Annotated in this window: 38 protein-coding genes; 22 read left to right on the plus strand and 16 right to left on the minus strand. The window is 62.8% G+C overall.

Annotated elements, in window-relative coordinates; genetic code table 11:
• Positions 1–131 precede the first annotated feature (131 nt).
• From murD to lpxC, 9 genes are all read left to right on the plus strand, one after another.
• Positions 132–1,421: a UDP-N-acetylmuramoyl-L-alanine--D-glutamate ligase gene (gene murD / locus ACQKQA_RS17940; protein ID WP_427560356.1), complete on the plus strand. Its 1,290-nt coding sequence runs from the start codon at positions 132–134 to the stop codon at positions 1,419–1,421.
• A complete protein-coding gene (gene ftsW / locus ACQKQA_RS17945) occupies positions 1,418–2,635 on the plus strand; it encodes a putative lipid II flippase FtsW (RefSeq protein ID WP_427560257.1) in 1,218 nt (405 codons plus the stop codon). The genes murD and ftsW overlap by 4 nt, the downstream gene beginning before the upstream one ends.
• Complete coding sequence (gene murG / locus ACQKQA_RS17950; protein WP_427560260.1) at positions 2,625–3,695, plus strand: undecaprenyldiphospho-muramoylpentapeptide beta-N-acetylglucosaminyltransferase; 1,071 nt, start codon at positions 2,625–2,627, stop codon at positions 3,693–3,695. The genes ftsW and murG overlap by 11 nt, the downstream gene beginning before the upstream one ends.
• Positions 3,688–5,145, plus strand: coding sequence for a UDP-N-acetylmuramate--L-alanine ligase (gene murC, locus ACQKQA_RS17955; RefSeq protein ID WP_427560263.1), 1,458 nt, complete (start codon positions 3,688–3,690; stop codon positions 5,143–5,145). The genes murG and murC overlap by 8 nt, the downstream gene beginning before the upstream one ends.
• On the plus strand, positions 5,142–6,110 hold the full coding sequence (locus ACQKQA_RS17960) for a D-alanine--D-alanine ligase (RefSeq protein ID WP_427560266.1): 969 nt from the start codon (positions 5,142–5,144) through the stop codon (positions 6,108–6,110). The genes murC and ACQKQA_RS17960 overlap by 4 nt, the downstream gene beginning before the upstream one ends.
• Positions 6,111–6,114: 4 nt before the next feature.
• Positions 6,115–6,981 carry a cell division protein FtsQ/DivIB gene (locus ACQKQA_RS17965; RefSeq protein WP_427560268.1) on the plus strand — a complete coding sequence of 289 codons (867 nt, stop codon included), beginning with the start codon at positions 6,115–6,117 and terminating at the stop codon, positions 6,979–6,981.
• Positions 6,982–6,995: 14 nt separating this feature from the next.
• Complete coding sequence (ftsA, locus tag ACQKQA_RS17970) at positions 6,996–8,255, plus strand: cell division protein FtsA (RefSeq protein WP_007922131.1); 1,260 nt, start codon at positions 6,996–6,998, stop codon at positions 8,253–8,255.
• A 64-nt stretch (positions 8,256–8,319) separates the two neighbouring features.
• On the plus strand, positions 8,320–9,510 hold the full coding sequence (gene ftsZ / locus ACQKQA_RS17975) for a cell division protein FtsZ (protein WP_427560272.1): 1,191 nt from the start codon (positions 8,320–8,322) through the stop codon (positions 9,508–9,510).
• 112 nt (positions 9,511–9,622) lie between these two features.
• Positions 9,623–10,534, plus strand: coding sequence for a UDP-3-O-acyl-N-acetylglucosamine deacetylase (lpxC, locus tag ACQKQA_RS17980; RefSeq protein ID WP_009045509.1), 912 nt, complete (start codon positions 9,623–9,625; stop codon positions 10,532–10,534).
• Between the two features lie 127 nt (positions 10,535–10,661).
• Here the strand turns inward: lpxC and ACQKQA_RS17985 are convergent, their stop codons facing one another.
• The 7 genes from ACQKQA_RS17985 to ACQKQA_RS18015 form a co-directional block, all read right to left on the minus strand.
• On the minus strand, positions 10,662–12,149 hold the full coding sequence (locus tag ACQKQA_RS17985; protein WP_427560276.1) for a diguanylate cyclase: 1,488 nt from the start codon (positions 12,147–12,149) through the stop codon (positions 10,662–10,664).
• 151 nt (positions 12,150–12,300) lie between these two features.
• Positions 12,301–13,581 carry an OprD family porin gene (locus ACQKQA_RS17990; RefSeq protein WP_427560279.1) on the minus strand — a complete coding sequence of 427 codons (1,281 nt, stop codon included), beginning with the start codon at positions 13,579–13,581 and terminating at the stop codon, positions 12,301–12,303.
• 229 nt (positions 13,582–13,810) lie between these two features.
• A complete protein-coding gene (locus ACQKQA_RS17995; RefSeq protein ID WP_427560282.1) occupies positions 13,811–14,035 on the minus strand; it encodes a hypothetical protein in 225 nt (74 codons plus the stop codon).
• A 303-nt stretch (positions 14,036–14,338) separates the two neighbouring features.
• Entirely contained in the window at positions 14,339–15,703 is a 1,365-nt protein-coding gene (locus ACQKQA_RS18000) for a heavy metal sensor histidine kinase (protein ID WP_427560285.1), read from the minus strand.
• Entirely contained in the window at positions 15,693–16,370 is a 678-nt protein-coding gene (locus tag ACQKQA_RS18005; protein WP_427560288.1) for a heavy metal response regulator transcription factor, read from the minus strand. The genes ACQKQA_RS18000 and ACQKQA_RS18005 overlap by 11 nt, the downstream gene beginning before the upstream one ends.
• Before the next feature lie 9 nt (positions 16,371–16,379).
• Positions 16,380–19,475 carry a multidrug efflux RND transporter permease subunit gene (locus tag ACQKQA_RS18010; RefSeq protein ID WP_427560291.1) on the minus strand — a complete coding sequence of 1,032 codons (3,096 nt, stop codon included), beginning with the start codon at positions 19,473–19,475 and terminating at the stop codon, positions 16,380–16,382.
• Positions 19,472–20,641, minus strand: a complete 1,170-nt coding sequence (locus ACQKQA_RS18015) for an efflux RND transporter periplasmic adaptor subunit (protein ID WP_427560294.1) — start codon at positions 20,639–20,641, stop codon at positions 19,472–19,474. The genes ACQKQA_RS18010 and ACQKQA_RS18015 overlap by 4 nt, the downstream gene beginning before the upstream one ends.
• A 219-nt stretch (positions 20,642–20,860) precedes the next feature.
• On the opposite strand from ACQKQA_RS18015, the gene ACQKQA_RS18020 reads away from it, so the two are divergent.
• The gene (locus ACQKQA_RS18020) at positions 20,861–21,103 is read left to right on the plus strand and encodes a hypothetical protein (RefSeq protein ID WP_427560297.1); all 243 of its coding nucleotides are present in this window, start codon (positions 20,861–20,863) and stop codon (positions 21,101–21,103) included.
• Positions 21,104–21,181: 78 nt separating this feature from the next.
• Here ACQKQA_RS18020 and ACQKQA_RS18025 read toward each other — a convergent pair whose 3' ends face one another.
• The 4 genes from ACQKQA_RS18025 to norR all read right to left on the minus strand — a co-directional run bounded on the left by ACQKQA_RS18025 (position 21,182) and on the right by norR (position 25,193).
• A complete protein-coding gene (locus ACQKQA_RS18025) occupies positions 21,182–21,931 on the minus strand; it encodes a YkgJ family cysteine cluster protein (RefSeq protein WP_427560300.1) in 750 nt (249 codons plus the stop codon).
• Between the two features lie 136 nt (positions 21,932–22,067).
• Positions 22,068–22,559 carry a GNAT family N-acetyltransferase gene (locus tag ACQKQA_RS18030; protein WP_427560303.1) on the minus strand — a complete coding sequence of 164 codons (492 nt, stop codon included), beginning with the start codon at positions 22,557–22,559 and terminating at the stop codon, positions 22,068–22,070.
• A gap of 3 nt (positions 22,560–22,562) precedes the next feature.
• A complete protein-coding gene (locus ACQKQA_RS18035; protein WP_427560306.1) occupies positions 22,563–23,465 on the minus strand; it encodes a chemotaxis protein CheV in 903 nt (300 codons plus the stop codon).
• 174 nt (positions 23,466–23,639) lie between these two features.
• Positions 23,640–25,193, minus strand: a complete 1,554-nt coding sequence (gene norR, locus ACQKQA_RS18040; protein WP_427560309.1) for a nitric oxide reductase transcriptional regulator NorR — start codon at positions 25,191–25,193, stop codon at positions 23,640–23,642.
• Positions 25,194–25,349: 156 nt separating this feature from the next.
• Here norR and hmpA point away from each other — a divergent pair, with 156 nt between their 5' ends.
• The 9 genes from hmpA (at position 25,350) to queC (ending at position 34,283) form a co-directional block, all read left to right on the plus strand.
• Complete coding sequence (hmpA, locus tag ACQKQA_RS18045; protein WP_427560311.1) at positions 25,350–26,531, plus strand: NO-inducible flavohemoprotein; 1,182 nt, start codon at positions 25,350–25,352, stop codon at positions 26,529–26,531.
• 240 nt (positions 26,532–26,771) lie between these two features.
• The gene (locus ACQKQA_RS18050) at positions 26,772–27,311 is read left to right on the plus strand and encodes an ester cyclase (RefSeq protein ID WP_427560314.1); all 540 of its coding nucleotides are present in this window, start codon (positions 26,772–26,774) and stop codon (positions 27,309–27,311) included.
• A 25-nt stretch (positions 27,312–27,336) separates the two neighbouring features.
• On the plus strand, positions 27,337–27,846 hold the full coding sequence (locus ACQKQA_RS18055) for a disulfide bond formation protein B (protein WP_427560317.1): 510 nt from the start codon (positions 27,337–27,339) through the stop codon (positions 27,844–27,846).
• A gap of 795 nt (positions 27,847–28,641) precedes the next feature.
• The gene (cyoA, locus tag ACQKQA_RS18060) at positions 28,642–29,580 is read left to right on the plus strand and encodes a ubiquinol oxidase subunit II (protein WP_427560359.1); all 939 of its coding nucleotides are present in this window, start codon (positions 28,642–28,644) and stop codon (positions 29,578–29,580) included.
• A 3-nt stretch (positions 29,581–29,583) separates the two neighbouring features.
• The gene (gene cyoB / locus ACQKQA_RS18065; protein WP_427560320.1) at positions 29,584–31,602 is read left to right on the plus strand and encodes a cytochrome o ubiquinol oxidase subunit I; all 2,019 of its coding nucleotides are present in this window, start codon (positions 29,584–29,586) and stop codon (positions 31,600–31,602) included.
• A 3-nt stretch (positions 31,603–31,605) separates the two neighbouring features.
• Positions 31,606–32,232, plus strand: coding sequence for a cytochrome o ubiquinol oxidase subunit III (locus tag ACQKQA_RS18070; protein ID WP_427560323.1), 627 nt, complete (start codon positions 31,606–31,608; stop codon positions 32,230–32,232).
• Complete coding sequence (gene cyoD, locus ACQKQA_RS18075; RefSeq protein ID WP_053262544.1) at positions 32,232–32,567, plus strand: cytochrome o ubiquinol oxidase subunit IV; 336 nt, start codon at positions 32,232–32,234, stop codon at positions 32,565–32,567. The genes ACQKQA_RS18070 and cyoD overlap by 1 nt, the downstream gene beginning before the upstream one ends.
• An 11-nt stretch (positions 32,568–32,578) precedes the next feature.
• Positions 32,579–33,466 carry a heme o synthase gene (gene cyoE / locus ACQKQA_RS18080; RefSeq protein WP_427560327.1) on the plus strand — a complete coding sequence of 296 codons (888 nt, stop codon included), beginning with the start codon at positions 32,579–32,581 and terminating at the stop codon, positions 33,464–33,466.
• 118 nt (positions 33,467–33,584) lie between these two features.
• Entirely contained in the window at positions 33,585–34,283 is a 699-nt protein-coding gene (queC, locus tag ACQKQA_RS18085) for a 7-cyano-7-deazaguanine synthase QueC (protein WP_427560330.1), read from the plus strand.
• 92 nt (positions 34,284–34,375) lie between these two features.
• On the opposite strand, the gene ACQKQA_RS18090 is transcribed toward queC, so the two are convergent.
• Entirely contained in the window at positions 34,376–35,257 is an 882-nt protein-coding gene (locus tag ACQKQA_RS18090) for a queuosine precursor transporter (protein ID WP_427560333.1), read from the minus strand.
• Positions 35,244–35,846: a helix-turn-helix transcriptional regulator gene (locus ACQKQA_RS18095; protein ID WP_427560336.1), complete on the minus strand. Its 603-nt coding sequence runs from the start codon at positions 35,844–35,846 to the stop codon at positions 35,244–35,246. The genes ACQKQA_RS18090 and ACQKQA_RS18095 overlap by 14 nt, the downstream gene beginning before the upstream one ends.
• Positions 35,847–36,339: 493 nt before the next feature.
• Here ACQKQA_RS18095 and glyA point away from each other — a divergent pair, with 493 nt between their 5' ends.
• Positions 36,340–37,695, plus strand: coding sequence for a serine hydroxymethyltransferase (gene glyA / locus ACQKQA_RS18100; protein ID WP_427560362.1), 1,356 nt, complete (start codon positions 36,340–36,342; stop codon positions 37,693–37,695).
• A 62-nt stretch (positions 37,696–37,757) separates the two neighbouring features.
• On the opposite strand, the gene ACQKQA_RS18105 is transcribed toward glyA, so the two are convergent.
• The 3 genes from ACQKQA_RS18105 to ACQKQA_RS18115 form a co-directional block, all read right to left on the minus strand.
• Positions 37,758–38,459, minus strand: a complete 702-nt coding sequence (locus tag ACQKQA_RS18105) for a hypothetical protein (protein WP_427560339.1) — start codon at positions 38,457–38,459, stop codon at positions 37,758–37,760.
• A gap of 219 nt (positions 38,460–38,678) precedes the next feature.
• Positions 38,679–39,821, minus strand: coding sequence for a fatty acid desaturase family protein (locus tag ACQKQA_RS18110; RefSeq protein WP_427560342.1), 1,143 nt, complete (start codon positions 39,819–39,821; stop codon positions 38,679–38,681).
• Positions 39,822–39,835: 14 nt separating this feature from the next.
• Complete coding sequence (locus ACQKQA_RS18115; protein ID WP_427560345.1) at positions 39,836–41,305, minus strand: amidase; 1,470 nt, start codon at positions 41,303–41,305, stop codon at positions 39,836–39,838.
• 346 nt (positions 41,306–41,651) lie between these two features.
• Between ACQKQA_RS18115 and ACQKQA_RS18120 the strand changes: the two genes are divergently transcribed.
• Positions 41,652–43,493 (plus strand): fatty acyl-AMP ligase, encoded by a 1,842-nt coding sequence (locus ACQKQA_RS18120; RefSeq protein ID WP_427560348.1) that lies wholly within the window; start codon positions 41,652–41,654, stop codon positions 43,491–43,493.
• Positions 43,490–44,359 (plus strand): LuxR C-terminal-related transcriptional regulator, encoded by an 870-nt coding sequence (locus ACQKQA_RS18125; protein ID WP_427560351.1) that lies wholly within the window; start codon positions 43,490–43,492, stop codon positions 44,357–44,359. The genes ACQKQA_RS18120 and ACQKQA_RS18125 overlap by 4 nt, the downstream gene beginning before the upstream one ends.
• Positions 44,360–44,691 lie beyond the last annotated feature (332 nt).

The following is a 44,691-nucleotide window of genomic DNA, read 5'->3' on the forward strand; positions in this document are numbered from 1 at the left end:
GTGTTCCAATAGGGATCAAAGATAACTATGACACCGTGGATCATCCCACCCGTTTTTACTCTTTTATCTACGATGACAACTGTCCATCCCGTGACCACTTCCGCATCGTTGTCGGCCTCGGCAAGAGCGGCATGTCCCTGGTTCGCTTCCTGGCGAGCCGGGGCGTGTCGTTTGCCGTTGCCGATACGCGGGAAAATCCACCGGAGCTGGCCACGCTGCGCCGTGACTATCCGCAGGTGGACGTGCGTTGTGGCGAGCTGGACGTCGACTTCCTGTGCCGTGCCGATGAGCTCTACGTGAGCCCCGGCCTGGCCCTGGCGACCCCGGCCCTGCAAGCCGCCGCCGCCCGTGGGGTGAAACTCTCCGGCGATATCGAGCTGTTCGCGCGTAACGCGAAGGCGCCGATCGTCGCCATCAGCGGTTCCAACGCCAAAAGCACCGTGACCACCCTTGTCGGTGAGATGGCGGCAGCGGCAGGCAAGCGGGTCGCCGTGGGCGGCAACCTGGGGACCCCGGCGCTGGACCTGCTCAGCGACGACGTCGAGCTGTACGTCATGGAACTGTCCAGCTTCCAGCTGGAGACCACTGATCAGTTGGGGGCCGAAGTGGCCACCGTGCTGAATATCAGCGAAGACCACATGGACCGCTACAGCGGCCTGCCGGCGTATCACCTGGCCAAGCACCGGATCTTCCGTGGCGCCCGGCAAGTGGTGTTCAACCGCCAGGACGCCCTGACCCGGCCATTGGTCGGTGAAGGCCTGCCGTGCTGGACCTTCGGCCTGAGCAAACCCGATTTCAAGGCATTCGGCCTGCGTGAAGAAGATGGCGAGAAATACCTGGCCTTCGAATTCCAGAACCTGATGTCAGTACGCGAGTTGAAGATCCGCGGCGCCCATAACCAGTCCAACGCCCTGGCAGCGCTGGCCCTGGGGCATGCGGTCGGCTTGCCGTTCGACGCCATGCTCTCGGCCCTGCGTACCTTCGCCGGCCTCGAGCACCGCTGCCAGTGGGTGCGCGACCTGGATGGCGTGGGTTACTACAACGACTCCAAGGCCACCAACGTCGGCGCCGCCCTGGCGGCCATCGAAGGCCTGGGCGCAGATATTGCCGGGAAGATCGTGCTGATCGCCGGTGGCGACGGCAAGGGCGCCGAGTTCAAGGACCTGCGCGATCCAGTGGCGGCCAACTGCCGCGCCGTGATCCTGATGGGCCGGGACTCCGACAAGATTGGCGAAGCCATCGGCGATGCCGTGCCGCTGATTCGCGTCGGCTCCCTGGTCGAAGCCGTGGAGCAGTGCCGGGCCGCCGCCCAGGCCGGCGACGTGGTGTTGCTGTCGCCCGCCTGCGCCAGTTTCGACATGTTCAAGAATTACGAAGACCGTGGTCACCAGTTCGTCCGCGCCGTGGAGGATCTGGCATGAACCTGAGAGGCATCATCAAGCCTTATCCGTCGCCGCTGATCACCGGGCGCGGCATCGATCTCGATTTCCCGATGCTCGCCGGTTGCCTGACGCTGCTCGGCCTCGGGCTGATCATGATCGCATCGGCCTCCACCGAAGTGGCCGCGGTGCAGTCGGGCAGCGCCCTGTACTACATGACTCGCCACCTGATCTACGTCGTGCTGGGCCTGGGTGCCGGCATCGTCACCATGATGATCCCGATCGCCACCTGGCAGCGCCTGGGCTGGATGATGCTGATCGGCGCGTTCGGTTTGCTGGTGATGGTGATCATTCCGGGGATCGGCCGTGAGGTGAACGGTTCGATGCGCTGGATCGGCTTCAGCTTCTTCAACGTCCAGCCGTCCGAGATCTCCAAGGTGTTCGTGGTGATCTACCTCGCCGGTTACCTGGTGCGTCGCCAGAAAGAAGTGCGTGAAAGCTGGATGGGCTTCTTCAAGCCGTTCATCGTGCTGCTGCCGATGGCCGGGCTGCTGCTGATGGAGCCGGACTTCGGGGCCACCGTCGTGATGATGGGGGCTGCCGCGGCGATGCTGTTCCTCGGCGGGGTCGGGCTGTTCCGTTTTTCCTTGATGGTGGTCCTGGCGGTGGCAGCGGTGGTCCTGCTGATTCAGATGCAGCCATACCGGATGGCGCGCCTGACCAACTTTGCCGACCCCTGGGCCGACCAGTTCGGTGCCGGTTATCAGCTGTCCCAGGCCTTGATCGCCTTCGGTCGCGGCGAATGGCTCGGCGTTGGTCTGGGCAACAGCGTGCAGAAACAGTTCTACCTGCCGGAAGCCCACACCGACTTCGTGTTCTCGGTGCTGGCCGAAGAGCTGGGCGCCGTCGGCTCCCTGTGCACGGTGGCGCTGTTCGTCTTCGTCTGTATCCGTGGCATGTACATCGGCCTGTGGGCCGAGAAAGCCAAGCAGTTTTTTGCCGCCTATGTCGCCTATGGCCTGTCGTTTCTGTGGATCGGCCAGTTCCTGATCAACATCGGGGTGAACGTCGGCCTGCTGCCGACCAAGGGCCTGACCCTGCCGTTCCTCAGTTATGGCGGCAGCTCGTTGGTGATCTGCTGTGCCTGTCTGGGGCTGCTGTTGCGCATCGAGTGGGAGAGTCGCACCCACCTGGGCAGCGAAGAGATGGAATTCAGTGAGAGCGACTTCGCCGAGGAGCCAAGCCATGGGCGCTAATGTGCTGATCATGGCCGGCGGGACCGGCGGTCATGTGTTCCCTGCGCTGGCCTGTGCCCGCGAGTTTCAGGCGCGGGGTTATACCGTGCACTGGCTCGGCACCCCGCGCGGTATCGAAAACGAGCTGGTACCGAACTCCGGCCTGCAGTTGCACCTGATCAACGTCAGCGGCCTGCGCGGCAAGAGCAAGCTGTCGCTGCTCAAGGCGCCCTTCGTGCTGGTCAAGGCGGTGTTGCAGGCGCGGCGGGTCATTCGTCAGCTCAAGCCGGTCTGCGTGCTGGGTTTTGGCGGTTATGTGACCGGCCCTGGCGGCGTCGCGGCAAAACTGTCCGGCGTGCCGGTGATCGTTCACGAACAGAACGCGGTCGCGGGTACCGCCAATCGGCTGCTGGTGCCGTTGTCGGCCCGAGTCTGCGAAGCTTTCCCGGACACCTTCGGTGCCTCCAGCAGCCGGCGCACGACTGGCAATCCGGTACGCACCGAGCTGTTCCTCGATACACCGCGCGAGGCCCTGGCCGGACGCAAGGCGCGTTTGCTGATCCTGGGCGGAAGCCTGGGCGCAGAGCCGTTAAACAAGTTGTTGCCTGAAGCCCTGGCGCTGGTCTCCCCCGAGCTGCGTCCGGACGTGTTCCATCAGGCCGGCAAAAACCACGATGAAGTGACTGCAGAGCGCTATCGCGCCGCTGGCGTCGAGGCGCAAGTGCAGCCGTTCATCAAAGACATGGCCCAAGCCTATGGCTGGGCTGACCTGGTGGTCTGTCGCGCAGGCGCGTTGACCGTCAGTGAACTGGCTGCCGCCGGTCTGCCTTCGATGCTCGTGCCTTTGCCCCACGCCATCGACGATCACCAGACCCGCAATGCCGATTATTTGGCTCGGGAAGGCGCCGCCTTCCTGATGCCGCAAAGAACGACTGGCGCCGCGGACCTTGCCGCTCGCCTGACAGAGGTTTTGATGCAACCGGAACGACTCAACAGCATGGCCGACGCCGCACGTCGCCTGGCCAAACCCGATGCCACCCGTAGCGTGGTCGATATCTGTCTGGAGGTGGCCCATGGTTGAGAATCAGAAAGCCATGCCGCAACCGGAAATGCGCCGCATCCGCCGCATCCACTTTGTCGGTATCGGCGGCGTGGGTATGTGCGGGATCGCCGAAGTGCTGCTGAACCTGGGTTACCAGGTCTCGGGCTCCGACCTCAAGGCTTCGCCGGTTACCGAGCGCCTCGAGTCCTTCGGTGCGCAGATCTTCATCGGCCACCGTGCCGAGAACGCCGCCAACGCCGATGTACTGGTGGTGTCCAGTGCCGTGAACACCTCCAACCCGGAAGTGGCCACCGCCCTGGAACGCCGGATTCCGGTGGTGCCGCGCGCGCAGATGCTGGCCGAGCTGATGCGCTACCGTCACGGCGTCGCCGTGGCTGGTACCCACGGCAAGACCACCACCACCAGCTTGCTCGCGTCGGTGTTCGCCGCCGGTGGCCTGGACCCGACTTTCGTCATCGGTGGCCGGCTGAATGCAGCGGGCACCAACGCACAGTTGGGCACCAGCCGCTATCTGATCGCCGAAGCCGATGAAAGCGACGCCAGCTTCCTGCACCTGCAGCCGCTGGTGGCCGTGGTGACCAATATCGACGCCGACCACATGGCGACCTATGACGGCGACTTCAACAAGTTGAAGAAAACCTTCGTCGAGTTCCTGCACAACCTGCCGTTCTACGGCCTGGCCGTGCTGTGCCTGGATGATCCGGTGGTGCGCGAGATCCTGCCGCAGGTCAAGCGTCCGACCGTCACCTACGGTTTCAACGAAGGCGCCGACGTCCGTGCGATCAATGTCCGTCAGCAGGGCATGCAGACCTTCTTCACCGTGCTGCGTCCCGATCGCGAACCGCTGGACGTCTCGGTGAACATGCCGGGCAACCACAACGTGCTGAACGCCCTGGCGACCATCTGTATCGCCACCGACGAAGGCATCAGCGATGAAGCCATCGTCCAGGGCCTGTCGGGTTTCCAGGGTGTGGGCCGACGCTTCCAGGTCTACGGCGAACTGCCGGTGGACGGCGGCAACGTGATGCTGGTGGACGATTATGGTCACCACCCGACCGAAGTGGCGGCGGTGATCAAGGCCGTGCGCGGTGGCTGGCCAGAGCGTCGCCTGGTGATGGTCTACCAGCCGCACCGCTTCAGCCGGACCCGTGACCTGTACGACGACTTCGTCCAGGTGCTGGCCGATGCCAACGTGCTGCTGCTGATGGAAGTCTACCCGGCGGGTGAAGAGCCGATCCCTGGGGCTGACAGCCGCCAGCTGTGCCACAGCATCCGCCAGCGCGGTCAACTGGACCCGATCTACATCGAGCGTGGGGTCGACCTCGCGCCGCTGGTCAAGCCGCTGCTGCGCGCCGGCGACATCCTGCTGTGCCAGGGTGCCGGTGATATCGGCGGTCTTGCGCCGAAGCTGTTGAACAGCCCGTTGTTTGCGGGCGCCGTGCCTGCCGGTCAGGGGAAGTCGAAATGACCGCTGCCTACACCTCTCTGTTTTCGACCATCGCGCCGAAGGATTTCGGCCGTGTCGCCGTGCTGTTCGGCGGCAAGAGCGCCGAGCGCCCGGTCTCGCTGAAGTCCGGCAACGCCGTGCTTGAGGCCTTGCTGAGTGCTGGTGTGGACGCCTTCGGCATCGACGTCGGCGACGACTTGCTGCAGCGCCTGCTGAACGAAAAGATCGACCGCGCCTTCATCATCCTCCACGGCCGTGGCGGTGAAGACGGCAGCATGCAGGGCCTGCTGGAATGCCTGGGGATTCCCTACACCGGCAGCGGCATCCTCGCTTCCGCGTTGGCGATGGACAAACTGCGCACCAAGCAGGTCTGGCACAGCCTCGGTATTCCGACGCCACGCCACGCCGTACTGGGCTCCGAGGCCGACTGTATTTGCGCGGCGGTGGAACTGGGCATGCCTTTGATCGTCAAACCGGCGCATGAAGGTTCCAGTATTGGTATGGCCAAAGTGAACTCCGCGGCCGAGCTGATCGACGCCTGGAAAGCGGCCAGTACCTACGACTCGCAAGTTCTGGTCGAACAATGGATTCAAGGTCCGGAGTTCACCATTGCCACGCTGCGCGGCCAGGTGTTGCCACCGATCGCCCTGGGTACGCCCCACACGTTTTACGACTACGACGCCAAGTACCTGGCTTCCGATACCCAGTACCGGATCCCGTGCGGTCTCGACAGCGACAAAGAGCAGGAGCTCATGGACCTGACGGCGAAAGCCTGCGGGGCGCTCGGTATCGCCGGTTGGGCGCGTGCCGACGTGATGCAGGACGCCGATGGCCAGTTCTGGTTCCTGGAAGTGAACACCGCTCCCGGCATGACCGATCACAGCCTGGTTCCGATGGCGGCCCGTGCCGCCGGCCTGGATTTCCAGCAGCTGGTCCTGGCCATCCTGGCAGAGAGTGTCGTCCGTAACGCAGAGCCGCGAGGTTAAGGCCATGCAAGGCGCCCATCTACGTCATCAGCAACCCGCTACCGGCCGCAAGCCGGTGCCGCGTGGTGCCAGCCGGATGGTGGCCAAGGAGCCGATGGCGGCGCGCCTGCCGAAAGCCAACTTTGGTGTGTTGAAAAGCCTGATGTGGCCGGTGTTGCTGGTTGCGCTGGGGTTCGGCACCTACGAAGGCGCGCAACGCCTGTTGCCTTATGCCGACCGGCCGATCACCAAGGTCGCGGTGCAGGGCGACCTGAGTTACATCAGCCAGCAGGCGGTGCAGCAGCGAATCGCGCCGTACGTCGCGTCGAGCTTCTTCACCATCGACCTGGAGAGCATGCGCACCGAGCTGGAACAGATGCCATGGATTGCTCATGCCGAGGTGCGGCGTGTGTGGCCGGACCAGGTGGTGATCCGCCTGGAGGAACAACTGCCGGTGGCCCGTTGGGGTGACGAGGCTCTGTTGAACAACCAGGGCCAGGCCTTCACCCCGCGTGAGCTGGCGAACTATGAGCACTTGCCGCAGCTGTTCGGTCCGCAGCGGGCCCAGCAGCAGGTGATGCAGCAGTACCAGGTGTTGAGCCAGATGCTTCGGCCGTTGGGTTTCTCCATCGCCCGTCTGGAGTTGCGCGAACGGGGCAGCTGGTTCCTGACCACGGGGGCCGGCAGTGCCGGTCCTGGCATCGAGTTGCTGCTGGGTCGCGATCACCTGGTGGAGAAGATGCGCCGCTTCATTGCCATTTATGAAAAGACGTTGAAAGAACAGATTACGAACATCGCGCGCATCGATCTGCGTTATGCCAACGGCCTGGCCGTCGGCTGGCGGGAACCTGTAGCGCCCACGACGGCCCAACCCGCCGTCGCGAAGAATTAAGAAGAGGCAGGACCATGGCAAACGTGCAAAGCGGCAAAATGATCGTCGGTCTGGATATCGGCACCTCCAAGGTGGTGGCGCTGGTAGGCGAGGTCGCGGCCGATGGCACGCTGGAAATCGTCGGTATCGGCACCCATCCATCGCGCGGCCTGAAGAAGGGCGTGGTGGTGAATATCGAATCCACCGTTCAGTCGATCCAGCGCGCGGTAGAAGAAGCGCAACTGATGGCCGGTTGCCGTATCCACTCGGCGTTCGTCGGCGTGGCGGGCAATCACATTCGCAGCCTGAACTCCCACGGCATCGTGGCGATCCGCGATCGCGAAGTGAGCTCGGCGGACCTGGAGCGGGTACTCGACGCGGCGCAGGCCGTGGCGATTCCGGCCGACCAGCGGGTGCTGCACACCTTGCCGCAGGATTACGTGATCGATAACCAGGAAGGCGTACGCGAACCCCTGGGCATGTCCGGCGTACGCCTGGAAGCCAAGGTGCACGTGGTGACCTGCGCGGTGAATGCCGCCCAGAACATCGAGAAGTGCGTGCGTCGCTGCGGTCTGGAAATCGACGACATCATTCTCGAACAGCTGGCCTCGGCGTACTCGGTGCTGACCGACGACGAGAAAGAGCTGGGCGTGTGCCTGGTGGACATCGGTGGCGGTACCACCGACATCGCGATCTTCACCGAAGGCGCGATCCGCCACACCGCGGTGATCCCGATCGCCGGCGATCAAGTGACCAACGACATCGCCATGGCGCTGCGCACGCCGACCCAGTACGCCGAAGAAATCAAGATCCGCTACGCCTGCGCCCTGGCCAAGCTGGCCGGTGCCGGTGAAACCATCAAGGTGCCGAGCGTCGGCGACCGTCCGCCGCGCGAGCTGTCGCGCCAGGCCCTGGCCGAAGTGGTCGAGCCGCGCTACGACGAGCTGTTCACCCTGATCCAGGCCGAGCTGCGCCGCAGCGGCTACGAAGACCTGATCCCGGCCGGCATCGTGCTGACCGGCGGCACGTCGAAGATGGAAGGCGCGGTCGAACTGGCCGAAGAGATTTTCCACATGCCGGTGCGCCTGGGCGTGCCGCACACCGTCAAGGGCCTGTCCGACGTGGTGCGCAACCCGATCTATTCCACCGGCGTGGGCCTGCTGTTGTACGGGCTGCAGAAGCAGTCCGACGGCATCTCGTTCTCCGGCATCGGCAGCCGGGACAGCTACAGCAGCGACGAACCGAAAGCAGCCTTGCTCGATCGCATCAAGAGCTGGGTGCAAGGCAACTTCTGAAGATTTACCGCAACACCGTTGTAAGCAGTAGGCGAAAAACTAGAGAAATGAAAGGAGAGGGAAAATGTTCGAACTCGTAGACAACGTCCCCGCAAGTCCGGTGATCAAGGTTATCGGTGTCGGCGGTGGCGGCGGCAACGCCGTCAATCACATGGTCAAGAGCAACATCGAAGGCGTCGAGTTCATCTGCGCCAACACCGATGCCCAGGCGCTGAAGAACATCGGCGCGCGGACCATCCTGCAACTGGGCACCGGCGTGACCAAGGGCCTGGGTGCTGGCGCCAATCCGGAAGTCGGCCGTCAAGCCGCTCTGGAAGACCGCGAGCGTATCGCTGAAGTGCTGGCGGGCACCAACATGGTGTTCATCACCACCGGCATGGGCGGTGGTACCGGTACCGGCGCCGCGCCGATCATCGCCGAAGTGGCCAAGGAAATGGGCATCCTCACCGTTGCGGTGGTGACCCGTCCGTTCCCGTTCGAAGGCCGCAAGCGCATGCAGATCGCCGATGAAGGCATCCGCGCGCTGAGCGACAGCGTCGATTCGTTGATCACCATTCCCAACGAAAAGCTGCTGACCATCCTCGGTAAAGACGCAAGCCTGCTGTCGGCTTTCGCCAAGGCCGACGACGTTCTGGCCGGTGCCGTTCGCGGTATCTCCGACATCATCAAGCGTCCGGGCATGATCAACGTCGACTTCGCCGACGTGCGTACCGTGATGAGCGAAATGGGCATGGCGATGATGGGCACTGGCTGCGCCAGCGGTCCTAACCGTGCACGTGAAGCGACCGAAGCGGCGATCCGCAACCCGCTGCTGGAAGACGTGAACCTGCAGGGCGCGCGCGGCATCCTGGTGAACATCACTGCCGGTCCCGACCTGTCCCTGGGCGAGTACTCCGACGTGGGTAGCATCATCGAAGCCTTCGCTTCGGAGCACGCGATGGTCAAGGTCGGTACCGTTATCGATCCGGACATGCGCGACGAGCTGCACGTGACCGTGGTTGCCACCGGTCTGGGCGCGAAAATCGAGAAGCCGGTGAAGGTCATCGACAATACCGTGCAAACCACCATGGCCGCTGCACAGGCGCCAGCACCTGCCCGTCAGGAACTGCCGTCGGTCAACTACCGTGATCTGGACCGTCCGACCGTGATGCGCAACCAAGCGCAATCGAACGCGGCGACCGCGGCAAAGCTGAATCCGCAAGATGATCTGGACTACCTGGACATCCCGGCTTTCCTGCGTCGTCAGGCCGATTGATGGAATGTATCAGGGGTATTAGGGTGATTGGTGTTCAGCAAAGGTCTGGTCTGCTATTATCGCCAGCCTTTGTTGATACCAGTTCGCAATTTGCGCTGAAGCGGCCCAAGCCATGATTAAACAACGCACCCTGAAGAATATTATCCGTGCCACAGGTGTAGGCCTGCATTCTGGGGAGAAGGTATACCTGACCCTCAAGCCTGCGCCTGTCGACACCGGCATTGTGTTTTGTCGTGCCGACCTGGACCCTGTGGTGCAGATTCCTGCTCGCGCGGAAAACGTTGGTGAAACCACTATGTCGACCACCCTGGTCAACGGTGACACCAAAGTGGACACGGTGGAGCACTTGCTCTCGGCCATGGCTGGCCTGGGCATCGATAACGCCTACGTCGAGCTCTCCGCGTCCGAAGTCCCGATCATGGATGGCAGCGCTGGACCCTTCGTATTCCTGATTCAATCTGCCGGCCTGGAAGAACAGGACGCAGCCAAGAAGTTCATCCGCATCCTTCGTGAGGTGACGGTGGAAGACGGCGACAAGCGCGCCACTTTCGTGCCTTTCGACGGTTTTAAAGTGAGCTTTGAGATCGACTTCGATCACCCGGTTTTCCGTGACCGCACCCAGAGTGCAAGCGTGGACTTTTCCAGCACTTCGTTCGTAAAAGAAGTCAGCCGCGCCCGTACCTTTGGTTTCATGAGTGATATCGAGTACCTGCGCAAGCACAACCTCGCACTCGGCGGCAGCGTGGAAAACGCCATCGTGGTCGACGCGGATGGTGTACTGAACGAGGACGGCCTTCGTTACGAAGACGAATTCGTGAAGCACAAGATCCTCGACGCAATTGGTGACCTCTACCTGCTGGGCAACAGCCTGATAGGTGAGTTCAAAGGCTTCAAGTCGGGCCATGCACTGAACAACCAGCTTCTGCGCAAGCTCATTGAGCAGAAAGACGCTTGGGAAGTCGTGACCTTCGAAGATGCCAGCACTGCACCGATCTCTTACATGCGTCCGGTTGCGGCCGTGTAAGTAACACTCTCTTTCCTTTAGTTTTTAAAGGCCGCCTTCGGGTGGCCTTTTTTTATGCCTGTGGTTTTCTGATGACGCTATCGCGGGCAAGCCTCGCTCCTACAGTCCGTGCGGCCTGCGATGAGGCTCAACCCACCACCCGATTTCGCCCTTCGGCCTTGGCCTGGTACAGCGCCTTGTCGGCCATCGAGCACAGCTCTTCCAGGCTGGACTTCGGCTTGCCCGACCAGGTGCTCAGACCGATGCTGATGGTGATCGGCGAGGCATCGTCCTGGATCGGCGGCAAGCGTTCCACCGCCAGGCGGATATGTTCGGCGATGCGCCGGGCGCCTTCGTTGTCGGTCTCCGGCAGGACCACGGCGAACTCTTCGCCGCCATAACGCGCGGCCAGGTCGCCGGGGCGGCGGATGTTGCCGCTGATCACCCCGGCGACGAGGCGCAGGGCTTCATCGCCGAGCGGGTGGCCATGGCGGTCGTTGAAGGCCTTGAAGTGATCGACGTCGAGCATCAGCAGCGACAGGGCGCTATGGGAGCGCTGCGCGCGGCCCCACTCGCGGGCCAGGGTCTGGTCCAGGCTGCGGCGGTTGTCCAGGCCGGTCAGGGCATCGGTGGCGGCCAGTTGCGCGAGTTCCTGTTCGGCGTTCTGACGCCGGCGCAATTCCCGGCACAGCAGCCAGGTCAGCCACAACAGCCCCAGGCACAGCGCGCCGGTGGCGCCACCGACCGCCAGCGCGGTGCGCTGCCAGGAGGCGAAGACCTCCTGGCTGGAGAGCGCGACGATCACGATCAGCGGCAGGTCGCCGACCTGGGAGAAGGTGTACAGGCGCGGCTGCTGGGTGCTGGACAGGCCTTTGAAACTGCCGTTGCCTTCGCGCAGGATGCGGATGAAGTTGGGTCGCTGGCTGAAGTCCTGGCCGATCAGGTTGTCCGCCCGCGGCGGTTCCTGGGCCAGCAGGATGCCGTCGCGGCTGATCAGGTTGACCGAGCTGTCGCGGCCGACATTCAGGCTCTTGAACAACTGGCTGAAGTAGTCCAGGCGCATGGCCGCCTCGGCCACACCGAGGAACTCCCCACGCTCGTCGGAGACCCGCCGGCTGAAACTGATGCGCCAATCCAGCTCGGGAGGACGGGCGCGGAAGGGACGACTGATGAGCATGCCCGGATCGGGATTGTGCACATGGGACTGGAAGTATTCCCGATCGGCAAAGTTGCCCTTGCGCGGCTCCACCGAGGCGGAGTCGGCCAACACATCGCCACGGGCATCGAGCAACAGGATGTTGCCCTTGTAGGGCGCGACGGTCGCCCGGTCGAACAGCGCCATATGGCGGATGGTCGGCGACACCAGTTTCAGGTCCTCGCGCTGCGAGGCGCTGATCAGGCCGCGCAGGGACACGTCGTACAGCTCGACGTTGCGCAGCACGTCGGCGTCGATCAATTGCACGATGTTGGACGCTGCCCGGGTGGCGGCCATTTCGACGCTGCCGCGTTCGCGAATCAGCAAGAAAGTCACGATGCTCAGGATGGAGACAACCATCAGTGAGCTCCCAAGAATCAGCATCCTTTCCGACCGGGTCAAAGTGGTCGTGTTGCGGGGTGTCGCACTACTCACACTCATGGTTCTGACTTCTGCGATGTAGACGTTGTAAGGGTGTTTCCGAGTGAAGCGGGCAGAGTTGCAGAGACCGAGCGCGCCTGCGGGCGCATGTATAAATCCCAGACAAAAAAAAGGCCAGCAAAAATACTGCTGGCCTTTTGCTTATGCGTGCTTAGAACACGTTGAGCGGGTAGTCGACTATCACCCGGTACTCGTCGGTGTCGTTGTCCAGCGCGCCATAACCGTTGCCGCCACGGTTGGTCGCCCACTGCAGGCGGACCGCCAGGTCCTTGGCCTTGCCGCCCTGGACCACGTACTTGAGGTCCAGGTCGCGTTCCCAGTGCTTGGCGTGCTCGCCGTCGGCACTGTACCAGTGGCTATAGCCCGGGCTGCGCGGGTCGACCTTGGTCAGGTCCAGCTCGCCTCGCGAGTAGGAGAGCGCCGAGCTCAGGCCCGGCAGGCCGAGGCCGGCGAAGTCATAGGCGTACTTGAGTTTCCACGAGCGCTCGTTGGGGCCGTTGAAGTCCGAATACTGCTGGGAGTTGTCCAGGTAGACGCTGTCGCCCTGGCTGATGTAGTCGAACGGCGTATTGCCGTTCACCCGCTGGTAGGCGGCGGTGAGGCTGTGATGGCCGACCCCGAGGGTGAAATGCAGGCTGTAGGTGTTGTTGTCGATGTTGCCCAGCAGCGCGTTGCCGGTGTCCTGGGTGTGATAGAAGTGCAGGCCCGGGTTCAGGGTCACCAGTTCGTTCAGCGCGTAGCTGTAGTCCAGGTCGTAGTAGTACTGGTTCCAGATGTCCTTGAGTTCGGAGGCGTACAGGCTGCTGGTCAGCCCGCTCACACCGCTCCAGGCCACGCCGGCCCAGTTCAGGTGCCGGCTGTCGACGCTGTTCGCCGGATTGCTGTACGCACTGCCGATACGCTGGCGGCCGCTCTGGTTATAGAGCTTGGTGAAGCTGGCCTGGCCGCCTTCGAGCAGCCAGCCGTCGAAGCTGTGGTTGGTCAGGCTGACACCGCGGAAGGTCTGCGGCAGCATGCGCGACTGGCCACCGGCGATGACCGGGTTGTTGAGAAACAGGTCGCCGGCCTTGAGCTCGGAGTCGAAGGCCCGGGCTTTCAGGGTGGCGCCGGCGGTGGAAAACTCATTCGGCGCTTTGCCGTTGCCGTCGCTGACCGGCAGGATGCTCGAGCCGTCGGTGCCGCCACCGCCATCGAGTTTCAAGCCGAGCATGGCGTTGGCATCGATGCCGAAGCCGACCGTGCCCTGGGTATAACCGGACTCGAAGATCCCCAGGAAACCCTGGCCCCATTCGATGTTGTCGTCAGCCTGCTGATGGCGATTGCGATTCATGTAGTAGTTGCGGGCATTGAGCTTGAGGCTGGCGCCTTCGACGAAGCCCTCGGGGCTGGCTTCATCGGCTGCCTGGGCGCAGGGGGCGATAGTTGCAGCCATTGCAATGAACAATGGGCTGAGTGTTGACGTGACCTTCACCGGTAAATAGCTCCTTGGATAAGTGGTGATCGTTGTTATTGTCGATTCGGGTGTTTCTTGTTCTGGATGAAACGAATGAAAAGTCCGGCGCTACATGCAAAAAAAAGCCGCTGTTAGCAGCGGCTTTAAGACAACTTACTCCAGGGTTAGAGCAGAGAAGTTGTCGAGGGAAACGAGTGGGTGGTGCAGATCAACTGTCTTTCTGAACTTCAGCCTGGCGTTGCTGCGCCGTGACTTCCTGTGGCTGTTCGCTGTGCTGTTGCTTGGCAGCCAGCGCTTCCCGGGCTTCCTGGAATGCAGCGGCGCGCGCGGCGTTATGCGCGGCGAAAGTCTGCGATTCTTCGGCCATGGCCATAGGGGCCAAGAACAGGGAGGACAAAACAAACGCGCTGGCAATACCCATACTGTTGGACATTTCTGAAGACCTTCTTGCAGAGCAAGTTCAAATTAGGTGCGACAAAAATATAATTTCAAGGCAGCCGGAAAAAGCGCCGAACAGGATAAGGACTGTTACCACAAAAGCAATAGTTTCATTTTATTCCGTAGAGCCAGGCTTGCCGGCGATGCGGGCAACGTGGTGTTCCTGACACACCGCCATCGCGAGCAAGCTTCGCTCCTACAGGCCCACGGCGATCCGGTTTCTGTAGGAGCCAGGCTTGCCGGCGATGCAGGCAACGCGGTGTGTCTGACGCACCGCCATCACGAGCAGGCTTCGATTTCAGATCGGCAGGTAGATACCGAACGTATTCATGCCGTCGTCGCTGCGCACGAACACGTCGCCGCCGTGCATCAGGGCGATGGCCTTGACGATCGCCAGGCCCAGGCCGTGGTTGGCGCCGCTGTTGCTGCGGGAGGCGTCGACCCGGTAGAAGCGCTCGAACAGCCGTGGCAAGTGTTCGCTGGCGATGCCCTGGCCAGGGTTGCTGACGGCGATGGCCACCTGGTGTTCCTGCACCTCGATCCGCACCCGGATCACCTGCCCGGGCTCGGTGTGCTGCACGGCGTTGCTCAGCAGGTTGATCAGCGCCCGGCGCAGGTGGGCGATCTCGATCTGCACCTGGGCATCGCCGCTTACCTCGACCTTGACCTGGGCGTCTTCGAGGATGAAGTCCAGGTAGTCCAGGGTGGTCGCCACTTCGCTGGCCAGGGAGGTGCTGGTCAGTTTGGTGGCCTTGCTGCCCTGGTCGGCGCTGGCCAGGAACAGCATGTCGTTGATGATCGAGCGCAGCCGTTCCAGCTCTTCGAGATTGGATTGCAGCACCTCGAAATAATGCTCGGCGGAACGGCCGCGGGTCAGGGCCACCTGGGTCTGGCCGATCAGGTTGGTCAGCGGCGAACGCAACTCGTGGGCGACGTCGGCATTGAAGGACTCCAGGCGCGAGTAGGCCTGTTCCACCCGTTCCAGGGTCGAGTTGAACGAGTTGGCGAACTGCGTCAGTTCCGGCGGCAGCGACGACAGCTGCAGGCGCTCGGAGAGCCTGGGCGGGGCCAGGCGCTGGGCTTCTTCGGACAGCCTGATCAAGGGCTTGAGGCCGATGCGCGCCACCCAGTACCCCAGGGCCGAAGCCAGCAGCACGCCGACTATGGCCAGGCTGATCAGGGCCGTCAGCAACTGGTGCTGGGTCTCGTAGAAGGCTTCGGTGTCGATGGCGATCAGAAAGCGCAGCGGCGGACGCAGCTCCTTGGCTGGCAGCTGGCTGACCAGCACTTTCAGCGGATGGCGATGCTCGGGCAGGGCCAGGTCGCGCATGCCCAGGGGGCCCTGGGCGAAGTGGCGGATCTGCGGGTCGGGGGCGCCGTACTCGTAGACGGGGTCGCCGCTGACCACCCAGAAACGGATGCGCTTGTCCTCTTCGCTGAGCAGCGTGAGCTTGTTGGTGATCTTGGCCCAGTGCTCCGGGTTGCCGAAGCGGGTCAGGGCCGATTCCAGCACGCTGTAGCGGGCGTCCAGCTCGGCCTCGGGCAACAGGCCCAGGCCCTTGTCCACCTGCTGGTAGAGCGCTCCACCGATCAGCAGGAACACCAGCAGGGCGACCAGGGTGAACAGCCCGCTCAGGCGCAGGGCGATCGAGTTACGAGGCACCGCGGTTCTCCAGCACATAGCCCATGCCGCGGATGGTGTGCAGCAGCTTTTGTTCGAACGGCCCGTCGAGCTTGGCCCGCAGACGCTTGATCGCCACCTCGACGACGTTGGCGTCGCTGTCGAAATTGATGTCCCAGACCATCTCGGCGATGGCAGTCTTGGACAGGATCTCGCCCTGGCGCCGGGCGAGCACGCTGAGCAGCGAGAACTCCTTGGCGGTCAGGTCCAGGCGCGTGCCGGCGCGGCTGGCCTTGCGGCTGATGAGGTCGATCCACAGGTCGGCGATGCTGATCTGCACCGGCTCGTGGCCGCCGCTGCGGCGGGTCAGGGCCTGCAGGCGCGCCACCAGTTCGAGGAAGGAAAAGGGTTTGCCCAGGTAGTCGTCGGCGCCGTCGCGCAGGCCCTTGATGCGGTCTTCGACCCGCTCGCGGGCGGTGAGCATGATCACCGGCGTCTGTTTGCGCGCGCGCAGAGCCCGCAGCACACCGAAGCCGTCGATGCCCGGTAGCATCACGTCGAGCACGATCACCGCGTAATCGCCCTCCAGCGCCAGGTGCAGGCCCTCGACGCCGTCGCGCGCCAGGTCCACGGTGTAGCCTTGTTCGGTCAGGCCGCGGTGCAGGTAGTCCGCGGTTTTCTCTTCATCTTCGACAATCAGAACGCGCATGACCCCGCCTCAGGATGTGCTTGCCAGCGCTGGCGCTGGTGTGGGCCGATGGAATAGCCGCTCGAGCCACAAGTATATGACCGGAGTGGTGAACAGCGTCAGCGCCTGGCTCACCAGCAGGCCGCCGACCACGGCGATCCCCAGCGGCTGGCGCAGCTCGGCGCCGGCGCCATAGCCGAGCATCAGCGGCAGGGCGCCGAGCAGCGCGGCGAGGGTGGTCATGATGATCGGCCGGAAACGGGTGAGGCAGGCCTGGTAGATCGCCTCCTGCGGCGACAGCCCGCCCTGGCGCTGGGCGTCGAGGGCGAAGTCGATCATCAGGATGCCGTTTTTCTTGACGATGCCGATCAGCAGCACCAGGCCGATCAGGGCCATGATCGAGAAGTCCTGGCCCAGCAGCCAGAGCATGATCAGGGCGCCGAGGCCGGCCGAGGGCAGGGTGGAGATGATGGTCAGCGGGTGGACGAAGCTCTCGTAGAGCACGCCGAGGATGATGTACACCGCCACCAGCGCCGCGAGGATCAGCCACGGCTGGCTGGCCAGGGAACTCTGGAAGGCCTGGGCCGCGCCCTGGAAATTGCCGGCGATGGAGGCGGGCATGCCGATCTGGTTTTTCGCCTGGTCGAGCATGATCACCGCATCGCCCAGGGCCACCCCGGGCGCCAGGTTGAACGACAGGTTGGCGGCCGGGAACATGCCGTCGTGGGCGATGGACAGTGGGCCGACGGTGGGCGGATCGACCTTGGCCAGGGCCGACAGCGGCACCATCTCGCCGCTCAGGGGCGAGCGCAGGTAGAAGTAATTGAGGCTCTCGGCCTTGCCGCGCTGCTTGGCGTCCAGTTCGAGGATCACGTTGTACTGGTTGGTCTCGGTCTGGAACTCGTTGACCTGGCGCTGGCCGAAGGCGTCGTAGAGCGCTTCGTCGACATCGGTGGCGGTCAGGCCGAAGCGCGCCGCGGCGCTGCGGTCGATGCTGATGTGGGTGATGCTGCCGCCCAGTTGCAGGTCGTTGGACAGGTCGCGAAAGGCCGGGTTGGCCCGCAGCTTTTCCGTCAGGCGCTGGGTCCAGGTATTGAGGGTCGGCCCGTCGTTGCTCTTGAGCACGTACTGGTATTGGCTGCGGCTCGGCCCGGAGCTGAGGTTGATGTCCTGGCCGGCCCGCAGGTAGAGGACGATGCCCGGGACCTTGGCCAGTTGCGGGCGGATGCGGTCGATGAACTGGCTGGCGGAAACGTCCCGCTGGCCGCGGTCCTTGAGGGCGATCCAGAAGCGGCCGTTGGCGATGGTCTGGTTGCTGCCGGTGACGCCCACCGAGTGGGAGAAGGTTTCCACCGCCGGGTCGGCGCCGAGGATCTTCGCCAGGGCCAGGTGCTTGGCCACCATGTCCGGGTAGGAAATATCGGCCGCTGCCTCGCTGGTGCCCAGCACGAAGCCGGTGTCTTGCACCGGGAAGAAGCCCTTGGGGATAAACACATAACCGGCGATGGCCAGGCCCAGGGTCAGGCCGAACAGGCCGAGCATCAGGCGCTGATGGGCCAGCGCCCGGCGCAGCCCGCGATCGTAGAGCGCCAGCAGGCGTTCGCCGAAGCCCGGGCGGTCATGGGGGCGATGCACCGGGGCGCGCATGAACAGCGCCGCCAGGGTGGGGGCCAGGGTCAGCGACACCGCCACGGAAATCAGGATGGTCGAGGTGGCGGTCAGGGCGAACTCCTTGAACAGCCGCCCGACCACGCCGCCCATGAACAGCAGGGGAATGAACGCGGCGACCAGCGAGAAGCTGATGGACACCACGGTGAAGCCGATCTCGCCGGAGCCCTTGATCGCCGCCTCGCGCATGCCGTCGCCAGCCTCCAGGTGGCGATGGATGTTCTCTACGACGACTATCGCGTCGTCGACCACGAAGCCCACCGAGATCACGATCGCCACCAGGGTCAGGTTATTCAGGCTGAAGCCCAGCACGTACATCAGGGCGAAGCTGGCCACCAGCGACACCCCGAGCACGCTGGAGACGATCAGCGTCGCCGACAGCTGGCGCAGGAACAGCGCCATCACCGCCACCACCAGCAGCACCGCGATCAGCAGGGTGAGCTCCACTTCGTGCAGGGAGGCGCGGATGGTCTTGGTGCGGTCCGAGAGCACGGTCACGTCCACCGAGGCCGGCAGCATGGCTTGCAGGCGCGGCAGTTCGCCCTGGATACGGTCCACGGTGTCGACGATGTTGGCCCCCGGCTGGCGGAAGATCACCAGGTTGAGCCCCGGCTGGTCGTTGGACCAAGCCTGCACGTAGGCGTTTTCCGGGCCGCTGACGACCCGGGCGACATCCTTGAGCTGCACCGGCGCGCCGTTCTTGTAGGACACGATCAACTGACCGTATTCCTCGGGGTGGAACAGCTGGTCGTTGGTCGACAGGGTGGAGATGCTCGACTCGCCGTACAGCGCGCCCTTGGCCAGGTTGAGGCTGGCCCGCTGCAGGGCGACGCGGATATCGGCCAGGGTCAGGCCGATGGCCGCCAGCCGGTCGGGCGAAGCCTGGACGCGGATCGCCGGGCGTTGCTGGCCGGTGATGTTGATCAGGCCGACGCCGTCGATCTGGCTGATTTGCCGGGCCAGCAGGGTTTCCACATGGTCGCTCAGTTCCGTGCCGGGCATTTGCGTGGAGCTGATGCTGAGGATCAGCACCGGGCTGTCCGCCGGGTTGACCTTGCGCCAGGTGGGCAGGCTCGGCATGTCGTTGGGCAGCTTGCCCGAGGCGGTGTTGATCGCCGCCTGCACTTCCTGGGCGGCGGTGTCGATGCTCTTGTCGAGGGTGAATTGCAGGGTCAGCAGGGTCGAGCCCAGGGCGCTGCTGGAGGTCATCTGGGTCATGCCGGGGATGGCGCTGAACTGCACCTCCAGCGGCGTGGCCACCGACGACGCCATGGTTTCCGGGCTGGCGCCGGGCAGTTGCGCGCTGATCTGGATGGTCGGGAATTCCGCCTCGGGCAGCGGCGCCACCGGCAGCCGGGGAAAGGCGATGGCGCCCAGCAGCACCAGGGCGAAGGTCAGCAGCAGGGTGGCGACCGGATGATCGATGCACCAGGCCGAGATCGAGCCGCGACCCTTCATGGCTGCGGCTCCGTGTTCGCCGCCTGGATCTGCTGCGGCGGTTCGCTGAGCACTTCGATGCGCGAGCCGGCCTTGAGCCGCGACTGGCCGTCACTGACCAGCAGGTCGCCGGGCTGCACGCCCCGGATGATGTTCTGGCCACTGTCCTGATAGACCATCTGCACCGGGACGATTTCCACCCGATCGTCCTTGACCCGGTACACGAAGTGCTTGTCCAGGCCGCGTTGCACCACGCCGGGGGGCACCACCAGGGCGGCCTTTTCCACGGCGGTCTGGATCTTGATGGTCACCAGTTGGCCGGGCCAGAGTTTTTGCCCGGGGTTGCTGAATTCGGCCTTGGCCCGGATGGTCCCGGTGTTGGCGTCGATCTGGTTGTCGATCAGGCTCAGGTGGCCTTCGCCCAGGCGGTCGCCGGTTACTGCATCGGTATCGGCGCCCAGGTAGGCCTCCACCGACGCCGGCTGTTCGGCGGCCAGCAAGCCCTGCAAGGTCGGCAGCATCTGCTGGGGCAAGGAAAACTCCACCGCGATGGGGTCGATCTGGGTCACCGAGAACAGGCCCTGGGTATCGCTGGTACGTAGGAAATTGCCTTCGTCCACGGTGCGGATGCCGACACGGCCGGACACCGGGGAGCGGATCTGGGTGTAGGACAGCTGCACCTGCGCCGCGTCGATGGCGGCCTGGTTGCCCTGGGCGCTGGCCTTGAGCTGGTTGACCAGCGCTTGCTGCTGATCGTAGGTCTGCTTGGACACACCATCGTCCACCGACAGCAGCTTGTAGCGCTGGAGGTTGACCTGGGCCACTTGCAACTGCGCCTGGTTCTGCGCCAGTTGCGCCCGGGCCTGGTCGAGGCTGGCGCGGATCGAACGGTCGTCGAGGGTCGCCAGCAGGTCGCCGGCCTTGACCAGTTGGCCTTCCTTGACCAGCAGCCGGGTGAGGATGCCGTCCACCTGGGGCCGGATCACCACGCTGTGCAGCGACAGCACCGAGCCGATGCCACTGACATGCCGTGGCACATCCTGTTGCGCCACGCTGATCACCCGCACCGGCACGGCGCTCGGCGCGGCCAGTCTGGCGCTGGGGGGATTGAGCAGGAACCACAGGCCTGCGGCGAGGAGAACGGCGAGCACGCCTGCGAGCACAACGACGGTTTTGCGATTACCCATGGATGCCAGCGCCGGGGGGCAAGAGGAACGGAAGAATGACCAGTATCAATGGTCCACTTATAGCCGGCCAACCGGGTCAGCAACGTGACGCCTGCCTGACAGCGCTGTCAGCAAAGGCCGAACCGGGGTGGCGGGTGGCAGGTTAAAGATCCGCGGGGCGCAGGTATACTGCCGGCCTTCGCGGCCCGGTTCTTCGGGCTGTTTTTTCCCGGAGCTGCCATGACTACCCCTGCACAACCGCCTGTGTCCGACGCTCCTGGCGCCGATCAGGCCGACGATGCCCGCGCGCCCGATCAAGGCCGGCCGGCGATCGCGCCGTTCAAGTTCCCGTTCAAGCCGTCCGAGTTCGCCCAGGCCAAGAATGCCCAGCTGCCCTGGTACAAGAATGGCGTCGCCGACGGCCACGCCAAGACCCCTGGCGCGGCACCACCCGGCACCCGGCGCTCGATGGGCAAGCGCTGATCCCGGCGCTTTTGTCGCCGTTGCCGCAGGCTGCACAAGATCTGAAAAGCGCCGAATACCTTCGGCAGCGGCGACAGGTCAGGCCGCGCGCAGGGAAATGAAGGCGTAGTTGGCCGGCGCTTCGCTCACCACCTGAGCGCCAGCCTCCCGGACCTGGTCGGCAATGTCCGTACCTGAGACATGGAACAGCCACTCGCTGGCCGGTGCCGCCAGCGGTTGCGCCTGGACCCGCTCGATGGCTTCGGCCAGGGCGGCCATGTCCGGCAGGTAGGCGGTAAAACCGTCGCCCTTGAGCGCGGTGGTGTGAATGCCCAGCAGCTGGCAGATGGCTTGTTTGCTGTGGATATCGTCGCGGTCGGCCTGGCGCGAGCGCTGGATCAGTTCCGCCAGTTCGCGGTCCACCAGCTCGCCGCCGACGATCAGCGCCGGGCCTTGTTCCCAGGACTCGGGCGGGCACTCCTTCAGCGCTGGCTGGAGCGGGATGTGCGGATTGATTTCCATCGGATAGATGCGGCACACCAGCGGCCGGCGTTCATAGATCCGGCACAGGTTGTCTTCGTCAAGATTCCGGCAGGGGCCGAGGTTGTAGGCGGCGAAAGTGATCGCCACATGGGCCAGGGCGTTGCCGCTGGGCACCACGCAAGAACGTCGTTCGGCGTGTTCGCGCTGCCCGGCCGGCAGCCCCAAGCCGTTGCCCAGGAACCCCTCCACCAGCACTATCACCTGGCCGCCATCCAGCGCCCACTGGCGGGCTTCGCCGAGGGTCAGGGGAACGTGGTGATCGTTGCAGCACTTGCCGCAGCCTACGCAGGAAAAACGAGTATTCATCGAGCCGGTAGCCATAGTCGGGAAGCGAAAGCGGCGACGGAATTCCTCACATCGCCACCCAAACCCCGCTGCCGAAGCAAGTTATGCGCCAGGCTCCGGCCTTCGTATGCTTTGTGCGTGCGGCTACAGATGAGCGTTACAGCGGTGCGTGGGGCACCTGCTCGCGACGCACGACCTGCATGCCGACGCTTTCGTACAGCCCGCGGGCAGGCTGGTTGTCTTCCAGCACCCGCAGGTCGACAAAGGCTTCGCGGCGTTGGCGAAAGAGTTCGAAGGCCTGCAGCAGCAGGGCCCGGCCCAGGCCCTGGCCGCGGGCTCGCGGATGCACCACCAGGTCCTTGATGTAGGCGCTGGTCCAGCACTGGACCACTCCGGCCACCCCTTCATTATCCCGAGCCACCAGGCACAGCTGCGGATCGTATTCGGCGTCGCTTTCGAAATACTGGCGCCAGCTGTCCAGGTCCGGCACCCGGCCGCCGCCGTCCTGGTAGCCGAGGTGCATCAGGCCGTGTACCGCTTCGGCCAGCTCCGGCCGATAGGGTTCGAGGCTGAATGTCGCGGGCCAAGGCTCGGCGGGCAGTGGCTGGGACAGGTCGCGGCGCATCAGCAGGCAGTAGTCGTCGTTCAAGGCTCAGGCACTCTGGGTGGCGAGGTGTCGGGCCGCTTCGATCAGGCAGCGGGTCAGGTCCGGCGAGGAGAACTTGGTCAGCACCGCGTTGGCGCCGGCCAGGCGGGCCTTCTGGGCGTTCATCGCGCTGTCCAGGGAGGTATGCAGCAGCACGTAAAGGTGCGCGAAGTCCGGGGTTTCGCGCAGGGTGCGGGTCAGGGCGTAACCGTCCATCTCCGACATCTCGATGTCCGAGACGATCAGGTTGATCTCCTGGGCGGTGCCTTGCAGGTCCAGCAGGCAGTCGATGGCTTCCTTGGCGCTGCGCGCGGTGTGGCATTGCAGGCCGAGGTTGCGCAGGGTATGTACCGACTGCGCCAGGGCCACCTGGCTGTCGTCGACCACCAGGATCCGCGTGTTACCCAGCAGTTCGGCCTCTTCCATGCTCAGTTCGGTCGGCGCGACTTCGATCTGCGCCGGGGCGATGCCGTGGATGACTTTCTCGATGTCCAGCACCTGCACCAGGGTGCCGTCGACCTGGGTCACCCCGGTGATGTAGGCCTTGACCCCGCCGGAGCCATAGGGTGGCGGGCGGATGTCGGTGGTCAGGCAATGCACGATCTTGCTCACCGCCTGCACATGCAGGCCCTGCTTGGAACGGCTGACGTCGGTGACGATCAGGCAGCCGCCGTCCGGGTCTTCCAGCGGCCGTTCGCCGATGGCCCGGCTCAGGTCGATCACCGACAGCGAATTGCCGCGCAGGGTGGCGATGCCTTTTACATGGGGGTGGGATTCCGGCAGCCGGGTCAGCGGTGGGCAGGGGATGATTTCGCTGACTTTGAGCAGGTTGATCGCCATCAGCTTGCCGCTGCGCAAGGTGAACAGCAGAAGCGAAAGAGAGTCTGCGCGGGCTTTGTTGGAAGACATAAGAACCTTCTGTGGAAAAAAGGTGGTTCGCGTAACGACGTCGCGAACAGCTAGCGATAACGGGTTATCGACGCATAGGGGGCTGGCTTTAGGCGCATTGTCGGTTTCCGGCCCCCTGTGTGCGGCGATACAGGAGCTCGCTCCTACAGGTTAGGTGAAGGTTGGCGCCGCGGTTTACTTCAAGCCCAGCCTTTTTGCCAGGCGCCCGAGGTTGGCGCGGTCCAGGCCCAGTTCGCGGGCGGCACCGGCCCAGTTGTGCTGGTGGCGCTCGAGGCAGGCGCCGATCAGCTGGCGCTGGTAGTTGTCGGTGGCCTGGCGCAGATCTCCGCTGCCAGGGCTGCCGACCGGCTCCACCGGGGCTGGCGGCTGAGGTTCGTCCGGCGTCGAGGCGTGCGGCAAGTCCAGGTCGGCGGCGCTCAGGCTGAGGATCTTCGGCCGTTCGCGGCAGTTGCCCAGGGCCTTGAGGGCGCTGCGGCCGATCAGGTGTTCCAGCTCGCGCACATTGCCCGGCCAGGCGTAGGCCAGCAGCGCCGCCTGGGCGTCGCTGGTCAGGCGCAGGCTGCCCAGGCCCATGCGCGAGCGGTTCTGTTCGAGGAAGTAGCCGCTGAGCAGCAGCACGTCGCGCCCGCGATCGCGCAGGGCCGGCACCAGCAGCGGGTACACGCTGAGGCGGTGATAGAAGTCCGCGCGATAGCGGCCGGTGCGTACTTCCTCGGCCAGGTCGCGGTTGGTGGCGGCGATCAGCCGCACGTCGACCCGATGCTCCTGGTCCGAGCCCAGGCGCTGCAACTGGCCGCTCTGCAGCACGCGCAGCAGCTTGGCCTGCACGGTCAGCGACAATTCGCCCACTTCGTCGAGAAACAGCGTGCCGCCATTGGCCAGCTCGAACTTGCCGCGCCGGTCGTTGGTGGCCCCGGTAAAAGCGCCGCGCACATGGCCGAACAGTTCGCTTTCCACCAGGGTGTCGGGCAGGGCCGCGCAGTTGAGGCTGATCAACGGCTGGTCGGCACGGGGCGAGGCGGCATGGATGGCCTGGGCCACCAGTTCCTTGCCGACCCCGGTTTCGCCCGTGATCAGCACCGTCAGGTCGCTGCCGCCGACCAGGCCGATCTCCTCCAGCAATCGCTTGTGGGCCTTGCTCTGGCCGATCATCTCGCGGTTCTGGCCGCTGGCCTGGCGATAGACCTCGGCGCGCTGGTGTTCGTCCTCGGCGCGCAGGGCCAGGCGTTCGATGCGCTCGGCGGCGTTGACGGTGGCCGCGGCGAGGCTGGCGAAGGCTTGCAGGGCATCCAGTTCGATCGGCTCGAAACGTTGCGGGTCAAGGGCGTCGAGGGTCAAAAGGCCCCAGGGGCGCTCGTCGATGAACAGCGGGCAGCCCATGCAGTCGTGGACTTCCAGGTGCTCATGCAGACCGTCCACCAGGCCGTCGTAAGGGTCCGGCAGTTCGCTGTCGCTGGCGAACCGGGTCGGGCCGGGGTGGCTGAGCAGGGCGGCGAAGCGCGGGTGCTCGCTGACCTTGAAGCGTCGGCCCAGGGTGTCGGTGCTCAGGCCGTCCACCGCCAGCGGCACCAGCCATTCGCCATCCAGGCGCAGCAGGGCAGCAGCGTCGCAGGGCAGCAGGGCGCGCATGGCTTCGAGCAGGCGGCGATAGCGCTCGCCTTCGGGCAATTCGCGGGACAGGTCGGAGACCAGGGGCAGCAAGGCGGTGAGCAGGGATTTTGCGGTCATAATGACTCCGTATGGTCCTAATGACTATAAGTGCCGGAGGGTCGATATGACCACTATTATATTAAGTTACTGATTTATATGGTTTTTATTTTTGGCACGAAAACTGATTGGTAAAGGGCAACCTGCAAGAAACCAGAAAGCTCAGGAGTTGTTCCCATGCTTAGCGTCGAAGATCGTGCCATCATCAAATCCACCGTTCCGCTGCTGGAAAGCGGTGGCGAAGCCCTGATCACCCACTTCTACCGGATGATGCTCTCCGAGTATCCACAGGTACGCCCGCTGTTCAACCAGGCACACCAGGCCAGCGGCGACCAGCCACGGGCCCTGGCCAACGGCGTATTGATGTACGCCCGGCACATCGACCAGCTCGACCAGTTGGGCGACCTGGTGGCGAAAATCATCAACAAGCACGTGGCCCTGCAGATCCTGCCGGAACATTACCCGATCGTCGGCGCCTGCCTGCTGCGCGCCATCTCCGAAGTGCTGGGCGACGAGATCGCCACGCCGGCGGTGATGAGCGCCTGGGGCGCGGCCTATAACCAGCTGGCGGATATCCTGATCGGCGCCGAGGGCGCGATCTACGACCAGAAGGCCCAGGCCCCGGGCGGCTGGCGCGGGGCGCGGGAGTTCACCCTGGTCCGCCGCGAGCAGGAGAGCGCGGAAATCACCTCGTTCTATTTCGAGCCTGTGGATAAAGGCCCGATCCTCGCCGCCGAACCTGGCCAGTACATCGGCATGCAGCTGTTCCTCGAGGGTGAGGAAATCCGCCGCAACTACTCGTTGTCGGCCCTGTCCGACGCCGGCCAGTACCGCATCAGCGTCAAGCGCGAAGCCGGCGGCCGTGCTTCCAACTACCTGCACGACGAGCTCCAGGTCGGCGCCCGCCTCCAGCTGTTCCCGCCGGCGGGCGAGTTCACCCTGGCAGCCAGCGACAAGCCGCTGGTGCTGATCAGCGGCGGCGTCGGCATCACCCCGACCCTGCCGATGCTGGAAGCGGCCCTGGCCACCGAGCGTCCGGTGCACTTTATCCACTGCGCGCGCAACGGCGGGGTGCATGCGTTTCGCGATTGGGTCGACGGCCTGGCCGCGCGCCATCCGCAGCTCAAGCGCTTCTACTGCTATGCCGAGGACGACGGCGTCAGCCCGGCGGCGGACAAGGTCGGCCTGCTGAGCCAGGAGCAACTGGGCGAGTGGTTGCCGCAGGAGCGTGACGTGGACGCCTACTTCCTCGGGCCGAAAGCCTTCATGGCGGCGGTCAAGCGTCACCTCAAGGCCCTGGGGGTGCCGGAACAGCAGAGCCGCTACGAGTTCTTCGGCCCGGCCGCGGCCCTGGAGTGAACCGATCGGCCAGTCTCAGTCCTTGAGACTGGCCGCTTTTGTAGCCGCTGGCGCAGCCTGCGATCGGTTGCGCAGCGACCGCTACGCGCTCGATCGCAGCCTCGTGTTGCTCGGCAGCGGCTACAGGGTGCAGGCCGCACTCGTAAAAATCCTTTAAAGGTTAATCCGTTCTTAACCTGTTTATCGTTAATTCCCCGATGCTGATGATAGGCGCTCGTTCGCACTGATCAGGATCATTCCATGCAGTTCTCAACCATTTCCCGTATCACCCTGGCCGCTACCTTGCTCGCCAGCCCCCTGGTTTTCGCCGAGCCGGTTTTGCTCCAGGCGCAGACCCTGATCGTCGATCAGAGTTTGCCCAAGGCCCAGCAGCAAGCCATGGAGCTGGCCGCGCGTCGTTACGGCAGTTTCTGGAACAGCGGCGATGAAAGCCTGGCCAAGGCCGCGCTGGCGGAGAACTTCGTCGATATGACGCCACCCGAAGGGCGGGTCCAGGGCCCCACCGGGCCATTGCTGGCGTCACGCTTCTTTCGCACGGCGGTGCCGGACCTGAGCGCAGAAATCGAGCAGATGATCGTGGCCGGGGATCGCGTGGTGGTGCACCTGCACTTTCGCGGGCATTTCAGTGGCACTTTCAATGCACTCAAAGGCCATGGTCAGCGTGTAGACTTCCGGGCAACCGACATCTACCAGATCGCCGATGGCCGGATCGCCGCCAATTGGCATATCGAAGACAACTTCAGCCTGATGCAGCAGTTGCAAGCGTTGCCGCCGGGCTGAACCACAGACAGAAAAGGAACCGAGGATGACTGACGACATACTGCGTTTGGGGCGCGAGCGACGCTTTCTGGTGTTGCTGGGGGTGATCTGCCTGGCACTGATCGGCGGTGCGCTGTACATGCAGGTGGTGCTGGGCGAGGCGCCTTGCCCGCTGTGCATCCTGCAGCGCTACGCGTTGTTGCTGATCGCCATTTTCGCCTTTATCGGTGCCGCCATGCGCACCCGTCGCAGCATCACGGTGCTGGAGGTTCTGGTGGTGATCAGCGCGCTGTTCGGCGCCGGGGTCGCGGGGCATCACGTCTACACCCAGGCCCATCCCGCGGTCAGCTGCGGCATCGATGTGCTGCAGCCGATCGTCGACAGCCTGCCACTGGCGAGCATCTTCCCGCTGGGGTTCCAGGTCGACGGTTTCTGCTCCACGCCTTACCCGCCGGTGCTGGGTCTGTCCCTGGCGCAATGGGCGCTGGTGGCCTTCGTGCTGACCCTGGTGCTGGTGCCGCTGGGCATCATTCGCAACCGTCGCAACAACGCCTGACTGGGTAGAAAAGACCCCGGTCCCGAGGTTCGGGGCCGGGGCTTTTTTTCGTGTCGGACAAAGCTCGGAAGGCGGGTTGATATGGGGCAATAAGCGGTGCGGCAAAAGTGCGACATGTTGTCACATAAGGGGTGTCGCAGCGGGGAATCCATCGCTGGCCGCAAGCCGGTTTTTTTTATCCTGCGACAGAAAATGGCTGTCAGTTCATGTCTCTGCCAGGAATGCCGGGGCGACCCTGGCCCGCGATCTAAATAAAACGGTTCAGCCCTCGTTCTACAAGGGATAGCGCGGTGCCATCTGTGGTCTTTCCATGGCGGCCAGGGGCGTTTTTCGAGCGGGCGGGAAGGCGTTTTTGGGGCTTTTTATTGAAAATGAAAATCGCTATGATCGCGACCCTTTGCGACAATCGCCACGCATTGTTGCGCGAACCGATAAAAATTATTTCGGGATAAGACATGGTGTATAGAACCCTACCTATCTACAATCGCCCGCACTGAAATTCCGGCGCTGCTCATCCCTGAGCTTACGGCGGCGGTCGAGGGGCGTTGGACGCTCCATGCGACCCCAGGTGTCGGCACCTTCCAAATATCCGCACCAAATGGAATTGGTCTGTAACAAGGCCTTTAACCACGAATTCGAATAAGAACTCACTGCTAGCCCAGGATTTGTCGATCAGCGCGTAACGCGCCGGGCAGGCCCTTATTCAATCGAAGAAAAAATGCCAACCCTTGGCACGGTGAAGTGTTGGCGATCAAAACCCAACTGCATTGCGCAAGCTGCTTTAGAGGTCGTGAGATGAGTAAAAACAGGTACCCCCGATTACTAGGCTTTTTGCCGCTGCTCAGCATGTTGTTGCTGGGAGGCTGCAAATGGACCTTGCTCGACCCAAAAGGACAGGTCGGCCTGGATGAACGAAACCTGATCATCACCGCAACGCTGCTGATGCTGTTGGTCGTGGTTCCGGTCATCATCATGACCTTCGCGTTCGCCTGGAAATACCGCGCGTCCAACACCAGCGCCACCTACGCGCCGAAGTGGTCGCACTCCACCAAGATCGAAATCGCGGTGTGGCTGGTGCCGATCCTCATCATCATTGCCCTGGGTTATGTGACCTACAAGTCCACCCACGCGCTGGACCCTTACCGTCCGCTGGAGTCCGAGGCCGCGCCGATCAACATCGAAGTTGTCGCGCTGGACTGGAAGTGGCTGTTCATCTACCCGGACCAGGGTATCGCGACCGTCAACAAGATCGTGTTCCCCGAGCACACCCCGGTCAATTTCAAGATCACCTCCGACGCCGTGATGAACTCGTTCTTCATCCCGGGCCTGGGTGGCCAGATCTACGCGATGGCAGGCATGCAGACCAAGCTGCACCTGATCGCCAACCAGAAAGCTGAAATGGAAGGCATCTCCGCCAACTACAGCGGCGCTGGCTTTACCGGCATGAAATTCAAAGCGATCTCGACGAGCCAGGAAGACTTCAACGCCTGGGTTGCCGAAGTCAAGGCCGCACCTAAACAGCTTGATCAAGCTGAATACGACGCTCTGGCCAAGCCAAGCCAAAACAACCCTGTCGCGCTGTACTCCGCGTTCACCCCGAACCTGTTTCAGAAAATTGTCGACAAGTATGAAGGCATGAAACCAGGCAAGCCGGTCGAGCACGAGAAGAAAGAAGTGGCCGCGGCACAAGGGATGGACATGAGCGCGCATTCAGCTGCTGGGGCAGAGGAGTAAACGATGTTTGGTAAATTAAGTCTGGACGCGATACCGTTCCACGAGCCGATCGTCATGGTGACCGTTGCCATGATCATCCTCGGTGGTCTGGCGCTTGTCGCGGGTATCACCTATTTCAAGAAATGGTCCTACCTGTGGACCGAATGGCTGACTTCGGTCGACCACAAGAAAATCGGCGTGATGTACATCATCGTCGCCATGGTCATGCTCCTGCGCGGCTTCGCCGACGCCATCATGATGCGTACCCAGATGGCCATGGCCACCGAGGGTTCGCCGGGCTACCTGCCTCCTGAACACTATGACCAGATCTTCACCGCCCACGGTGTGATCATGATCATCTTCATGGCGATGCCTTTCTTCACCGGCCTGATGAACCTTGCAGTGCCGCTGCAGATCGGCGCGCGTGACGTTGCCTATCCGTTCCTCAACTCCCTGAGCTTCTGGCTGCTGGTTTCCGGCGTCGTGCTGATCAACCTGTCCCTGGGCGTCGGCGAATTCGCCAAGACCGGCTGGGTTGCCTATCCGCCGCTGTCGGGCCTGCAATACAGTCCGGGCGTGGGTGTGGACTACTACATCTGGGCGCTACAGCTATCAGGTCTAGGGACGACGTTAACGGGGGTCAACTTCCTGGCCACCGTGCTGAAAATGCGTACCCCGGGCATGAAGCTGATGGACATGCCGATCTTCACCTGGACCTGCACCTGGGCCAACGTCCTGATCGTGGCTTCGTTCCCGATCCTGACCGCTACCCTGGCGCTGCTGACCCTCGACCGTTACATGGATTTCCACATTTTCACCAATGAACTTGGTGGCAATCCGATGATGTACGTGAACCTGTTCTGGGCCTGGGGTCACCCTGAGGTGTACATCCTGATCCTGCCGGCGTTCGGTATCTTCTCCGAAGTCATCTCGACCTTCACCGGCAAGCGCCTGTTCGGCCACCACTCGATGATCTACGCTTCGGGCGCGATCTCGGTACTGGGCTTCATGGTCTGGCTGCACCACTTCTTCACCATGGGTTCGGGCGCCAGCGTCAACGCCTTCTTCGGTCTGGCGACGATGCTGATTTCCATCCCGACGGGTGTGAAACTGTTCAACTGGCTGTTCACCATCTACCACGGTCGCCTGCGCTTCACCAGCCACGTGCTGTGGACCCTGGGCTTCATGGTGACCTTCGCCATCGGCGGCATGACCGGCGTACTGCTGGCCGTTCCAGGTGCCGACTTCGTGCTGCACAACAGCCTGTTCGTGATCGCGCACTTCCACAACGTGATCATCGGCGGTGCCGTATTCGGTTACATCGCTGGTTTCGCCTTCTACTTCCCGAAAGCGTTCGGCTTCAAGCTGCACGAAGGCTGGGGCAAGGCTGCGTTCTGGTTCTGGATCTCGGGCTTCTTCGTTGCGTTCATGCCGCTCTATGCTCTGGGCTTCATGGGCATGACCCGTCGTCTGAACGCCACTACCAACCCTGAGTGGGTGCCGTACCTGTACGTCGCCATGTTCGGTGCGGTGCTGATCGCCTGCGGTATCGCCTGCCAGCTGATCCAGCTGTACGTCAGTATCCGTGATCGCAAGCAGAACCAGTGCGTGTCCGGCGACCCATGGAACGCCCACACCCTGGAATGGTCGACTTCGTCGCCACCACCGTTCTACAACTTCGCCGTACTGCCGAAGGCCAATGGCATCGACCCGTTCACCGAAGCCAAGGAAAACGGTACCGCGTACCAGCAGCCTGCTCGCTACGAACCGATCCACATGCCGAACAACACCGCCACCGGCCTGGTGATGGGTGCTCTGCTGACCGTCTTCGGTTTCGCGATGATCTGGCACATCTGGTGGCTGGCGATCGCTAGCCTGGCCGGTACCGTGATCTATTTCGTGATCCACGCGGCTCGTGATGACCAGGGCTACATGGTGCCGGTCGACGTGATCGAACGCATCGAAGCCGAGCAGCACGCTCGCCTGGTAGCCGAGAAGAAGATTCCGGCCAACCGTGTTGAAACCTCGTTGGAACAGGCTTAAACCATGTCGAACTTAGTGACCAATGCTGGACACACCCATGTCGATGACCATGGGCATGATGACCATCACCACGACTCGGGCGAGATGACCGTCTACGGTTTCTGGCTCTACCTGATGACCGACTGCATTCTGTTTGCGTCGATCTTCGCGGTGTACGCGGTACTGGTAAACAACGTAGCGGGTGGCCCGTCGGGCCACGACATCTTCGAACTGCCTTACGTGCTCGGCGAAACCGCCTTGCTGCTGTTCAGTTCGATCACCTACGGCTTCGCCATGCTGGCGTTCTTCCGGGGTAACAAGAAGCAGGTCCTGGGCTGGCTGGCCCTGACCTTCCTGTTCGGCCTGGGCTTCATCGGCATGGAGGTCAACGAGTTCCACCTGCTGATCTCCGAAGGCTACGGCCCTAGCCGCTCTGGCTTCCTGTCCGGGTTCTTCACCCTGGTCGGTACCCACGGTCTGCACGTGACCAGCGGCCTGATCTGGATGGCGATCATGATGTATCAGGTCAACAAGCATGGCCTGACCGCAACCAACAAGACCCGCCTGAGCTGCCTGAGCCTGTTCTGGCACTTCCTGGACGTGGTCTGGATCTGCGTCTTCACCGTTGTTTACCTGATGGGGACTATGTAATGGCCAATGCCCACTCCCATGACAGCCATGATGCTGGCCACGGCAGCGTAAAGTCGTACGCCATCGGTTTCATCCTGTCGGTGATCCTGACGATCATCCCGTTCGGCCTGGTGATGTACCCGACCCTGCCGAAGTCCATCACCCTGATGATCGTGCTCGCCTTCGCGGTGATCCAGGTCCTGGTTCACCTGGTGTACTTCCTGCACCTGGACCGTTCCGAGGCCCAGCGTAACAACGTGATTGCGTTCGTCTTCGCTGCCCTGGTGATCGTCCTGCTGGTTGGCCTGTCGCTGTGGATCATGTTCAGCATCCATACGTTCATGATGGCGAAGTGAGGTAAGACCCGATGTCGCTCAAGCACTTTATCCAAATCACCAAACCGGGGATCATTTTCGGTAACGTGCTTTCTGTGGCGGGCGGTTTCTTCCTGGCCTCCAAGGGACATGTCGATCTGGCCATCTTCCTGGCCGCGATGATCGGCACGTCCCTGGTGGTGGCTTCCGGTTGCGTGTTCAACAACTGCATCGACCGCGACATCGACCTGAAGATGGAGCGCACCAAGAATCGCGTGCTGGTCCAGGGCCTCATCTCCCTGAAACTGGCACTGATCTACGCGACCGTCCTGGGTGTCGCCGGCGTTGCGCTGTTGTACAAGGTGGCCAATCCGTTGGCGGCGCTGTTTGCCGTGATCGGCTTCATCATCTACGTCGGCTTCTACAGCCTGTACCTCAAGCGCAAGTCGGTGCACGGCACGCTGGTGGGCAGTCTGTCGGGGGCGATGCCGCCGGTGATCGGCTATGTGGCCGTGAGCAACAGCTTCGACATGGCGGCGCTGACCCTGCTGGTGATGTTCAGCCTGTGGCAGATGCCGCATTCCTACGCCATCGCGATTTTCCGCTTCAACGATTACCTGGCCGCATCGATTCCGGTGCTGCCGGTGAAGCGCGGCATCCGAGTGGCCAAGAAGCACATCCTGCTCTACATCCTGGCGTTCCTGGTGGCGACCCTGATGCTGACCTTCAGCGGTTATGCCGGCATGAGCTACCTGGCCGTGGCGTCCGCGATGGGCATGTACTGGCTGTACATGGCCTGGACCGGCTACAAGGCGGTGGACGACACCGTCTGGGCCCGCAAGCTGTTCGTGTTCTCGATCTTCACCATCACCGCGCTGAGCGTGATGATGTCCCTGGATTTCAAGGTACCGAGCGAGCTGTTGCTGACCTACGCGCCATAAGCTGCAAACGCTGTAGAAAAGCCCCGCCTTCGAGAGAAGCGCGGGGCTTTTTATTGAGTGTCAGTCAGTGGGCTGTTTAAAATATTCAAATGACTTTACTCATGCAGGAAGCAGACTAATGAAGAAAAAAGCCGTTGTCGTATTCAGTGGCGGGCAGGACTCGACAACCTGTCTGATCCACGCATTGCCGCTCTATGATGAAGTGCACTGCATTACCTTTGATTACGGCCAGCGCCACCGCGCGGAAATAGAAGCGGCGCAGCAGCTCGCCAAGCAATTGGGGGCGACAGTGCACAAAGTGCTGGATGCTTCCTTGCTCAATGAATTGGCGATCAGCAGCCTCACTCGGGACAATATTCCGGTGCCGACGGTGAACAGTTCAGGCGAAAGCCTACCCAGTACTTTCGTGCCGGGAAGAAACATTCTGTTTTTAACCCTGGCCTCTATCTATGCCTACCAGGTAAAGGCTGAGGCGGTCATTACGGGTGTGTGTGAAACGGACTTCTCCGGCTATCCCGATTGCCGTGACGAGTTTGTAAAGGCCTTGAACAAGGCCGTCGAGTTGGGCATGGAATACCGCCTGCGTCTCGATACGCCACTGATGTGGCTGAACAAGGCGGAGACTTGGGCGCTGGCGGATTATCACAATCAGTTGAGCTTGATTCGCGAACAGACCCTGACCTGCTACAACGGCGTTATTGGCAGCGGTTGTGGCAATTGCGATGCTTGCAATCTTCGTGCAAGAGGGCTGAATGCTTATCTGGGGAACAAGACAGACGTCATGAGCAGCTTGAAAGGCAAGATGAATCTGCAATAAAGACGGAGTGACAGTCTGTCGATGGATTCAACCCGGCATCTACCTGAGAGGGGAGGGTTGAATCCATCGGCGTGAGACAAAGAGCGGTTGTACTAGCTGGCCTGGCTGTCCGTTATGTATCTTTTGAACAGCGACCTTGCGCCATAGGCCGGCAAGATGTTGAAGAATGCAAAACATACCTTGATCGCGATCTGGACGTAGATCATGTTCAGGATGTCGCTGTTTTGCATCGAGCCATAAAAGGCGATGTAGCAGAACACGAAACTGTCGATGATCACCGCGAACAGAGTGCTCAAGAATATCCGCAGGAACAGGAACCTGGAGTTCGTCAGCTCTTTTATCTTGCACAGCAAGTAGGAGTTTATGTTCTCGGAAACCAGGAACGAGACCGAGGACGCCACCAGCACGGATGACACATGAATGATGACGTCATTGTACGGGGTGTCGAGCTTCCAGCCTGGCAGGCCCGGGAGAAAGGTCGAACCATAGAGCAGCACGATAATCAGGGCGTTGCTGGCAAAGGCGAAGAAAATCGCTTTTCTGGCCAGCCTGAGTCCGAAGTTCTCGTTCAACAGGTCAACGATCAGGAAGGTCAGGGGGTAAAGAAAGGTCCCCGGCGTGACAATGATGCCCAGTGACTCGAGATAAATGGGCTTGGTCGCGGCAATGCTGGTGAATATATAAAACGTGAAGAGCAGCAAGTTCAGGATGATATAGACCATCCACGAGCTTTCGTTGCGGTCGCTCAGGTCATAGGCGGTAAGCACTCCTCCTTGCGAGTAGAACTTCTTGTAGATGTTTTTAACTTCCATTTTGTTCAGGTTTTCCATTATTTCGCTGTTCAGTACTTCGCTCAGTTTGATCTTTATGACTTTGCCTGTGGCAATGATCATGATCACGGCCAGGCTCTTGTTGTTTTCAAAGCCCAGGAGTTTGTATTTGCTGTTCTCGAGTTCGCCTTCATAAGCTGCCATTGAAGCGCTCCTCGATGACGTCACCCACTACCAATACCTGGTCCGAGTCGGAGCATGGCTCATTAGTGATGAACAGCTTTTGGGTCTGTCTGTCGTAAACCAGTTTCTCCTTGTCGTCGGTCGACGCTCCCTTTTGAATGATCAACAGGTCGCCGGCCCCGTACAGGCCATTGATCTCATTCTCCAGCAGCACCGCTATCAAGTTGTAGGAGGCGCCGAAGTAATAGGTCAATGGGTGACGTATGGCCAGTTCGCCAATCCGTTTGTCCATGTTGATCATCAACAGGCTTTCCTTGAGGATCGGAACCGCTGCCGGGTTCATGTTTCCTTGTGGGGAAATACTGCTGTCGATGATCTCTTTTTCTTCAAAATCGACGGTTTCTATTTCTTCGTAGGAGACGCCGAAGAAATCGGAGATTTTGCGAATGGTGGATTGCTGTACGTTGCTGACCTTGCCTTCCAGAATGTTGTAGATGGTCGTTCTGGTCAGGCCGCTGGCATTGCACAAAGACAGTTGTGTCTCGCCGCGACTTTTTATCAGGTATTTGATATTGCTCTTCAAATACTCTGTTCTTTCTCTTCTGTGCATCAAATGCTCACCATTTCCTTATAGTTGCCACGCATAGAGTCTTTCATCGAGTGCGTGTCTTGCATGACATTCAACTGCTCAACGCCAAGGGTGAGAACAGTCGGATCGATGCGGCCAGAGCGTGTCGGGTTCTTCCATGGTCTGTACCAACTCGCTAGCACTCCTTTAGCCAGCCTGCATCCATCCTGGGATATTTCGCTGTCGGTATGGGGCGCGCTCGGAGTCGTCGGGAGGGTCCGGACCGGGGCGCCGCGGGGGCAAGTGTTGCATGTCCCCGTCATGACAATAAAGCCCCACAATGCTCGCCGCCATCGCCCTGACCAGCGAACGTTCAGCGCTAAGGCCAGTCCGCTGTCCCCGCCCGTCCCTCAGAAAAGCAGCAATTTAATTGGAAAATGTTTAATTTTTTGCTTAATTAGCTGCTCGCGAACGTTAAACCAGGAAGCGTGCTGTCGTTCGTGGCGCGCACATGACAGGGAAGGAATACCCAATGATGGCAGCTTGTACAGAACCACTCAGGAACCAGGCCGACCTGCTGCGACGGGGGTTGGCGGATCTGCGAGCAGAAGACGCCGAACTGGCGGGGATCCTGGACGCTGAAGTCACGCGTCAACACCGCACACTGTCCTTGGTTTCATCTTCCTGCGCGGCCAACCCGCGAATCCTCGCGGCGTCTGCCTCGGCACTGGTCAACGTCACCGCCGAGGGCACGCCCGGCAAGCGCCATCATGTTGGCTGCGAGAACGTCGATCTGGTCGAGTCCCTGGCGATCCGCAGGGCGCGGGAGCTGTTCGGGGCGCAATACGCCAGCGTACAGTCGCACTCCGCCTCGAACGCCAACTACCAAGTGCTCGCGGCCCTGCTCGAGCCCGGGGACACCATCCTCGGCATGGCCCTCGATCATGGCGGGCACCTGACCCACGGCAGCCCTGTCGCATTCACCGGGGCCCACTACAAGGCGATCCGCTACGGCACCACGGCCCAGGGCGTGATCGATTACGCAGAGGTCCGCCAACTGGCGCTGGCCCACCGTCCGCGCATCATCATCTGCGGTGCGACGGCCTATTCCCGGGTCGTGGACTTCCAACGCTTTCGCGCCATTGCCGATGAGGCCGGGGCCATCCTGCTGGCGGATATCTCCTATATCGCCGGGCTGGTCGCAACGGGGCGGCACCCGAGCCCGATCGACGCGGCGCATGTCACCACGGCCTGTACCCACAAGCAACTGGCGGGGCCCCGTGGTGGCCTGATCCTTTCCGGTCGGGACGCCGACACCAAGGTTCCCGGCCTGCGGGCGAGCTTCAGTCGTGTCCTCGAGCAAGCGGTATTCCCCAAGATGCAGGGCTCGCCGGCGTTCAACATGATCGCTGCCAAGGCAGCCGCGCTGGGCTACGCGATGTCCCCGGAGTTCGACGCCTACATGGGACGGATCCGCAGCACGGCCGATGTCATGGCCAACGCATTCATGGCGCGAGGCTACGAGGTGGTGGGCGGGGGGACGGAGAACCACACGGTCCTGCTCAGGTTGCGTGGGGGCATCAGCGGTTCGATTGCCGCCTCGGCCCTGGAGCGCTGCGGCATCATCGTGAGCAAGAACCGCGCGCTGGGGGAAACCCGCTCCTCATTCGTCGCCAATGGCTTGTGTATCGGCACGGGGTCCATCGCCCAACGCTACATCGACCCCCAGGGGTGCCGTGAATTGGTCGATCTGGTGTGCCGGATACTGGACAAGGTGACGCCCCTCAGCGAGCAGAAGTACAGCCTGGAGCCTGAGTTGCAGGAGCAGTTCCGTCTCCAGACCGAGGCCTTGTGCGCGATGTATCCCATCGCCGATTACCGGGGCAACTGAGGGGGCCCCGGTTTTTCACTCGCAGGAGTCGGCTGGCGAAGGGCGCGCAGTGCTGGTAGGGGTTACAGCTGTTGTTGAGCGCTATAGCCTTCGAACGCGGTCTGTTGCTGGATCGCGGTGACGATGTTCTTGCGGGTGGCCGGCTGTTCGTTGCCGTCCTTGTCGAGGAACACTTCGCTTTCCAGCTCCGCCTCGTCGCCTTCGCCGACAAAGGCGAAGCCCAGGAACTCGAAGGCCTCACGGTCGACGTTGGCCTTGGAGCGCGGGCGGATCGGCAGGGTGACGCTGATGCCGTCCTTGCTGATGGCGAACACTTCCATTTCCTTCTTTGGCCGCGCCTTGCTCTTGCCGCCGCCCGGGCTGCTGATGGCCTGGTGGGTCTGGTTCAGCACTTTCAGCGCCAGGCCGTAGACCAGCTCCTGGAAGCTCGGGTCGTCCTTGTAGCTGGACAGGATGCGGCTGATCGGGAACTTGCTGCTCAGGTCTTCCAGGGCGGCGCTGTCCGCGGCCTCGGCATCCTTGAGCTGTTTGAGCTGGCCCATGAGTTCATAGGCGCGATCGTCGTCGAAGCGGTCGTGAGCCTGGCGGATCTCGGCGCGCAGTTCGCGGATCTGGTCGCTTTCCTTGGAGGACTGGAAAGCATCGAGGACCATCTCGCTGATGGTCTTGGCCTGGGACACGTGCTGTGAAAGATTGATGGCGTTTTCGTATTCGGCTTTGGACGACAAGGCGTTTACGGATTCTTCTGTACGGGAATCAGGCATTGATTTTTCACTACTTCTTTTAACTGGAAATGAGGCTAGAAAAGCACCGGGCCTTTTCAGGGCGCCTAATTTAGGGGACCGGGGCCCCATTGTCACGGGCCAACGGACCGGTGCGAAAAGACGTGGCTCTACTGACCCGCGATCGCCGGGAAAATTCCGCTGTCGATCGTCCCTGGCGAGGTCCCGTATAGCCCGGCTATGGTCTGCGCCCCATTGCCTTCAGCGTTGCGCCTGCTGGCGAAACTCGGCGAACGACACCAGGCGCTGGCGTGCCGGGTCCCACAGCTTGAGGCGCAGGCAGCGGTAGATGTCCCGCGGGTGCAGCGAGGTGGTGAAGGGGGCCTGCAAGGCCGGGATCGCCGCCATGGCTTCCGGCAGGCGGTAGAAGGGAATCCCCGAGTTGGCGTGATGCACATGGTGGTAGCCGATGTTGGCGGTGAACCAGGCCATGAGCGGGCCGGTGCGCATGTAGCTGGAGGAAAACACCGCGGTGGCGGCGTAGTCCCAGTCGGCGCGCGCGGGGTAACGCACGCCGGGGAAGTTGTGCTGGCAGTAGAACATATAGGCGCCCAGCGCCGAGCCGGACAGGCTGGGGAGCAGCACCCCGTACAGCAGGATGTCCGGCGCCAGCAGCGCCAGGGTCACGGCGCTCGCCAGGTTCAGCGCCAGGGCCAGCAGCGACCAGAGCCGATGCCGCGGTTGGGTGATCAGCGACACCAGGCAGATGCTGAAGATAAAGATGCTGAACGACGCCAGCAGGATCATCAGTGGGTGCCGGGCCAGGTGATAACGCAAGCGCTTGAGGCGCCCGGCCCGGGCATATTCCTCGGTGGACAGCAGGGGAAAGGTGCCCAGGTCCGTGTGGGTGGACAACAGCGGCAGGCGGTTCTGCTCCGCGCCGACGTACTGGCAGCTGTGGCCGTGGTGATAGTCGTGGGACTGCTTCCACAGCGTCGGCGGGGCCATCAGCAGCAGGCCGAAGGTCTTGAAGAACACCTCGGCGAAACGCGAGCCCTTGAGAATCGCCCCGTGCATATAGTCGTGGTACAGCACGAACATGCGCACCAGGGACAGGCCCAGCAGCACGCTGCACCCCAGGCGCAGCGGCCACCACAGCGGCATGGCGATCGCCGCGCCGAACAGCCCGATCACCAGCAGCGTCGAGTAGAAATGCCACCAGCTCAGGCGGCGGTTTTCCACGGTGAAGGGCAGGGTCTGGCGAATCAGCTCCTTGCCGTAACGCGCCAGCGCCTCGCGGTCCAGGCCGTCGGTGGGCCAGGGCATGGCCCCCCACGGATCGGGTGTCGGGCCCGTGTCACTGGGGCAATAAGGAGCGGCGGTCGAGGTGTCCAGCGTGCGCATGCTCGGTACTCTCCTCAGCCGATGACCGCTTCGTGGGGGCGGTGCTGCAAGAACAGCGGCGGCCGCCGGTCCTGCCACGGCCGCGCCTGTTCCAACTGGCCGGCGAGGCGCAGCAGCAGGGCTTCCTCGCCAAAGGCCGCGCTGAGCATCAGGCCGATCGGCAGGCCTTCGGCGTTCCAGTGCAGTGGCAGGGAGATCGCCGGTTGCCCGGACGCGTTGTGGATGGCGGTGAACGGGCTGTAGTCGATCAGCGGGCCGTAGGTGTTTTCCAGGTCGCTGGAATGGATATCCACCACGCCATTGCGCAGCGGCGGCCGGGCCAGGGTCGGGGTCAGCCAGCAATCGTAGGTCTGGTGGAAGCGGGCCATTTCCCGGCCCACCTGCTGCAACACCAGTTCGGACATCTGGTACTCCACGGCACTCACGCCGAGGCCACGTTGATGCACGGCCTGGGTCAGGTTTTCCAGTTCGCCGGGCAACGGGCCGCGGCCCAGTTGCAGGCTCATCAGCTCCACGGCGAAGGCGATGCCGGAGAACCACAGGGCGCTGAAGGCTTCGGCGAAGCTTTGCAGGTCCAGTTGCGGCGCGGCTTCTTCCACATGGTGGCCGAGGGACTCGAGCAGGCGCGCGGTGCTTTCCACCGCGGCGATGCAGTCGGGGTGCAGCGGTCGCCCGGCCGGGTCGGTGCGGGAAAAGGCGATGCGCAGGCGCCCCGGCTCGCGGCCGAGCTGGTCGAGAAAGCGCCCTTGCATGGGCGGCGCGCGGTACGGGTCGCCCGGCACCACGCCGTGGGTGGCGTCGAGCAGGGCGGCGCTGTCGCGCACGCTGCGGGTCAGCACATGTTCGTCCAGCAGGCCGCTGAGCAGCTCGCCGAAATCCGGGGCCAGGGAGTTGCGCGCCCGGGTCGGCTTGAGGCCGACCAGGCCACAGCAGGACGCGGGAATACGGATCGAGCCGCCGCCATCGTTGCCATGGGCCGCCGGGACCATGCCGGTGGCCACCGCCGCGGCCGCGCCGCCACTGGAGCCGCCGGTGGAGTATTCCAGGTTCCACGGGTTGCGCGCCGGGCCGTAGAAAGCGCCTTCGGTGGTGGGCAGGATGCCGAATTCCGGGGCGTTACTCTTGCCGACGAACACCAGCCCAGCCTGACGAAAGCGTTTCACCAGCTCGCAGTCCTGGGGCATGACCCGGGCCTGCAGCATGCGCGAGGCCAGTGTCGACGGCAGGTCCTGGCAGTCGCCGAGGATGTCCTTGAGCAGGAACGGCACACCGTGCAGCGGGCCCGTGGCGGGTGCGTTGTCCTGGGCGGCGGCCTGTGCCCGGGCCTTGTCGTAAGCCTTGTAGACCACGGCGTTGACCGCCGGGTTGAAGGCTTCGATGCGGCGTATGGCTTCCTCCAGCAGTTCGGAGGGGCGTACTTCCTTTCTTTTGACCAGGTCGGCCAGGCCGACCGCATCGAAGCTGGCGTATTCGCTAAAAGACATCCTGTTCTCCCTGTGCTGCGCACGCTGGTGGCGATGCCGGAACGCTCCCGTTCCAGCCTGGGTTTTCATGACATGGCCGGTTACACAAGCCCGGCTTGTGCGGGCCTGGAGATCGGCTTCAGATCCTTGCAGAAGGACGATGACAGCAACGGATATGGCAAAAAGCCATGCATGTATCGAACTGTGGGGCGAATATGCGCCGGGGGCGGAAATTGCGGGTATACGCCGTTCGGAGTATTAACTTCGACTGCGCGCTCCCAGAGGATGATCAAGCGTAATGGATGCGCAAGGCCACGGATTCCGGGCCTTGCGGGAGATGGCTAAGTACGGCTGCCTGGATACAATAATGACTACGAACGACCACGATAGAGACGTTCCGTATGCGAATTTTTCGGAATGTCTGCAGCTTCACGCCCATACGATCCCGGACCGATTGGCCTATCGTTTTCTACACAATGGGCGAGACGAAGCAACCCTGATCACCTTCTCTGAACTGGACCGCGCGGCAAGAGCGGCGGCGGCCCGGTTGCAGGAGCATTGCCGGGCGGGGGACCGGGTACTGATCCTGCTCAAGCCGGGCCTGGACTACGTGACCGCCTTCATGGGCTGTCTGTATGCCGGGCTGGTGGCGGTGCCGGCCTATCCGCCGGGCGCGACCAAGACCCTGGACCGGCTGGACGGCATCATCGACGATTGCCAGCCGACGGCGGCACTGGCCAGTGGCGAGGATGTCCCGACCATCCAGGCCCGGCTGGGGCAGGCCGAGCGGCCCCTGGTGCTGGACATGGCGACCCTGGACCTGAACCTGGCCAGCCAATGGCAGGCCACCCAGGTCACCCGGGACGACATCGCCTTTCTGCAATACACCTCCGGCTCCACGGGGATTCCCAAAGGGGTGGCGGTGACCCACGGCAACCTGATTCACAACTCGCGCAGCATCAGCCGCGGCTTCCTGACCCACAAGGACAGCCACTTGGTGAGCTGGCTGCCGCCGTACCACGACATGGGGCTGATCGGCGGCATCCTGCAGTCCTTGTTCGTCGGCTTCGGCTCGACCCTGCTGGCGCCGATCCACTTCCTGCAACGGCCGTTGCGCTGGTTGCAGGCCATCAGCACCTACCGCGGCACGGTCAGCGGCGGGCCGAACTTCGCCTATGAACTGTGCTTGCGCAAGATCAAGGACGAAGAGCTGGCCGGCCTCGACCTGAGCAGCTGGGAGGTGGCCTTCAACGGCGCCGAACATGTGCGGGCGCAGACCATCGCCGCCTTCCAGGAGCGTTTCGCCCGTGCCGGTTTTGCCAGCACCTCGGCCTTTCCCTGCTACGGGCTGGCCGAAGGCACGCTGATGGTCAGCGCCGGCGGCAGCAAGCGCGAGCCAGTGATCCGCCAGTTCCATGCCGGCCTGCTGGAGGACAACGTGGCGCACCTGTATGACGGCCCGGGTAGCGAGGCCGAGTTGCGCCTGCGGACCCTGGTCAGCAGCGGGCGCGGCATTCCCGGGCAGGGGCCGTTCATCTGTGATCCGCTCACCGAGCAGCCGCTGGAAGACGGCCGGGTCGGGGAGATCTGCATCCTCGGCGACAGTGTCGCCAGCGGTTACTGGCAGCGCCCGGACAGCACCGCTGCGGCCTTTCGCCCGGCGCCTCCATCGCTCGGCTGGCCACGCTACTTCCGTACCGGCGACCTGGGGTTCCTGCTCGACGGCGAGCTGTTCGTCACCGGCCGGCTCAAGGACCTGATCATCGTCAACGGCGTCAACCATCACCCCGGCGATATCGAGAACACTGTGCTGCGCACCCACGACAGTTTCCGTCCGGACGGTACCGCGGCCTTCAGCATCGAGACCGGCGACAGCGAGCAGGTGGTGATCGCCCAGGAGATCGAGCGGCGGGCCTTGCGCAGTTTCGACTTGCCGCAGCTGTTCGGTGAGTTGAAGACGCGGCTATGGCAACAGCACCAACTGGCGCGGCCGGTGCTGTTGCTGGTGTTTGGCGGGTCGCTGCCGCGCACCTCCAGCGGCAAGATCAAGCGCCAGGAGTGCCGCAAGCAGTTCGAGCCCTGGCTGGCGGCGCTGGGCGGCGCGGCACCGGCCGAGGCCCACCCCCTGGACAAGTCGGTGGTCGCGGTGGAGAGCAACGGCCGGGTCCTGCGTGACATCACCCTCGATACGCAGGTCGTGGAAGCATGACTAGCCTATCGATTGGTCCGGTGCATGCGCACAAACCCGCGGCGCTGCTGTTCGCCCAGCCGGCCTTCTGCGAGCCGCGGCTGGAGCTGGCCAGCCGCCCGCGGTCGGTGCTGGCGCTGCCGCCCACCGACAGCCAGCAGCGCCTGCAGCTGACCAGCGTGCTCAACTCCATCACCTCGGCGCGCAGCATCGCCGAGCTGACGCAGCAGACCCAGCTGGCGCTGCCGCAGATCCTGCCGTGCGAGAACTTCGTGTTCGCCAGCGGCCGGGTCCGCGCGCACCGGGTGTTCTTTTCGCACCTGATTCATCCGGACACGGTGTCCGACAGCCTGATCAAGGCCATCGTCGGTCGCGACGGCATGATTCCGCCGCTGGGGATCGACCCCATCGAGCATTGCGGGCGCCCCAAGTTCACCACCGTGGAGCGCCTGAGCAACGGGTCGGACCAGGTGTGGGCGAAGATCTTTCGCGAACACGGGATACGCAATCTGGGCTGGACCCTGCTGCCCGGATTGCACCGCAACACCTTCACCGGCTACTTCTTTCACAACATCTCGGCCACCGTGGCCCATGAAAGCAAAATGCGCATGATGGTCTTTGCCCCGTACTTGCACATCGCCCTGAACCGGGCGCTGGGTAGCAAGCTGCTGCGGCACAACCCGGGGCCGAACCATCAACTGTTGTCCGTGCTGTCCAGCCGCGAAGCGGAGATTTCGCGCTGGGTGGCCCGGGGCAAGACCAACTGGGAGATTGGTCAGATCCTCGGGATCAGCGACAAGACCGTGAAGACCCATCTGCAGAATATTTTCTTCAAGCTCCAGGCGTCGAGTCGGGCGCAGATCGCGGCGTTGTTCTGCGACGAGTGAGTGGGGGGCTGTCTTTATTCAGTCATTATCCGGCGGTGCCGACGAGACTCGGCGCCTCAAGGGCGCGCGCTTCTGTAGGAGCGAGCGGGCGGCGATCCGACTTGCCCGCGATAGCGTTTGGCCTGGCGCTGCATTTTTTTGATGGGGTACATATCCGTTGCTGCGGTAACGGCTGCTTATGGTTTCGCCCTTACGGCGACTCACTTTTTACAGACGCCTAAAAAGTAAGCAAAAACGCTTGCCGGTATGACTCACCCACATAGGTAACAAATCAGTTCAAGCACATAGGTGACAGTTTTTAACTGGCAGGGTCGATTCCGAGGATCTGACCA

The organism is Pseudomonas sp. NPDC089530, from assembly GCF_050280705.1.
Taxonomy (GTDB): Bacteria; Pseudomonadota; Gammaproteobacteria; order Pseudomonadales; family Pseudomonadaceae; genus Aquipseudomonas.

What these genes read in the sequence shown, in the direction of transcription:
- ACQKQA_RS17985 (WP_427560276.1), bottom strand. Translation starts at nt 12,149, where the DNA reads ATGAGTGTGAGTAGTGCGACACCCCGCAACACGACCACTTTGACCCGG.
- ACQKQA_RS18005 (WP_427560288.1), bottom strand. Translation starts at nt 16,370, where the DNA reads ATGCGCGTTCTGATTGTCGAAGATGAAGAGAAAACCGCGGACTACCTG.
- murC (WP_427560263.1), top strand. Translation starts at nt 3,688, where the DNA reads ATGGTTGAGAATCAGAAAGCCATGCCGCAACCGGAAATGCGCCGCATC.
- ftsA (WP_007922131.1), top strand. Translation starts at nt 6,996, where the DNA reads ATGGCAAACGTGCAAAGCGGCAAAATGATCGTCGGTCTGGATATCGGC.
- ACQKQA_RS17960 (WP_427560266.1), top strand. Translation starts at nt 5,142, where the DNA reads ATGACCGCTGCCTACACCTCTCTGTTTTCGACCATCGCGCCGAAGGAT.
- ACQKQA_RS18125 (WP_427560351.1), top strand. Translation starts at nt 43,490, where the DNA reads ATGACTAGCCTATCGATTGGTCCGGTGCATGCGCACAAACCCGCGGCG.
- ACQKQA_RS17965 (WP_427560268.1), top strand. Translation starts at nt 6,115, where the DNA reads ATGCAAGGCGCCCATCTACGTCATCAGCAACCCGCTACCGGCCGCAAG.
- cyoE (WP_427560327.1), top strand. Translation starts at nt 32,579, where the DNA reads ATGTCGCTCAAGCACTTTATCCAAATCACCAAACCGGGGATCATTTTC.
- cyoA (WP_427560359.1), top strand. Translation starts at nt 28,642, where the DNA reads ATGAGTAAAAACAGGTACCCCCGATTACTAGGCTTTTTGCCGCTGCTC.
- ACQKQA_RS18025 (WP_427560300.1), bottom strand. Translation starts at nt 21,931, where the DNA reads ATGAATACTCGTTTTTCCTGCGTAGGCTGCGGCAAGTGCTGCAACGAT.
- cyoB (WP_427560320.1), top strand. Translation starts at nt 29,584, where the DNA reads ATGTTTGGTAAATTAAGTCTGGACGCGATACCGTTCCACGAGCCGATC.
- murD (WP_427560356.1), top strand. Translation starts at nt 132, where the DNA reads ATGTCCCTGGTTCGCTTCCTGGCGAGCCGGGGCGTGTCGTTTGCCGTT.
- hmpA (WP_427560311.1), top strand. Translation starts at nt 25,350, where the DNA reads ATGCTTAGCGTCGAAGATCGTGCCATCATCAAATCCACCGTTCCGCTG.
- ftsZ (WP_427560272.1), top strand. Translation starts at nt 8,320, where the DNA reads ATGTTCGAACTCGTAGACAACGTCCCCGCAAGTCCGGTGATCAAGGTT.
- ACQKQA_RS18035 (WP_427560306.1), bottom strand. Translation starts at nt 23,465, where the DNA reads ATGTCTTCCAACAAAGCCCGCGCAGACTCTCTTTCGCTTCTGCTGTTC.
- glyA (WP_427560362.1), top strand. Translation starts at nt 36,340, where the DNA reads ATGGCAGCTTGTACAGAACCACTCAGGAACCAGGCCGACCTGCTGCGA.
- ACQKQA_RS18010 (WP_427560291.1), bottom strand. Translation starts at nt 19,475, where the DNA reads ATGAAGGGTCGCGGCTCGATCTCGGCCTGGTGCATCGATCATCCGGTC.
- ACQKQA_RS18090 (WP_427560333.1), bottom strand. Translation starts at nt 35,257, where the DNA reads ATGGCAGCTTATGAAGGCGAACTCGAGAACAGCAAATACAAACTCCTG.
- ACQKQA_RS18055 (WP_427560317.1), top strand. Translation starts at nt 27,337, where the DNA reads ATGACTGACGACATACTGCGTTTGGGGCGCGAGCGACGCTTTCTGGTG.
- queC (WP_427560330.1), top strand. Translation starts at nt 33,585, where the DNA reads ATGAAGAAAAAAGCCGTTGTCGTATTCAGTGGCGGGCAGGACTCGACA.
- ACQKQA_RS18120 (WP_427560348.1), top strand. Translation starts at nt 41,652, where the DNA reads ATGACTACGAACGACCACGATAGAGACGTTCCGTATGCGAATTTTTCG.
- norR (WP_427560309.1), bottom strand. Translation starts at nt 25,193, where the DNA reads ATGACCGCAAAATCCCTGCTCACCGCCTTGCTGCCCCTGGTCTCCGAC.
- ACQKQA_RS17995 (WP_427560282.1), bottom strand. Translation starts at nt 14,035, where the DNA reads ATGTCCAACAGTATGGGTATTGCCAGCGCGTTTGTTTTGTCCTCCCTG.
- ftsW (WP_427560257.1), top strand. Translation starts at nt 1,418, where the DNA reads ATGAACCTGAGAGGCATCATCAAGCCTTATCCGTCGCCGCTGATCACC.
- ACQKQA_RS18015 (WP_427560294.1), bottom strand. Translation starts at nt 20,641, where the DNA reads ATGGGTAATCGCAAAACCGTCGTTGTGCTCGCAGGCGTGCTCGCCGTT.
- ACQKQA_RS18095 (WP_427560336.1), bottom strand. Translation starts at nt 35,846, where the DNA reads ATGCACAGAAGAGAAAGAACAGAGTATTTGAAGAGCAATATCAAATAC.
- ACQKQA_RS18050 (WP_427560314.1), top strand. Translation starts at nt 26,772, where the DNA reads ATGCAGTTCTCAACCATTTCCCGTATCACCCTGGCCGCTACCTTGCTC.
- ACQKQA_RS18110 (WP_427560342.1), bottom strand. Translation starts at nt 39,821, where the DNA reads ATGCGCACGCTGGACACCTCGACCGCCGCTCCTTATTGCCCCAGTGAC.
- lpxC (WP_009045509.1), top strand. Translation starts at nt 9,623, where the DNA reads ATGATTAAACAACGCACCCTGAAGAATATTATCCGTGCCACAGGTGTA.
- cyoD (WP_053262544.1), top strand. Translation starts at nt 32,232, where the DNA reads ATGGCCAATGCCCACTCCCATGACAGCCATGATGCTGGCCACGGCAGC.
- ACQKQA_RS18105 (WP_427560339.1), bottom strand. Translation starts at nt 38,459, where the DNA reads ATGCCTGATTCCCGTACAGAAGAATCCGTAAACGCCTTGTCGTCCAAA.
- murG (WP_427560260.1), top strand. Translation starts at nt 2,625, where the DNA reads ATGGGCGCTAATGTGCTGATCATGGCCGGCGGGACCGGCGGTCATGTG.
- ACQKQA_RS17990 (WP_427560279.1), bottom strand. Translation starts at nt 13,581, where the DNA reads ATGGCTGCAACTATCGCCCCCTGCGCCCAGGCAGCCGATGAAGCCAGC.
- ACQKQA_RS18070 (WP_427560323.1), top strand. Translation starts at nt 31,606, where the DNA reads ATGTCGAACTTAGTGACCAATGCTGGACACACCCATGTCGATGACCAT.
- ACQKQA_RS18020 (WP_427560297.1), top strand. Translation starts at nt 20,861, where the DNA reads ATGACTACCCCTGCACAACCGCCTGTGTCCGACGCTCCTGGCGCCGAT.
- ACQKQA_RS18115 (WP_427560345.1), bottom strand. Translation starts at nt 41,305, where the DNA reads ATGTCTTTTAGCGAATACGCCAGCTTCGATGCGGTCGGCCTGGCCGAC.